The following is a 42,531-nucleotide window of genomic DNA, read 5'->3' on the forward strand; positions in this document are numbered from 1 at the left end:
CCCGACTCGAAAGAGCCGGGCTTTTTTACGTCTGTAAGAAAGTGAAAATATTAGCTATCAGCCGTCAGTTATCAGCTGCACAGCGTCAACCTGTACTTTGTAGCGTGGGTTGAGTATCACGAAACCCACGGGTAAAAGAACGCGACGACCACCACAGTGCCCAGTGAATCCCATTAAAAAAACATTAAGAGTACTTTGCTATGTGACTCTCCACCGCTGTGGGTACTACGACATCGCCAGGCTCAAAGATAAGGAAGCCGACTAGTAATAGTCGGGCTTTTTACGTCTGAAGAAAAGTTATATCCAGCACTTTCTTCTCTAAAGCGTTGCGTCTCCTAAGCGCAGCGCTTCTTTGTGAACAGTGTTTTGACTATTAAAAGCATTTAACAATGATGACTTTCCATTCACTTTGGCTTTATACCGCTATAGGCACTACGACCTCGCCAAGCTCAAATACAAGAAAGCCCGACTAGTTCTTTATTCGCCTCACCAATAACTATCCATTTTATATATAGCTAAGTAGCAGTTTGTTTCTGTATTTAAGCTTTAAGATAAACAATATTTATTCAACATAGCTAGATTACAAATATAATTTTGCTTTGTTAGTGGCTTTGATTTAGGATCAAAATAGTTTAAAACCAAGAACTAATAGCCAGTGTATAGATTATTAATTAGTGCCATATCATTTATATTTTGTTTCTCTGTATCGGCAGTTGAAGTAACTGATCTGTATCAAGATATATTAAAAGTAGACGATAAAAGCCGAGACACGCGTTTGGCCGCTAGCCGTAAAGCATTACTTAATGTTTTAGTAAAGGTAAGCGGTGATGAGTCTGCTGATCAAAATAAGCTTGCTCAGCAGCGTACCAAAAATATTTCAAATTACATGCTTAAATTTGAATATGATGAAAAAGCAAATGGTCAACTTAATTTAGTCGTTAAATTTGAAGCGCGTAAAATTAATGAACTAATTAAAGAATTAAATTTACCTCTTTGGGGTGTTCAGCGACCACTGGTTGCCATTTGGTTAGGCATTGAAGACAATTGGCGTAGAGAGCTCGTAACGCAAGAAAGTTACCCTCAGTTAGAGCAACTTATATATGACAAAGCTGGACGGCGTGGTTTGCCCGTGGTAGTACCACTATTGGATCTACAAGACAGACGTTTAGTTGGGATCCCCGAGGTGTGGGGCAACTTTTCAGGGCCTGTTGAAGAGGCGTCTCGACGTTATAGTGCAGAGCGAAGTATCACGGCAAGAATGTATCAAGAGCCTGACAGTGAAACTTGGATTTTAGACTGGCGTTTCACTAATGATGACTTATTCGATTCAAACCGACTTGAGGGTGATAAACAACAAATTGTAGGCGAGATGATAGATAGTTTAGCATTGGGTTTAGCCAATGAATATGCTATTGACCCTAATGCATATTATGAACAAGCTGCGGCTACGCTCACCTTAAAAGGCACTCAGAGCTTTGTCGACATTGAACTTGCAAAACGCCGTTTACAAAATTTGAGCGTCGTAACGCAAGCAACGATTATGCGTAAAACCCCAGAGTTTGTTGAGTTTAAGCTTAACCATACTGGCAGTGTGGCAGATCTTAAAAAAGGCCTTGGGCTTGATAGTGCATTTAAAGACTATGTCGACCCACGTGCATTTTACCACGTTGTAGATAAAAATAGTCTTGAGTATCAATGGGTCGGTGAGTAATGCTAAGCGCTGAGCCAATGCAAATGGCGCTGCCGGTCACCCTGCCTGACGATGAAACATTTGCTTCTTACTTTGGTGGGGAAGACTCATTAGAGGTAAATCATCTCAAGGCGAGCTTTTCAAAGGTTGCCAATAAATTTCAATACACCTATTTGTGCGGGTTGGGTGACTCTGGTAAGTCTCACTTGTTGTACGCAACCTGCATTCAAGCCCAAGAGCGTGGTTGGTCGAACATGCTTTTATCTATGCGCGAAGTTATCGACTTTGGCCCTATGGTACTAGACGGTTTAGAAGCTCTGGACGTATTATGTATTGATGATGTGCACTTAGTTGCTGGTAATGATGCGTGGGAAAAAGCCCTTTTTAACTTTTTTAATCGCTTTAACGAGCCCGGTAAAATGTTGGTAGTAACGGCTGATTTACTACCCGATATGTTAAATATTAGCTTACCTGACTTAGAGTCTCGCTTAAAGTGGGGAACCACTTTTCAAATTCGTTCAATGAGCGACGATGATAAAGCACAAGCACTTGTTAAGCGTGCGCATATGCGTGGGCTTGAACTAAGCGATGAATGCGCGCGCTTTTTATTAACGCGCTTGAGCCGCGATATGCGTGCTTTATTAGACGTATTAGACAAATTAGATCACGCATCAATGGCCGCACAACGAAAATTAACAATTCCCTTCATAAAATCAACGTTAAAGCTGTAGTAGGTCTAGAATCTAGACCCTGCTTTCAGTTATCATTACTCAACAAAATTGTAATCACCTTCTTTGAAAGATCAGGTATCGAATGAACTTAGAAAATATTTTAGCGCAAGCACTTGAGGCTGTTGCCAGTGCCAGTGAAATCGCGCAACTAGAAGAGATCAGGGTTAATTACCTTGGTAAAAAAGGCGAAATCACAAGCTTACTTAAAACACTGGGTAAAATTGCGCCTGAAGAACGCAAAGAAGCAGGCCAAGTAATTAACCAAGCAAAGCAAGATGTACAACAAGCAATTAACGAAAAGCGTGAGCTTTTAGCAAGTAAAGCGCTTGAAGAAAAGCTAGCGGCTGAAACAATTGATGTAACTTTACCAGGGCGCGTAATGCCAACCGGTGGATTACACCCAGTAACGCGCACAATCGAGCGTATAGAAAGCTTTTTTGGTGAACTAGGTTTTGCTGTTAAATCAGGCCCAGAAGTAGAAGACGATTTTCATAACTTTGATGCGCTAAATATTCCTGAGCATCACCCCGCACGTGCTGATCACGATACCTTTTATTTCAACCCTAAATTAGTGCTGCGAACGCAGACAAGTGGTGTGCAAATCCGTACTATGGAAACAGAGCAGCCACCACTGCGAATTATCTCGCCTGGTCGAGTATATCGTAACGATTACGACCAAACGCATACCCCAATGTTTCATCAGGTAGAAGGTTTAATGGTTGATACCGACGTAAGCTTCACAGAGCTTAAAGGTATTTTACACGACTTTTTGCGTAACTTTTTTGAAGAAGACATGGAAATTCGTTTCCGTCCTTCATTCTTCCCATTTACAGAGCCTTCAGCTGAAGTAGATGTTATGGGTAAAGACGGTAAATGGCTTGAAGTATTAGGTTGTGGCATGGTTCACCCTAATGTACTTAAGTCAGTGGGTATTGACCCAGAAAAATACACCGGTTTTGCTTTTGGTATGGGCGTAGAGCGCTTGACCATGCTGCGCTATGGCGTAAATGACTTACGTGCATTTTTTGAAAATGACTTAAAATTCCTAAACCAGTTCCGTTAAGAGTGAAAATATAAAATGAAATTTAGTGAAAAGTGGTTAAGAGAGTGGGTAAACCCTGCTATTGATACGCAAGCTCTTTCGGAACAGCTTTCTATGGCTGGCCTTGAGGTTGACGCAGTTGAGAGCGCCGCAGCGGACTTTAACGGCGTAGTCGTTGGTGAAGTAGTAGAGTGTGCACAGCACCCAGATGCAGATAAACTTCGCGTTACTAAAATCAATGTAGGTGGCGATGAGCTACTTGATATTGTGTGTGGTGCGCCAAACTGTCGCCAAGGCATTAAAGTAGCAGTTGCAACAGTGGGCGCTGTTTTACCGGGCGACTTTAAAATTAAAAAAGCAAAATTACGCGGTCAGCCATCTCATGGCATGTTGTGTGCTTTTGTTGAGCTAGGTATTAGCGAAGAAGGCGATGGCATTATGGAATTGCCAAGCGATGCGCCAATTGGTACAGACTTGCGCGAATACTTAGGCCTAGATGACAACATAATTGATGTTGACTTAACGCCAAACCGTGGTGATTGCTTAGGTATAAAAGGTCTTGCACGCGAGGTCGGTGTATTAAACAGTGTTGATGTAAACGAGTTACAAATTCCAGCTGTTAGCGGCACTATTGACGATAAAGTATCTATTGAGCTTGTTAATGCTGATGCGTGTCCGCGTTACTTAGGGCGTGTAATTAAAGGCGTTAGCCTTGATGCAGAAACACCACTTTGGATGGTTGAAAAACTACGCCGTAGTGGTATTCGCTCAATCGACCCTGTTGTTGATGTTACTAACTATGTATTACTAGAACTTGGTCACCCAATGCATGCATTTGATTTAAATGCAATTGAAGGGGGTATTAAAGTACGTAATGCTCGTGCAGACGAGGAACTCGTATTACTTGATGGCAATACTGCAAAACTGAATGAATCAACACTTGTGATAGCTGATGATAATAAAGCGCTGGCGATTGCTGGTGTTTTTGGTGGTGAGCAATCAGGTGTAACAGAAAAAACCGCTGATATTTTATTAGAAAGCGCGTTTTTTAATCCGGTAGCAATTGCAGGCCAAGCCCGTAGTTATGGCTTACATACCGATGCATCACACCGCTATGAGCGTGGTGTTGATTTTACCCTTCAACATGATGCAATGGAGCGCGCAACCGCTTTATTACTTGATATTGTTGGCGGTGAAGCAGGACCGGTTGTAGAAGCTGTGGCTGCTGATAAACTACCAAAAGTGACTGAAGTACGTCTACGTCGTGCACGTTTAGACCGTGTAATTGGTCATCATATTGACGATGCAAAAGTGACTGATATTCTAACTCGTTTAGGATTAGACGTTAAGTTTGAAAACGATAGCTGGAGTGCTGATATACCAAGTTACCGTTTTGATATATCTATTGAAGAAGACTTAATTGAAGAAGTTGCGCGTGTTTATGGTTACAACAGTATTCCAAATGTTGCCCCAACTGCAAAGTTAAAAATGACTACTCATGATGAGTCAACCATTGCGCTAAGTAAGTTTCGTAATACGTTAGTGACACGTGGTTACCAAGAAGCAATCACGTACAGCTTTGTAGACCCTAAAGCACAAGCTATTATACACCCGCAAAGTGCACCGCTTATATTGCCGCACCCAATTTCAATTGAAATGTCGGCTATGCGTGTAAGCTTAATGCCAGGCCTTTTAGCATCGGTTGCGTATAATCAAAACCGTCAACAACCACGTATTCGTTTATTTGAGCATGGCCTTAAATTTATTAGCGACGACAGTGCAGAAAATGGCCTACAGCAAATACCTGTAATTGGCGGTGTGATAACAGGCCTTGCTCATGGTGAGCATTGGGTTGAGCAAAAACGCAACGTTGATTTTTACGATTTAAAAGGTGATGTTGAAGCCTTATTAGCAATCACCAACGATACAAGCCGTTTTGAAATTAAAGCTGAGCAGTCAGACGGTTTACACCCAGGCCAATCAGCGGTTATATATGTTGAAGGTAAAAAGGTAGGATTTTTTGGTGCTCTTCACCCTCAGGTGCAAAAATCGTTAGATATCAATAACGCAACTTTTGTATTTGAAATAGAAATGTCTGCAATAGAAAAAAGAAATTTACCGCAAGCTGTAGGGGTTTCAAAATTCCCTTCAAATCGCCGCGACATCGCGATTTTAGTGGCTGACAGCGTTAATTCAGGTGATATTTTAAGCACAATAGAAAAAGTTGGCGGAAATCAATTGGTTGACCTAAACTTATTCGATGTGTATAAGGGCAAAGGTATTGAGCCAAATTATAAGAGTTTGGCGATTGCTCTAACACTGCAGGCGGTTGATAGAACACTCGAAGAGAAAGATATCAATCTGGTAGTTGATAACGTGGTGGCCACATTGGCCGAAAAGTTTAATGCATCGTTGAGGGACTAGATATGGCGCTTACTAAAGCCGACATAGCTGAACACCTATTTGAAAAGCTCGGGATCAATAAAAAAGATGCCAAAGATTTAGTTGAAGCGTTTTTTGAAGAAATCCGCTCAGCGCTTGAAAAAGGCGAGCAGGTTAAGCTCTCTGGATTTGGTAACTTTGATCTTCGTGATAAAAAAGAAAGACCAGGCCGAAACCCGAAAACAGGAGAAGACATCCCTATTTCGGCGCGCCGCGTGGTGACCTTTAGACCAGGTCAAAAGCTTAAAACCCGTGTAGAAGTGGGTACAAGCAAAGCAAAATAAAAAAGGGCAGCGAAAGCTGCCTTTTTTATTTAAAACCTTAGGGTTTCATGTTTTTAAAACATGGTTAATGCCAGGGTTTTGCTTACCTAAAATTCTCGAGGCGATACAAACTCACCGTTTTGTATTTGCTCATACGTTTGTTGGGCAAGTGTATCGAGTGCATCTAAATTTTTACCATCACTCATTAGTTGGTGCTCTATTGGTAATAAATCTATATTTTCTATACCCGCGCTTTGCGCCACTTTCGAAAAAATGTAAGCGTGTTTATATTTATCATGCTTATAAAACAAGCTAATTAACGAGGTATACACTTCAGGGTTAGGTTGTTGACCTTGTTTATTTAGCTCAAGCGTTTTGTAGAGCAGATCAATCGTTTTTTCATCATCAAATTTAATGTAATAAGAGGCAAGATAAAACTGCATCTCTGCGCTATTGGTGACGCTTTCGTCATTTTCCATTGCAAGCAAACGTGTTAGTGCATTTTGCTCATTGTTACGCGACCAATGATAGTAAAGCAAACCAGGGTGGTTTGTGTTTTTTGTGTCTTGATAAAGGCGGGTCATTTCTTTAATGCTAGTAAGTTGGCCTTCTATGCGCGACGTCGTTTTAGACTTTAGTTTAATATGCTCAATTTTTGCGGCTAAAGTAATACATTGATTATACGATTCAAACCCTTTTAGTAATTGGTATTTGTTTTCATCTGTGGGTTTTTTATATTCAATATAGCGTTTTAAAATAACCTCAGAACGCTCATTTTTACAATGGCTATCTTTATTTAAATCACTACAAAAGCCAGGTGTTTCCTTACATACCTGAGCGAGAGTCAGTGGTTCTTCGCATCCTGTTAACGCGAGCAATGTGAGTATTGTGCCTGCTCTTAAAACCATTCCTTAACCTCAAATGAATATATACATTACCATTCTAGCGCAATCATTTGTGCGCTAACAGTAGAGAATAACTTTAGATTACCTTAGAATAGCCCTGCCTGAAGTGCATTACTCTCAAAATCGAATGCATTTTTATAGGCTATCCGTTCAAAATGATTAAATTAGGTAAATAAAATGACCTCATCTCACGAATTAGAATACACAAATAGTTGGCAAGAACGTCAAGATTACGCTGAAAGCATGCAACCTATTATTGGTAAGCTTTATCGTAACCGTGGCATAGAAATCGCTGTATATGGCCGTCCTCTCGTTAATGCCAGTACTATCGATATTATCAAATCACATAAAACTGTAGCTCAATTTGAAGGCACTAAATTACGTTTACGCGAAAGCTTTCCGTTTTTAGAAGCGATTAGCAAAATGGAGTTAAATTCAGCACGTATTGATATTGGTAAACTGGCTTATAGCTATTTGTACAGTGATGCTGCTAATGGCCGCACAGTTGATGAGTTTGTAAAAGACGAATTAGCTGAGATAGCCGACTCACCAGCCAAAGAGCCGCGTGATGTAGTGCTTTACGGTTTTGGTCGTATTGGGCGTCTACTAGCGCGCTTATTAATTGAAAAATCAGGCCCTTATGCCGACTTACGTTTACGTGCAATTGTAGTGCGCGGTGGTAAAGAAGGTGACCTTGAAAAACGTGCAAGCTTATTACGTCGCGATTCAATTCATGGCCCATTTAATGGCTCAATTACCATTGATAAAGAGCGTAATGCAATTAAAGCCAATGGTAGCTACATCCAAGTGATTTATGCTAACTCGCCAAGCGAAGTTGATTACACTGCTTACGGTATCGAAAATGCACTTGTTGTAGATAATACTGGTATTTGGAAAGACGAAGCGGGCCTTGGTCAGCATTTAGAGTCTAAAGGCGCTGCAAAAGTATTATTAACAGCACCGGCTAAAGGCAACATTAAAAATATTGTTTACGGTGTAAATAACCAAGACATTAAGCCTGAAGATAAAATTGTATGTGCAGCAAGCTGTACCACCAACGCGATTACGCCAACCCTAAAAGCATTGAACGATAAGTTTGGTATTAATAACGGCCACGTAGAAACCGTGCACTCTTACACAAACGATCAAAACCTTATTGATAACTACCACAAAGCAGAGCGCCGTGGACGTGCCGCAGCGCTTAATATGGTAATTACCGAAACAGGTGCAGCTAAAGCAGTATCTAAAGCCTTACCAGAATTGGAAGGTAAACTAACAGGTAATGCGATTCGTGTGCCTACTCCTAATGTATCGCTAGCTATATTAAACTTGAACCTTGATAGCAGCACAACGACAGAAGAGCTAAATGCGTTTTTACGTGAAACAGCATTGCACTCAGAATTGCGTGACCAAATCGACTACACCGCATCAACTGAAATTGTATCGACCGATTTAGTGGGTAGCCGCTATGCGGGTGTGGTTGATTCGCAAGCTACCATTGTTGAAGGTAACCGCGTTGTTTTATACGTATGGTACGACAATGAATTTGGTTACAGCTGCCAAGTAGTACGCTGTATGCGTGATATGGCAGAAGTGGCTTTCCCAAGCTTACCTCGCTAATATAAACGCAATTATACTAAGCCAGCTTTTTTGCTGGCTTTTTTAGTCGCGTAATATTTTTAAAGTGTACCCTGTGTGGTAGGCTTTAATTATTGAGATGTGTACTGCGGTTATCCCGTAATTATGCATTTTACTATTTATAAAATAGTGTCAGTTCTGCAAGTGAAGCAGATAAACTTATTCTACCTTAAGGTTTTTTCATGAAAATCAGCAGCAATTTTGATAGTGGTAACATAAAGGTTATCGAAGCCACCGATCCGCTAAATATTCAATTAGAAATTAACAATGATCACCAGTCTGAATTTTATCAATGGTTTCACTTTCGCCTAGAAACAACACCTTATCAATTGCATAAGTTAAACATTAATAATTTAGATAAATCAGCCTACCCCGATGGCTGGGAAGGTTACCAAGCGGTTGCCTCGTACGACCGTCAAACCTGGTTCCGTGTGCCTTCAAATTACGAAAATGGCACACTTACGTTTGAGCTAGAGCCTGAGTGCGGCAGTGTTTACTTTGCTTACTTTGCGCCTTACAGCTACGAGCGTCATTTAGATTTATTAGCGTGGGCACAAAGCGAAGAGCTTTGCCAACTACAAACATTAGGCGAAACACTTGATGGCCGTGATATGAGCGTGCTTAAAATTGGTCAGCCTAGCGAAGATAAAAAAACAATCTGGATCACAGCACGCCAACACCCTGGCGAAACAATGGCAGAGTGGTTTGTAGAAGGGTTATTACACAAATTGCTAGATGACGAAGACCCGCATGCCGCAGCACTATTATCAAAGGCTGTGTTTTATGTAGTACCAAACATGAACCCAGATGGCAGCGTACGTGGTCACCTTCGTACTAACGCAAAAGGCGTTAACTTAAACCGTGAATGGCAAACGCCTAGCATGGAAAATAGCCCAGAAGTGTATTTAGTGCTTAATAAAATGCGCGAAACTGGCCTAGACATGCATTTAGATATTCACGGCGACGAAGCAATCCCTTATAACTTTGTGGCAGGCAGTGAAGGTATTCCAAGCTACGATGACCGCTTAAAAGACCTAGAAGATAGTTTTAAAGCAGCATTGCTTACTATAACGCCAGAGTTTCAAGATGAGCACGGTTACGATAAAGACGAGCCGGGCAAAGCTAATTTAACAGTTGGCTCATCTGCAACAGCAGAAGAGTTTAAAGCACTTACTTACACAATTGAAATGCCGTTTAAAGATAATAACGACTTACCAGACCCTGATTACGGCTGGTCAGACCGCCGCTCGTATCAATTTGGTCAAGATACTTTAGCGGCTATCGTAAATGTCGTTGATAAATTAAGATAAATTAGTATAAGGTAGGGGCAACATTAAATGTTGCCCTTTTTTATTACAAAATTAACAAATAATAAAAGTGTGCAATAGCTTAGTTATCGTATTACGTAACTCTCAATAAGTAATAAACAATCAACAGTCTCAAATAAAATAATAAGAGGTATTTAGCGTGGATGCATTCGGACAACTTTTAGATAGCCTAGATGGCATGTTAGGGGGCGCAGTGTGGTTCCCCTACGTGCTTTTAGGTGTTGGTCTATTTTTTACTATTTATTTAAAGTTCCCACAAATTCGTTATTTCAAACATGCGTGTAAAGTGGTTACTGGTAAGTTTGATAAAAAAGGCACCGAGGGTGATACAACCCATTTTCAAGCACTTGCTACTGCGCTCTCTGGTACCGTAGGTACAGGTAACATTGGTGGGGTGGCATTGGCTATTTCTATTGGTGGCCCTGCAGCATTATTTTGGATGTGGATGACAGCTTTTTTTGGTATGACCACCAAATTTGTAGAAGTTACGCTTTCACATAAATACCGCGAAAAAACACAAGACGGCACCATGGCGGGCGGTCCCATGTATTACATGGATAAACGCTTAAACATGAAGTGGCTAGCTATTTTATTTGCTGTTGCTACTGTAATTAGTTCATTTGGTACAGGCAGCTTGCCACAAATTAATAATATTGCGCAGGGTATGGAAGCCACATTTGGTTTTGCCCCTATGGCAACCGGTGCTGTGTTATCTATTTTACTGGCGTTGGTTATTTTAGGCGGTATTAAACGTATTGCTGCAATTACATCACGTGTAGTGCCCATTATGGCTGTTATTTACATTGTGGGTGCGTTAGGGGTTATTTTTTACAATGTAGAAAACATTGGACCTTCGTTTGCCTCAATATTTGTTGATGCTTTCACTGGCTCTGCTGCAGCGGGTGGCTTTTTAGGCGCATCTTTTGCGTATGCATTTAACAGAGGTGTTAACCGTGGTTTGTTCTCGAATGAGGCGGGTCAAGGCTCAGCACCCATTGCTCACGCATCGGCAAAAGCAGATGAGCCAGTGTCTGAAGGTATGGTGTCAATTTTAGAGCCGTTTATCGATACAATCATTATTTGTACATTAACAGGCTTAGTTATTTTATCGTCTGGCGTATGGAACGAAAAATTCGAAACGCATTTTGAACGATCATCAATGAGCATTATTAAAGGTGACTACTCAGAAACTAACGAAGCCCAGCGCCAAGAGCTATACAATTACCTAAATGGTAACGAGAGCAAGGTAGAGCTATTTAACGGCAATATTAATGTGGTTAATGGCGAGCCAACAAGCAATGGCTTTACCGTATTACATTCTCGCTCAATTGGTGAAGACATCCGTTTTGGCCTTACCGAAAAACATAAATACACAGGTATTGTTGAGGTTAAAAACGGTATGCCAACGGATGACAGCATAAGTTTAATTGGTAAATCGTTAGTGCATTCAGCAGAGCTGACTACTAAAGCCTTTACACGTGGCTTCTTTGGCGATAGTGGCCAATACATAGTATCGATAGGCTTATTGTTATTCGCGTTTTCTACAGCTATTGCATGGTCGTACTACGGTGACCGTGCCATGATTTACTTACTTGGTAATCGCTCTGTTATGCCGTATCGCGTATTTTACGTTGCGGCGTTCTTTTGGGCGTCGTTTGCCGATACTACTTTAGTGTGGAAATTAGCTGCCGTTGCAATTGTCGTTATGACCTTGCCCAACTTATTTGGCATTATGTTATTGCGTAAAGAAATGAAACAATCCGTAGATGACTACTGGGTTAAATTCAAAAAAGACAACGAGCAATAAAACAAGTACAATAAAAGGCGCCGCAAGGCGCTTTTTTTATGCGTAGTATGGAGAGTAGTATGGCGATTATTCATTGCCCCAAATGTGCAAAATCAATTTCAGATAAACATCAGCAATGTCCACATTGCAATAGTAACATTGGCGCACTTAACTCTGAGCAGGTACAACAGCTTCAGCGCGAACAGCGAATTAAAAAACAGCAAATGTTTATGAACCATTCTTTCTTGGCACTCATACTATTTTTAGGTGGCTTTTTTTGCTTGTACTTTTTACAACCCGCAAAAGAAACCCTTGAGTGGTACGCTTATACAGTTGCAATTGGTATTGGCTGTATTTGGTATTTAGTAAACCGCGTTATTTTAGTGACTCTAAAAAAGAAAAGATGACATGAATATTGACAACCTTGTACAAAATATCACCCCCGAATTATTTGAGCGTTTACAGTATGGTGCTTCAACGGGTAAATGGCCCGATGGTACGCCGCTTTCTGATGAGCAAAAGCAACAAACGGTGCAACTTGTTATGCTTTACCAAGCTAAAATAGCGCAATCGAACGAGCAATTTACTATTGGCGCTAATGGCGAAATGATCCAAAAGACAAAAGCACAATTACAAAAAGAATTTAAATCTGAAAACGAAATAGCTAGGTTTAGTGAACATGATCTTTAAACACCTTTTTACACCTAAGTGGAAACACCCAAAGCAACAGGTTCGTCTAGACGCTATTGAAAAACTTGATGTAGAGCGCGACGCATCAATTTTAAGTTCATTAGCACTGGAAGATAATTCAGCCGAAATACGCCGTAAAGCACTGCAAAAAGTAAATAACTTAGCACTGTGGTGGAAAGCTTATAAACAAGATCAGGTGCTAAAAGATGTAGCTGAAATTCAAATTTCAAATGCTGTGTTAAATAACGAAAGCGCACTGAGCACACAAATAAAAAGTGAGTATATAGACCGTTTTGCGCCAGTTAAAACGCTTGAAAAACTTGCCTTTGCTGAGAAAGAGCTGCAAGTACGCGTTAAACTTTTAAAGCGTTTAGCAAATCCTAAATTAATTGAAAAAGCATTCAAAGAAGGTAGCGAAGAGCTTCAAAGTCAACTTGTAGAGCTAGTTATAACGCATCAACTTGTTAAGTCATTAGTAAAACATGCTAAGGGTGATGCAAAGCAGCAGCTAGAGCAACATAGTGAAAACGAGCGTTTAGCGATTGAAATGCCTGCTCAGGTAGAAAGCGCAACGCGCGTTATTTTAGCAAAGCTAAACGCCCTGCGAGATAAAAACGATTACGCCATAGTAAACCCACAAGCCGGCGAATTAATGGCGCAGTGGCAAGGGCTTGAGCTTAAATGGTTAAGCGAAGATCACGTTAAAGAGCTAGATAAAAAATACATCAGCATTACTGATAAACTCGATGCACATATTGCAACATTAAAAGCACAGCACGAACAACAGCAGCAGCGTTTAGCAGAGCAACAGCGCCAACTGCTTGCACTGGCAACGTTAGAGGCGCTAAGTGAAGAAATTGAAAATGCATTACAGTTAGGTTTAGAAACCCCTGAGCAAATTCAGCAAGATTGGCTAGAGGCAAAAGTAGCACAGGCTAAGCAGACGTTAACCGATGCGCAGCACGGCGATAATCCCCAAACTAAGCAGGTTATTATTAAGCTTGAAAAACTATTCAACCAAGTAGCTAAATTACCCGAGCTTAGTAGCTCAATTGCGCAATTTAAAATTGCGTTTGATGAGCTAAAAGGCATAGAGACTGCGCAGCAGCTAGCCGATTACGACGATGTTTTAACTCGTTTTAATAACGCATTTAAAGAAACTCGTAGCCACCTAAATGTGCTAGATGGGGCATTGCAGCAAAACTTTAAATCGCAATTAAATGCGCACAAAAAGCAGTTTTTAGCGCAAATGAGTGAGCTGACAAAACCGCTTGAAAAAAATCAAAGCACCGCCAAACGAAAAGCCCGCGATGTAAAGCGCCTTATTGAACAAGGTCGCTTTAATGTTGCATTTGGTGTATTTAAAGGCTTTGAAGAGTTGTTTGATAAATTAACACCGCAATTTCAGCAGCCACTTGTAAACTTAAAAGCCGATTTAGAAGCGCAACTTGCAGAAGCAAAAGATTGGCAAAAATACGCGGCAGCACCAAAACGTGAAGCCTTACTTGAAGAAGTGGCAGCGTTAGTCGACCAACCGTGTGACGACCCACAGCAGCGTGCTGAGCAAGTTAAAGCGTTTCGTAAGCGTTGGAACGAGCTTGGCCGTTTAGATACAGAGCAAGAAAAGCAACAAGGTGAGCAGTTTGATAGCAACATAGAGCTGTTATTTGCACCGTGTCGTAGTTACTTTGCCGAGCAAGAAGTGGCGCGTGAAGCGGCAAAAGCTCAGCGTCAAGCCCTGATAAACAACATGCAAACACTAAGCGAGCAAGACACCACTGTCGAAAGCTTTGACTGGAAGCAATTTGAAAGCCAATACAACCGTTTAAATAAAGCGTGGCGCAGCGTAGGTAAAGTTGACCCTAAAACATACCGCGTATTAAATGAAAGCTTTAAAGCACAGCAACAAACTGTATTTGCTATATTAAATGCGTATCATAAAGATAACGCTACACAAAAAAGTGCCTTAGTGGAGCGTGCCTCAGTGCTTTCGCAAAGTGAAAATTTAGCAGCTGCATGCCAAGAGCTAAAGCAATTACAACAGCAGTGGCAAAGTATAGGTTTTGCAGGTTTAAAAGCTGAAAATGCGCTATGGCAAAAGTTTCGTCAATATAACGATGAAACTTTTAGCAAACGTAGCAGTGAGTTTGAGCAGCAAAAGCTGGCTCAAAACGAAACAGATAAACAAGCAGCAATAGAACTGGCCGAGCTAGAAAATGCCCTTGAGCAAGTAAATCAAAAAGCCCAATTGCATGACCTTGAAACCAAAGTAAAAGGCTACGCACAATATAAATCGCTGGTGCCAAAAGTTGCAGCATTATTAAGTGCGATTGAAGAAAAGCTCGCTTTACTTACAAGCCAAGCACAACGCGCTAATTTTGAAGCACTTATTGATGCACTTGAAAATAACGATGTATTACCAAGTCAGTTTCAAGCGCCACTTGCAACGTCGCTAAGTAGTGAGCAACTTATTACAAGAATGGAAATTCTTGCTAATGTAAGCTCGCAAAATGCAGCGCTTAGAATGGCAGAGCAAGTCGCCATGCTTGATGACAAACACCGTGGTGAGCATGCTGATTTAAACTATTATTTGAAGCAGTTATTAGCGCTCAGTAAGGGTTCAGTTGAGCCTGACACACTTGCTAAAATTAAAACGATTTTCGCAGCATAATATGTAATTTGCCTGTATTAAATACGGGGATTGCATGATAAAAGCCGCTGTTAAAGCGGCTTTTTTATAATTAAACGAGGATATAGGTGAGCATGAGAATTTTATTACTGTTTTTAACCACATTACTTTTAAGTGCGTGTAATTCTACACAAGGCGTGTCTGTTTATTCATTTACCAGCTCAGAGGTAGAAAGTGTACTAGGTAATCAGCTGCCTAAGTTAAGCGAAAAGGTGAGCTTAATGGGCTTGCCCGTGCAGTTTGATGTAAACGATTTAAGTGTAGATATAGGCCCTGATAACCGTGATGTTGTGGTGCTAGGCGCTGATTCAAGTGCTGAGGTAAATGCTTTTGCCCTAAAATACCCAGTACGCTTAAAGCTGCAAATAGAAGGAAGCCCGTTTTACGACAGTGAAAAAAAAGCCGTGTTTTTACGCAATATTAAACTACTAGATTCAAGCGTGGATGCAGGGGGTTTTAAAGGTAATTTAGCGGCACTTGATAATGAGGCCATGGACGTTATGAACGCCTTTTTAGCGGTTAACCCTGTTTATACATTAAATATGGATGACCCTAAAATGATGTTATTAAGTAAATTGCCCCTAGATATGAAAGTAGTAAAAGGGGCCATTAAATTAGTTCCGCGTCTTTAATGAACAGCACACCGATTACGGTAGTTTTTACCCCTAAACGGTGCTTAATTAGATCGAGCACAGTAAAACGTACGTACTAATTAGCCTGTTACCCAGGCTAATTAGGTTTTTATAATGGCAGCTTCTCGCAGCATACCCACCTCAAGACTCTCTCGATTTGCAAAGCTTGGCTCTTTAGCCGGTGGTGTAGCAACCAACATGCTTATAGATGGCACCAAAAGTGCGCTCTCTGGTAATGGTTGGGATAATAAATCTTTACTATTACAACCTAAAAACATAGCAAAGCTAGCTGAACAGCTTTCACACCTGCGTGGTGCGGCCATGAAGCTAGGACAATTACTATCTATGGATGCGGGCGAGCTATTAAGCCCAGAGCTCGCCCAACTACTCGCATTGCTTCGTGCTGATGCAAACCCAATGCCGCATAAGCAGTTAATTAAGGTACTTAAAAATGAATGGGGTGATGATTGGCTTGGACGTTATTCACATATTGAACTTAGCCCCTTTGCAGCGGCTTCTATTGGTCAAGTGCACTTAGCTTATCAAGAAAATGGCGAAAAGCTGGCGGTAAAAATTCAATACCCTGGTATAGCGCAAAGTGTGCACAGCGATGTAGATAATGTTATTGCACTTTTAAACATTACTCGTTTAATCCCTAAAGAGCTTGATATACAGCCACTAATAAATGAGGCTAAAGCGCAGCTACTTGCCGAGGCTGATTATGAACGCGAAGCACATTACCTTAAAAAAGTGGGCAAATTGCTAAGCCAGCATGTTGAGTTTAAAGTGCCTAAGGTATATGCCGCTCATAACACTAAACGCATTTTGGCAATGGAGTATGTACAAGCCACGCCTATAGAAGCGCTTAGCAATTTACCCCAAGATGAGCAAAATAACATTGCAGCGAACCTCATAGATTTATTTTTTAAAGAAATGTTTGAGTTTAAGCTAATTCAAACGGATCCCAACTTTGCTAATTTTCATTATCAGACCCAGAGTAAGCAAATTGTGTTATTTGATTTTGGGGCAACCCGAGAGATTTCGAGTGAGTTGAGCAAGGCTTACCTGTCACTATTTATTGCAGGCACCGAAAACAATAGGGCGGGCGTGTTAGCCGCCGCAACTCAGATAGGTTACTTTAAAGATGATATTGTAGATAGTTATAAAAATCATGTTATTGACTTATTTTTAATGGCGTGTGAGCCGCTAAGAACCACTGGCGAGTTTGATTTTAAAAACAGTCCCTTAGCAACAAATATTAAAAATGCAGGGCTTGAGCTGAGCGCACAGTCGCAGCAATGGCATACACCACCGGTTGATGCGTTGTTTATTCATCGTAAGCTGGCTGGGCTTTATTTAATTGCGGCAAAGTTAAACGCAAAAATAGATATTAATACTTTATTTAAGCCTTATATTACAGGCCGCTTTATTTAACTGTTTAGCGCGTCACTTTGTGGCATAATAATCGTGATATTTCGCGAGGATGATGCAATGATAAAACAGTTTTTAAATGACCCTAAACTTTTACTTAATGCGGTAGGAGAGGGCATTTACGGCTTTGATTTATCGGGCAATGCGGTGTTTGTAAACCCAGCAGCTGAACGCATGACCGGCTGGAAAGCCGATGAGTTATTAGGTAAAAAAATACATCAGTATCATCATCACAGTCACGCCGATGGCTCTCCTTATCCAGCCGATGAATGCCAAATATATTGCACCATGTTTGATGGCAAACGCCGCGAGGTTAAAAACGAAGTATTTTGGCGAAAAGACGGCACCTCGTTTGCAGTAGAATACACATCTACCCCAGTTTACAGGCAGGGTGAGTTAATAGGTGCGGTCGCGGTATTTCGCGATATATCAGCGCAGAAAAAAACACAAAATGATCTAAAGCAAGCACTTGAGCAAGTTAAGCACTTAAGTGAGCAGCTACAAGATGAAAACAACTACTTAATTGAAGAGCTTAACCAAGACTGGCAAGGCTCAGGTTTAGTGGGCCAAAGCCATGTTTTTCAAGCTATGCTGGCGCAGATCAAACTTGTTAGTGAAACCGACAGCACCGTACTTATACTAGGTGAAAACGGCACGGGAAAAGAGCTGGTGGCGCGTAACTTACACCGGTTAAGTAAGCGCAGTAATCAAACATTTATAAAAGTGAACTGCGCAGCGTTTACTCCCAGTTTGTTAGAGTCTGAATTATTTGGCCACGAGCGCGGTGCGTTTACCGGTGCAAACGAGCGACGTAAAGGCCGCTTTGAACTGGCCGACAAGGGCACGTTGTTTTTAGATGAAGTGGCTGAGTTGCCATTAGAGGCGCAAAGTAAATTGCTACGCGTATTACAAGAACAAGAGTTTGAGCGCGTAGGCGGTAGCACTACATTAAGGGTAAATATTAGAGTATTGGCAGCAACAAATCGTGACTTATGGCAAATGGTGCAAAAAGGCAGTTTTAGAATTGATTTATATTATCGGCTTAATGTGTTTCCTATTAAAGTACCGGCACTAAGAGAGCGCAAAGAAGATATTCCTTATTTGTGTACTAATTTAATTACTCAGCTTAATAAGCGTTTAGGTAAGCAGTTAAAAGGTCTCAGTAAAAAAGCGATTAGCCAATTGCAATCCTATGACTGGCCAGGAAATATTCGTGAGCTCCAAAACGTACTCGAACGCGAAGCTATTTTATCAAAGCACGACATACTTAAGCTAAGCCAGCCCTTACAAGCGGGTACAAGCAATGTGGTTAATGCCTCTTTAACACTTGCTGAAGCACAAAAGCAGCATATTATTGCCGTGCTTGAACTATCTAATTGGCAAATATCCGGTGATAAAGGCGCAGCAAGTAAGTTAGGGCTACCAGAGAGCACGCTTCGTTCTAAAATGCGTAAACTAGGTATTGCTAAAAATTCGTGATATTTAACGAGTTTCGTTAAATATCACGAATATAATTTATAAATACAAATAAATATTCTTTTATATCAAGTTCTTATATTAAGTTTTAGCTTGGTCTGAAAGTTGCAAAAGTATACTTAATACCGTCACTATTAAGTAAGTACTATGAAGTTTGATATTAAAGAAGAAGACATGATCATTAAGCCCTACAAAACAGAGGGCCCGATTTACATTCGCGAACAAAAAGGCTTTTTTCAGCGCATAAGGCGTAACTTAGGTTGGCTACTTATGCTCACATTTATAGCCATACCTTGGATACAATATAAAGGAGAGCAAGCGGTGCTATTAGATGTAGCAACGCAAAAATTTACAATTTTTAGCTTAACCTTACTGCCACAAGACTTTATGATTTTAGCGCTGCTATTTATGGTAGGCGCCTTTGCATTGTTTTTTGTCACGAATTGGCTTGGCCGCGTGTGGTGTGGATATACCTGCCCCCAAACAATCTGGATGTTAATGTTTAGTTGGGTAGAGCAACGTATAGAAGGTACGCGTAATCAGCGTATAAAGTTAGATAAATCGCCATGGAGTGCTTTAAAGTGGCGTAAAAAAATAACAAAACATGCTGCGTGGCTTGTTATATCACTGCTTACGGCCACCTCGTTTATGGCGTACTTTATTCCCGCTAAAAGCTTATACCTTGAAATGTTTACCTTGCAGTGGTCGGGTATAACGAGCTTTTGGGTGTTTTTATTTGCATTTTGTACTTATGGAAATGCTGGCTTTTTACGCGAAAAAATGTGTAACGTGGCATGCCCGTATTCTCGCTTTCAATCGGTGATGTTTGATAAAGATACATTGGTAGTAAGCTACGATGCAAAGCGCGGCGAAAACCGCGGCCCCCGTAAACGTAAAGCAGACCCTAAAGCACTTGATTTAGGCGACTGTGTAGACTGTAATTTATGTGTAGAGGTATGTCCTGCGGGCATAGATATTCGTAACGGCTTGCAGTATGAGTGTATAAATTGTGGGTTATGTATTGATGCCTGTGATGACACTATGGATAAATTTGGTTATCAAAAAGGGTTAATTAAATACGCCAGCGAAAAACAGCTCGAAGGTAAAAAAACCAATCCATTTAGGCTTAAATTAGTGGGGTATGGCGTATTAACAGGGGTGTTAATTATTTCTATGGTTGCATGGGGGTTGCAACGTACGCCAATAGAGGCATCGGTACTGCGCGACAGAAACGCCTTGTACCGTGTAAATTATGAAGGTTTAGTAGAAAACCCATATACACTCACTATTATCAATAAAACTCAGCAGCCAATGCATTACGCCATAGCCATAGAAGGGTTACCAAAGGCTATGCTTAGTGCGCCAAGCTCTATTTTGGTATTACCAGGACTCATGAAGAAAATCCCGGTTACAGTCACCGCCGATGGTTACGACATTGAAAAAAAAGTAACGCCAGTGAGCTTTATTATTTCAGCTAATGAAAATCCAGACATAGCCATTACTAAAACAAGTCAGTTTTATAAAAACTAGCAATGGCTTGGGCTAAAGTTAGCTCACGCCATTACTTAATTGCGATGAAATAAAACGTTTTGCAGCATCTAGGTTATCAAATAAACATTGGTTAAAATCTACATCGCGTTTAGCGTTTTGCATTATTCGCTGCATTTGGCTTATAGCAATAGGGGAGGTGAGAACAAATGCACTTATTAAGCAGTTAGTCTGTTGCATATGTGTACTTATGGCAACCATTTCTTCCTCTGCATCGGGTGTAGCCGCAAGCACACACGATGAGTCGCTTATGTAACCCCATTGTTTACCTTCAAATTCAGCGACTGTTTCAAAAAGAGCGGCTTTAAAGCTAGCTAACACCTCAAGGTCTAAATTTCCGCTAAACTGGGCAATCACGATATTGCCCTCAACGGATAGAGTAACCTCTGCATGTTTATTTTTGTATTTCATGGCAGGCTCCTAATTTAAATTAGTGCAAAATTAAAGTGACTTTAAATAATCTAACGCACCGGTAATAACAGCTACTTGCGCTTGAGTACATTGCTCATCTGAGGCGCTTGGGCTATCAGGGTATACTTCGGTTGTTGTTACATACGGGGCGTCAGTAAAGCCCATGCATAAGCCCAATTCGCGAGCTGCGTAGTTTATAACGCCAAATTGTTCCTGCGGTACACCAATTAATTGATTATTTTCGTCGCTAGGGGCGATGTGAGTTACCTTCTCAACACTATTTAAAATGGCCTTTTGAAACTCGGGGGCTGGTTTTTTGCTATCTGCCACTAAATAAAAGCCATCTGGTATGTTCCAGTTAGTGTTAATTTTACCATCGCGGGCAGCTAAGGCCGGCCTAAACTCACTGTTGTCTGTGTCTGTGGTTTCGTGTAAGTCAATGTGCGCAACTAACTCAGTGTTAAGCGAGGTTACATATTTCATAATAGCAGCTGATTCTTGGGCTGGGCTGTTATCGTAAAAAGAGCGGTTAGGGTCAATGGCCTCAGGGTTCCAACGGTTTATGGTTTCAAAGCCCCAGGGGCTAATACACGGCGCAATAACAAAGTTAAAATTATTTATATATTTTTGAACGTCAGTATGAGCAAATGCCAGCGCCCCCATAACGCCACTTGTTTCGTAGCCGTGCACCCCGCCAGTAATTAAGATGGCTGGGCGATCACTTTGCCAATTTTTACTTTTATATGCATAAAGAGGAAACTTAAGTGGTGAATAGTCTAACTCGCCGTACTGCTCAACATGTAAAAACGCGTTAGGTTGCTTGATTTTACTCACAACGAGCTGGTTGTAATCACGCTTTTTTTGCTGAAGTTGTAACCATGCTGCTTTATCACTGCTATTCCAAGGTGTATTGGGGGTACCGATTGGGTATAAAGAGTCGCTCATTGTGTGCCTTTAATTTATCGCTTTACAAAGGCATTAGCTTATCGTTGCTAGAAAAAGCCTGCAACTAGAAATGCTCGGTTACGTCAGACGTATTTTCATATAAGGTGGCGTTTTCGCGTTTATGTTTTTCGAATAAATACTCACGCAGTGCTTCTTTACCACTTTTAATACTGACAATTTTAGCGGCATAGCCTAAGTTAGTTTTACGGACTAAATCTACAAGTAGAGTGACTTTTTTCTTATTGGGTAGTTTAAATGTAATATGTTGCGCGTGGGTAAGGCTGTAGCGATGATCGCGGGGTTTTAGTAGCACGCCACTACTAGAGAGCGAAAGTACATAAAAGCGCTCACTTTGTAGGTTAAGATCAGAATAACGCCAGCTTCTATCTACACCTTCGGTATCAATAACCTCTGGCGCACTTAGTACGGGGTTTAAGTAACCATCATCGTTGAGCTTAAACTCAAGCGGAAACCACAATTGATAATGCCCAACTTCAGCTAACATAGTTAATTTAGCATGAGACAACAAACCTTTTAGTGTATCGGGTAAGGTGGTTCTTAAGCTAAGCTGTGAGTTATCGTTTGTATTGTCCTTGTTACTGCCTACAACAGACGAAATAAAACTTAACTCTTCCTTAGTTAAATCCATATTATTTCTCGTTTAATAAAAACTTCACATTAAACCAATAGTGCACTTTCTTCAATATTCAAACGTGAAATTTAAGCAAATTTAAACACCTGCTTAGGAGTAAATAAGGTGTGTTTATTTTTTAGGGGTTATTTACCATCGTATAAACATTAAATGTTCGCAGCATACAGGCACTTTATAATAAACGTTTATACTTGCTTGGCTAACCCCTCACTTTTAAAGCGCAACGCGCTTTGGTATTTAAACTATGGTAAAATTTATTTTTAATTTCAGTCTATTCAAGGTTTTATGGCGCAGTTTATTGCCACTCCAAGCGGGCTAGGGCGTTTTTTTACACGTATTAGCACCGTTACTATTAAGCAAAATTCACTCGTTATACATTTTAAAAATAATACTTCACGCGCGTATTTAATAAGCGACTTTACTAATTTTACCCACTTTAAAAAAGGCCTCTTCAGCGGGAAAATAACCCTCAACCATGGTACAAAAACGGTAATTAGCTTTTTAAATAAAAAGCAGGCTCAAACACTTAGTGAGCAGTTAAACAGCGTGTTTTCCAATTACTTAGAAGAAAAAGTGAATACAGCAAAAACGCTTGTAAAACGCTATGCAACAAACGAGTACCTGCGCGACTCAAATGTGCCTGTACTAAAATCAGCGGTGTTTTCACTGGTACAGCAGTATGGGGCTTCACCTTCACTCTGGCAGCAGTATTTATCGATCACTGATATTAAGTTTTTAACTATTTTAAGTAGCTCACCAACAGCAGCGCATGCCACAGAGCAACTGCGCAAAACCTATGAGCAAAAAACACTAGCGGCAAGAGCCGATTTTTATAATGTGATTGAATCTAACCCACTTACCCAGGAGCAGCGCCTTGGCGTTATACGCAATAACGATAAAAATTTAGTGCTAGCGGCTGCAGGGACTGGCAAAACATCGGTAATAGTTGCAAAGGCTCTGGATTTAATAGTCCAAGAGGGTGTAAAGCCCGAGCACATATTAATACTTGCTTATAATAAAAATGCGGCAAACGAGTTAACTGAGCGCTTTAATTTAAGGGTGCAGCAAGCAAACTTAAATGTTACGCCGCCTACTATTTTAACGTTTCATGCGCTGGGGCTGAAGTTACTTAAAAGCGATAATAAAACGCTTAACTTATCGCCTTTTGCAAAGGATGCGTTGGCGCTTAATAAATGGTTTACCCAGTGGCTTAGCAACACCCTAAAAACAGACTCACGTTTTTGTAAAACCTTTGTTGAGACCCTGTACGAACCTAATGATAGCCTCAATACCGCAACTAAAACCGCTATAAAAGCACAAATCTATCACACACTATCGGGGTTAAAGGTAAGCAGTTATCAGCACTTATTAATTGCCAATTGGCTTTATATGTATGGAATTGAACACACTTACCAAAATGATGACACCGCCGATTTTTACTTGCCACAGCACAACATTTATTTGGTACATTTTGCGATAGATAGACAAGGTAATTCAGCTCAGAACATTACTAAATCGCACAATAGTGGGCATGTTAAATCAGTACGGGCGCACCATAAAAAACACGGCCAAATGTTGGTGCAAACATTTCACTATAACTGGCAAGAAAGCCAGCTTGAGCAGCGTTTAAAAACGCAACTACAAAAACATAACGTGAACATTAAACCCTTAGATAACCATGCAGTGTACGAGCGGTTATCTGCAACCGGGCTGTTAAAGCAAAATATAAATAAATACTTAAACTGCCTAAGCGCAATACGGGGAGAGCATTTATCCAGCTCGCAAATAGCAGCGCGAATTGCTAAAAGTGGCATTATAAATCATAAGCGTTATACAACATTGTTAGTGGCTATGCAGCGTGCATATGCTGAAAAACTAAAAGAGCAAGGCGCTATAGACTTTGACGACATGATTACAAGCGCAGAACAGGCGGTTAAATCGGGTAAGGTAAGTGTACCTTGGCGTCATATTTTAGTGGATGAATTTCAAGATATTTCATGCGCACGTATGGCGCTTTTAAATACGCTAATAAAAAGTGGCCCACAACCTTGCCTTACTGCGGTGGGGGATGATTGGCAGGCCATCTATCGATTTTCAGGTGGTAATTTGGCACTGACCACACGGTTTAATGATTTAATAGGCAGTCATTCAATCACGTTATTGCAAAAAACGTTTAGATATAACAACAGTATTAGTGAAGTGGCAGGGCGCTTTGTAATGCAAAACCCTGAACAATATAAAAAGCACATCACTACACATACGCAAGTAAGCACCCCTCAAGTTGTGTTACTTGACGATTTACACCAAGGTAAAAAGTCAGTAGCGCTAAAGGTGCAGCAAATCATAGCCACAATTAATAAAAATAATAGTACGGCCAGTATTGCCGTATTGAGCCGATATCGATTTATGCTTAATGAGGTAGAGCAGCACTTAGCAGGTAACAATTTTGCTAATCCACTGCATTTTTGGACACTGCACGGCGCAAAAGGACTTGAGGCTGATTACTGTATTATTATAGGTTTCGAACAGGGTAAGTTAGGCTTTCCTAGCAATAACCCTGGCAATTTACTTGTTGAGGCATTATTACCCACGCAAGATACTTTTAAGCATTCTGAGGAGCGACGTTTATTGTACGTAGGGATCACACGTGCTAAGCATAAAAGCTATTTAATTGCGCCGCCATCTGGGTATTCTGAATTTATTAGTGAGCTAATAAACGATAATTACCCAATTGATATAGCCTCTAACTTGTTTGCAAAGCAGACTAACAGCAGAATAAGTAAGGATAATGGTTAAATGTAAGGGGATTAGTCGCGTAAAGCATATTTTATAACGCAATTGTTTGATATTAAATTTTTTTAAATGTTTAATAAATTATCGTGATTCTACCTTTATGAACTATGCGCTTTTTTAATTCGTACTTTTTGCTTTCAGATCAACATACTCATGACAACGAAGTGGCACATTGGCGAATTAGTGCTCTGCGCATTATTTCAAGCCTCGTATTACTGTTGTGCTTTTTTGTCGCTTGTCATACGTTTAGCTCCGCATTAGCACTTAAGCTTAGCTATATACTTGTACTTACCTTTGGCTTTTTAACGATTGCTGGTGGCTTACTTTTAGCAAGTAAGCGGTTTTATAAACAAAGTGCACACGCTTTATTGATTGCTATTGTTATAGCAAGCCTGTGTATGAACCTGTTTCTAACAGATTTAGAGTTAGCTAAAGTCGGCTCTATGTATATGTATTCTTGCCCAATTATTGCGCTTATGCTGCTTGGCTACAGAACAGCAATAGCCTATTCAATACTAAACATTGTGCCGTTTTATATGATTGTGAATAACGTTGATTTATCAAATGTCACAGGTATAGCCCAACAATTACCCAGCGCAGACTTATACATAACGGGATTAATTTTTTTATTTTTTAATATTTGCATCCCTTTAGCAGTAGCGCGCACCATAGTTGCTGCAAAGCGCTTAAATAAATCGATGAACGTAGCGAATACATTACTAAGAGATAAAAACGAGTTATATAAAACTTTTTTTACCGAGTCAGATAAAGCCAAAGTCATTGTAGATGAGCAGTTTAATATTACCGATACCAATAAATGTGCCGACGCCTTATTTGGCTTAAGCACAATGGCACGTAAAAAGGACATAAAAATAACTGCTTTATTGCCCTCATTGGCACTTTATTTAAATGATATAAGCCAAGTTGTTGAATTTAAAGAGCGCTTTTTAAGGGCTAGTTACTCTGTGGCAATCAATAAAAACTATCGCATATATGAATTTTACGATTGCACTGAAGAGCATGTGATAAAGCAAAATTTACTCACGGCTGAGCAAGAAAACAAACGTTTAAAGTACTCAAACCCCCATACCAAGTTACCTAACGAGCACTGGTTTGAGTTGCAATGCGAGCGATTAATTAGCAAGTACAGCCACGGTTTTTATATTGTGGTGACCCAAACCGCAAACAGTGAATACTTAAAATTAAAACTTTCTCAGCAAAGTGCTCAAGCGCTATTAATTAGTGCATACAAGCGCCTAAAAGCCATACCTGAGGGGCCATTTTTATGTGCTCATGTGGCTACTGGTAAACTCGCTTTTATAATAGGCGTGCAAGGCGAAGGTGAGGTTAAAAATAAGGTGCTACCAGCCATAAAGTACACCTTGGACAAAACATATGCATTGCAAAGTGGGCGAAGCCAGCAAGACTTTTTGTTTGGTTATGCGCGCTACCCAGATCAAGACCATTCAAGTGCCGAGGTACTAGCAAATGCAGAAAGTGCCCTTAAACACGCAAATAAGTGCGAACCGATAAGTGGTTACGACGAAAAACGCTCGCAGGCCTTTTTAGAAAAACACGAAATTTCTATGCTATTAGGTGAAGCGCTAACGCAAAACGATTTGAGTGTACATTACCAGCCCAAAGTGACTGCCAGTGGTAAATGCATAGGTCTAGAGGCGCTTGCCCGTTGGGATAGCAAAATTCTTGGTACTGTATCGCCAGGAGTATTTATCCCCATTGCTGAAGAGCACAGAATGGTTAGCCGCCTAACAGATTTAGTTATTCAAAAAGTATGCTCGCAACTTGCTGATTGGAGTCTGCAAGGCTTACCGACTGTGCCAGTATCTATTAATATTTCGTTGCTCGACTTTAGCCAAACTGATTTTATAGCCAAGCTCGTAAAGTACTTAGCTGACTTTAATGTAAAGCCACACCAAATAGAATTAGAGCTGACCGAAACCTCTTTAGAGGCAAATCATGCGCACTCGCTAACGCTAATTAAAACATTGCAGTCGTGGGGCTTTACTGTATCGGTCGATGATTTTGGTGTTGGGTACTCTAACATTGCACGTCTTGCCGATTACCCTATCAATAAGTTGAAACTCGACCGCTCTTTAATTAGCCAAGTTACCAGCTCTACTAGACAAAAAAGTTTAGTAAAAGCGGTGCATGTTATGTGTAAAGAGCTTGATATTGCGTGTGTGGCCGAAGGCGTAGAAACACAAAAACAGGTTGATGTAATGGCGCACATGGGTTGCACAGAGTTTCAGGGCTTTTATTTTGCAAAGCCAATGCCTGCAAAAGAGTTTGTAGCTCACGTTACTAAACATGGTTTAGTGTTTGCGCACAAGGCCACACTTTAATTACCTAAATTGACTTCGTGATTAACAGTCAGTGTGTATGCAACATCACTTTAAAGTGTAACAATCACTGAGCACTCACATTTACTATTTAGCCTGCTATTACATGCTGTTAAACTTAACGCCTATTTAGGTTTCTTTGAGAGCGTTATGCGTACCTGTGCTTTTTTAATTAAGCGAATGAGCTTTATATTCATTTTTTTTACTTTATTTTCATTCAAAGGGGCTGCCCAGCAGCAAGATCAAACCCTAATTTTGGCCGGTAGCGCAGTTAATAGTTGCAGTGACAAAACGGCGCTCGGTTGCAACGTGCAAAATAAAGCTGTGTTTCGGGTATCGAAGGCAAACATTAAACAAATAAAGCTAAATTGGCCTTCGAGTCATACCACTAAAAAAGCAGACGTATTAACGACCTTAGACGCCCTTATAAGCAAAGATGAAAAGTTACTCTCTAAAAGTGAGCTGCTTTGGCAATGGCGTGATATCAATAACGAGCAACTCAATAGCCTAACAAAGCAAGAGTTTAATTTTGTGTTTGATATGCTCGAACAACCCCATTCAAACTCTCGGCCTAAAGCTGAACCACAAAGCAACAGTATATTGCAATTTATAGCGGGTAGCTTAAAAGTGGCAAACCCAACACCCACCTTATTAATTATTAGTGCAGCACAGCGAGACCCATACGCACAAATAGAGGCGCTTAAAACACTTTTACCAAAAGGTGTAACCAGCCAATGGTTGCCGCTTACACCTGCACTTGCTAAAGCAATTACTAACAATACCTGTAGTGATTTACCGGCGCTGCGTCATTTACAAATGAACCTGTATAATCGCAGCAATGTTTATCCTGAGCTTACAAAGGCTGAGCATACACTGTGTAATAATGGGGTTGAGGCGTTAGTTAATTTAATAAACACCAGCACCGGTGTTTTATTTAGCGACGGCACGGCTAAAAATGCTTTAAAAGCACTGTATGATGAAAATAATATTGCCTACCCTTGGACGAACGCGATTAAAACTCGGCCTGTTATTGTAGGGCTAGGTGCAGGAAGCAAAATACAAAGTGAAAAAGTCTATCTTTCGCAGCATCAAAGCGAAACGGTATTAAAAGCAAAAAGTGCCCCGCAGCCTACTGTAATTAAGGGGTTAAACACGTTTACCTATGGGCCACTGAGCACCCGCTTTAGTGAGCAAAACCAAACGCTAAACCTAGTCAATACATTAAATAACGTTAAGCAAAACGCTGTTATTAAGCATGGTTTTGGCATTGATGAAAATACAGCCCTTGTTGTTATAAAATCCCAAAAAGGAGATTTAATGACGGTAATAGGGCAAAGTGGCGTGGCGCATTTAAGTACGCAGCAAAAAGTAAACAACTATAACTACTCGTACTGGCCTGCTCGCAGTGTAATAGATATTACTAATGCGGGGTTTAAGCTTAGCGAGCGCACCATTAGCCAAGCATTAGCACCTGTTAAAATACCGCCTTTACCGGTGCAGCGTTTTGCCAATATTTTAACCGATTCAAAACTACGCTCGCTCACACAAGCCATGTGCTTAAGTCAAGAGCAAAGTGCGGTAGGGCAACAAGATGACCTTTTAATAAATTTAACGGCCACAAAAAACACCCACTATTACCGCGTTAATACCCAGCCGTATGGCTGCGCGCTAAGTAATTTATTATTAAATGTAGAGCGCTTTTAACCATAAGCGCTACACACATAAGCTTTATATAAAGGTTTAAGTTTAATGTAATGAGCTTTAAAATAGCGCCCACGTAATTTATTACCTATTCGCTTAGTTATATTCTACGAATAGGTATTAACCAAGCAGATTTTATAAAGAGCAATTTATGAATAACGAGCACGACATAATCGACAACCTAGCAGAACTAGAGAACTTTTTAGTTATGGTAGAAAACGGCGGCTTAGGTTTAAAAGGGGTGGCTGGTGTAGGTATGGCCACAAGTAACAAAGACGGCAGCCATTTTGTTGCGGTATTTGACGATAAGCAACAGTTATTACTGGCGCGAGGCGTTACAGCTGAAGTGTTCGAAAACGGCAAAGACATGGTGCGTAACGGCGTAGGGCGTACACACTAAAAAAAGTTAAAAGCGCCGTATGGCGCTTTTAACTGTTTATAACGAACTCTAAAATATTTAAAGCCTGCCAACTTGTTTTGAGCTAATACTGGTCACAATATTATTTTCAAAGCGGATCAATACGATGTACATCACTCCAATCGAGCCTTTTAGCTTATAAGTAAACTCTTCTGTTTTAACTAAATTGTCACCTTTGCCAATATCAACAGCTTCATTAAGCACATCTTTATAAAGTGGTGCACCCACCAGAGCTACAATGTCGGATTTAGTTTTACCCACACTTAATAGATTTCCGTTTTTTAGTCGAAAACTAGCCTGGGCAAACGCAAAGCTTGAAATAAAAAGAGATAAAAGCAGAGCTAACATAATATGCTTTTTCATAAGTCATCCTTAAACACACAGTATTTAATGCGAGGTATAAAAGGTAATACAGAAAAATGACAGTGAAAAAGAGAAAAGAGGAGGTTAAATGGTCGGTATGGCAGGATTTGAACCTGCGACCCCTGACACCCCATGACAGTGCGCTACCAAGCTGCGCTACATACCGACGTTGTTTGCAATAGTACGTATATTTTCTTAAAAATCAATAAGTGATTGTTTGTTTGCGCGTTTATTGCGCAAATAAGTTAAAAAACTATATTTAAAAGCGCAACTTCATAGGCTTTGTCTTGGCAAAACAGCAAGCTGCCGCAAATTCAACCATCAAAGAACAATATGTCCTAATCTTTATTTAGCCATTGATTGATCGAGTCGTACATTTCATCACGTATGAGCGGTTGAGCTTCTTTATTTGGATGTAATTGATCTCTTTGCATTAAGTTTGGCTTATCTGCCACATTAAGCATAAAAAAGTTAAGTAAATGAGCATTTGTTTTTTCACTTACTTGTGTAAAACTGTCTGTGAACATTTTACTGTAACGCGGCCCGTAATTAGGGGGAATGTAAATTTCCATTAGCGCGACCATGGCATCTTCAGCTTGGCTTTTTTCGATTAAATCCGTTAAGTTGGCCTGCATTTTTGTTACCGGAAAACCACGCAAACCATCATTAGCACCTAGCTCAATAAGCACATGGCTTGGTTGGTATTTCGCGAGTAAGGCATCTAGCCTGCGTAAAGCGCCGCCGGTTGTTTCGCCACTAATACTGGCATTAATTAGCTCTATATTACGTTGCTCTGCATCGTATTTATCTTGTAACAATTTAACCCAGCCTTGCTCTTGTTTAAGTCCATAGGCTGCACTTAAACTGTCTCCAAGTATTAAAATCGTGTTGTCGGCCGCCGCACTAAGTGGTTTGATAACTAAAAATAAAACGAATACAAAACGTAGGATTGAATGAGTCATATGTCAGCGCTTTCTCAATTAAATATTATTCAAGTAAATGGTTTGTCTAAAGTAGTTTCTACCTTCGAAGGTGAGTTGCCCATCCTCAGCGACATCAGCTTTAATGTCAAGCATGGTGAGTCAGTTGCTATTGTGGGCACATCGGGCTCAGGAAAATCCACGTTATTAAGTTTATTAGCGGGCCTAGATACAGCCAGCAGTGGTGAAATCATCCTTGATGGCGAGCCACTTCATACATTAGATGAAGAGCAACGCGCGGCATTGCGAGCTGAAAAAGTCGGCTTTGTATTTCAATCTTTTATGTTGGTACAAAGCTTAACGGCCCTTGAAAACGTCATGCTGCCAGCAGAGCTTGCTGGCGAAAGTGATGCGAAAGAGCAAGCCCTTGCTTTGTTAGAAAAAGTAGGGCTAAGTCACCGTATTGATCATTACCCATCGCAACTCTCGGGTGGTGAGCAACAACGTGTGGCTATTGCCCGGGCTTTTATTGGCACCCCTAAAATTTTATTTGCCGACGAGCCTTCTGCAAATTTAGACAGTAAAAACGGCAAAATGGTGGAGTCGTTATTGTTTGATTTAAACCAGCAGCACGGCACAACGTTAATTTTAGTAACTCACGATGAAGCACTCGCGCAAAAGTGCCAGCATATTGTACAAATTGAAGCGGGGCAGTTAGTTAAAAACTCAAAAGAGGACGTAGCGAATGTGGGCTAAGTTAGCACTTAAATTATTTGCCCGTGAATTTCGCCGGGGCGAGCTCACGGTTATTAGTGCCGCGATTGCGCTTGCAGTACTAACAGTGTTCACGCTGTCTATGGTGACAGAGCGAATAGCACAAAGCATAGCACAAAAAAGTAGTGCGTTTATTGCGGCTGATAGAGTGCTGGCCAGTGCTCACAAATTAGATACGGCGTTTATTAATAAAGCCAAACAAGAAAACTTACAAACTGCGCAAATGGTCTACTTTGATACCATGTTATTTGCCAACGACGAGATGCAGTTTACCTCGGTAAAAGCGGCATCAAACGAATACCCGTTAAAAGGCGAATTAAAAGTTAAATCATCGTTGCTTGGCGAAACGCAAGTAGCCCAGGGCGGACCAAAGCCTGGTAATGTGTGGCTAAGTGAATCGGTTTTTTACAGCTTAAATATTGATATTGGTAGCCAAGTAGAGCTAGGTGCTGCCGTATTCAATGTAGAAAAAGTGGTAGTTGAAGAGCCTGATGCCCCGTTTAATGTATTTTCGAGTAGTCGCAGAGTACTCATAAATATTGCTGATGTTGCAAAAACAGAAGTGATACAACCTGGCAGCCGAGTGAACTACCGCCAATTGTATGCAGGCGATGAGTCAGACATAACGCGGTTTTATGAGTGGTTAAAGCCACAAATGGCCGAAAATCAACGCTGGTACGGCGTCAAAGACAGGCAATCGCCTATATCAAATAGCTTAAACCGAGCAGAAAGTTTTTTATTACTAGCTGGCTTACTGGGCATTATTTTAGCCACAGTTGCCATTGCTGTGTCGGCAAAGCGTTATTGTGAGCGCCAATACGACCCCGTAGCTATGATGAAAACCCTTGGCGGAAGCCGCGCATTAATTCGTAAAATTTACTTTATGCATTTACTCATGGTTTGCACTATGGCGGTTATCATTGGCTTAGCCATAGGTTACGGTTTACAAGAAATTGCCACCGGGTATTTAGCAAAAAGCATGGATATGAGTTTACCTGCAGCGGGTTTTAAACCTTGGCTGGTGGCTATTAGCACAGGTGTTATATGTGCAGTTATGTTTTCTATTAAGCCACTGCTTGATTTATTTGATATTCCACCGCTTAGAGTATTGCGCCGTAATTTAGGCGACAGACTAGCCGTAAGCCGTGTGCACTTAGGTTTAAGTGCCCTTACGGTGTTTTTATTAATGTGGTTATTTAGTAACAACATTAAAATAACGCTTATTTTGTTTGTCTCTACACTGGCTTTGATTGCGGTGTTGTTTGTTATTTCAAAATTAATTTTTGGTGGTGGCCGTAAATTAGGCTTAAAACCAGGTAATAGCTGGTCGTTAGCTATTGCCTCTATTCAAAAGCGTGCCAACGTAAATGCAGTCCAGCTTATTAGCTTTTCGTTGGCGATAAAATTGCTGTTGTTTTTGATTGTACTTAAAAATGACATGATCTCAGATTGGCAATCACAACTGCCAGCCGATGCTCCTAATGCATTTTTAGTAAATATTACGCAAAACGAACTTGAGCCTGTAAACAATTACCTAGCAGAAAACGATATTTTAGTATCTGATTTTTACCCAACCATTCGTGGGCGCGTAAATGCGGTAAATGGCGAGCTTGTTGCGCGTAAAGTGTCGTTGCAAGATAACGAGAAAAAAGATGAAGAAGCGCGTTCAGGCATCGGTCGTGAGCTTAACTTAACGTGGCTTGAAAACGTGCCAGCCCAAAACGAAATTGTGCAAGGACAGTGGTTTGGCGAAGGCGCGGTGGGTGAAGCATCGGTTGAGGAATCCATGCTGGAGCGTTTAGATGTAGAAATAGGCGACACGTTAACATTTCTAATTGGTGCGCAATCATTTGACGCTAAAATAACTAGCGTACGTAAAGTAAACTGGGCTACGCTAAAACCTAACTTTTTTATTATTTTAAGCCCCGACGTGCTAAACGATTTTCCGGCAACGTATATTTCATCCGTGCGTATAGAGCCTGAGCAAAAGAAAGCGTTTAGCCAGTTACTACGCACGTATCCAACCATTACCGCTATTGATGTAGATAACTTTGTAAAGCAAATTCAATCAACCATTGAGCAGGTGTCGTTAGCGATTGGCTTTGTGCTTGCTATTGTGGTGTTGTGTGGTGCATTAGTGCTTATATCGCAGGTGCAAGCGAGCCTAGGTGAGCGAATGCAAGAAATAGTAATACTGCGAACTTTAGGCGCCAAAGGGCGATTAATAAAAAATGCGACCCTTTATGAGTTTTTGCTATTAGGTGGTTTAGCTGGGTTTGTAGCCGCATTATTTAGTGATGTAGCTTTGCTAATTGTTCAGCAGCAAATGTTTGACTTAGCTGGTAAGCTGCACCCGGCAATTTGGCTAATAGGGCCGGTATCGGGCGGGGTGTTTGTGGCGGCGCTTGGCTACTTAATGATTGCCCATAAGCTTAAACAAAATACCCAAGGCTTAGTACGTGCTTTAGCCTAAGCTATACTTTTTAATGCTAAACGCCCGCACTAAGTTGCGGGCGTTTTTGTTTTTACTCGGCACTGGTAATTTATACAGTGCTCTGGCATTATTACCGTTATTGAAAAATAACAATAATGAGTGTGCTGTTTGGCCATTATTTTAGGGATAGACCCAGGTTCACGTTTAACGGGTTACGGTGTAGTTGCTCACCAAGGTGCTAAATTTACCTATTTAGGCAGTGGGTGTATAAAATTAGCTGAGCACGAGTTTCCCATACGATTAAAAATGATCTACCAAGGGATCACACAAATAATAGAGCAGTTCTCGCCCGAAACCTTTGCCATAGAAAAAGTATTTATGGCGCACAACCCGGATGCCGCGCTAAAGCTAGGCCAAGCCCGAGGAGCCGCTATCGTGGGCGCCTCTATGGCCGAACTACCCGTATTTGAATACTCAGCACGGCAAATTAAGCAAGCCGTGGTTGGTAATGGCGGCGCCGATAAGTCGCAAGTGCAGCACATGGTAAAAAATATTTTAAAATTACCTGGCACACCACAAGCCGATGCGGCCGATGCGCTTGCCATTGCAATTTGCCATGCTCACTCAGAACAAAATTTAATTAAACTAGCGGGTAGCGCAAGTAAAACCGTTAGAGGACGTTTAAGGAAATAAATATGATTGGCCGTTTAAATGGCATTTTAGTTGAAAAGCAGCCGCCCGAAATTTTATTAGAAGTAAGCGGCGTAGGCTACGAAGTACAAATGCCCATGACCTGTTTTTACGACTTACCCAATGTTGGCGAAAACGCCATCGTGTACACGCATTTTGTAGTACGCGAAGACGCACAACTATTATTTGGCTTTAATAATAAAACCGAGCGCGCGCTGTTTAGAGAATTACTAAAGGCAAATGGCGTGGGGCCTAAACTAGGCTTAGCGATTTTGTCGGGCATGTCGGCGCAACAATTTGTAAGTTGCGTAAACAACGAAGACGCCACAACCTTGGTTAAATTACCGGGTGTGGGTAAAAAAACCGCTGAGCGTTTAGTGCTTGAAATGAAAGACCGCTTAAAAGATTGGGGTAATGATTTATTTACGCCATTTAGCGATAATGCCGTAATAGAGCCCGCTTGCGATGCAACTATTGCCAATAATGCCGCAGACGATGCCGTATCGGCACTTGTTGCGTTAGGTTATAAATTGCCACAGGCGCAAAAAGCAGTAAAATCGGTAAGCAAACCCGATATGTCTACTGAGGTTCTTATTAAAGAATCTTTAAAATCAATGTTGTGAGTAACCCATGATTGAAGCTGATCGTTTAATTGACGCGAGCGAAAAAACCAACGAAGACACCATAGACCGCGCAATAAGGCCCAAGCTTTTAGCCGACTACAAAGGTCAGCCGCATGTTAAGCAGCAAATGGAAATATTTATAGAGGCTGCCCGTAGCCGTGGTGAAGCCCTTGATCATCTATTAATATTTGGCCCGCCAGGCTTAGGTAAAACCACGCTTGCTAATATTGTTGCCAACGAGCTTAATGTAAGTATTAAAACCACCTCAGGGCCAGTGCTCGAAAAAGCCGGCGACCTTGCTGCACTGCTTACCAACCTTGAAGAGGGCGATGTACTGTTTATTGATGAAATACACAGACTCAGCCCACAAGTTGAAGAAATCCTTTACCCCGCGATGGAAGATTATCAACTCGACATTATGATTGGTGAAGGCCCAGCAGCACGATCTATTAAATTAGACTTACCGCCGTTTACGCTTATTGGCGCAACCACACGTGCAGGTTCTCTTACCTCACCACTAAGAGACCGTTTTGGTATAGTGCAGCGCTTAGAGTTTTATTCTATTGCTGATTTATCATATATAGTGGGGCGCTCAGCGCATTATCTAGATTTACAAATGTGCGATGATGGAGCCACCGAAATTGCAAAGCGTTCGCGAGGCACACCGCGCATAGCTAACCGCCTATTGCGCCGTGTACGCGATTACACGCAAGTAAAATCTGATGGCACTGTGAATGCCTCGGTTGCCGAGCAGGCGTTAGATATGATTGACGTAGATAAAAGCGGGTTTGATTACATGGACCGTAAATACTTACTTGCCATTATCGAAAAATTTATGGGCGGACCTGTAGGGCTAGATAATTTAGCCGCCGCCATCGGCGAAGAAAAAGAAACCATTGAAGATGTAATTGAGCCGTTTTTAATTCAACAAGGCTTTATACAGCGCACACCGCGCGGGCGAATTGTGTCAGACAATGCGTACCATCACTTTGGTTTACTTCCTAAACAAGATTAACCTCATTTAGCCCGTTACAGTCAATGTAGCGGGTTGCACCTACCCTTAATTGTAAAATTTTTCTTAATAGTTAATCAGCTTTCATCCACTTTGTTGCAAATGTAACCAATAAATTAAATTCATTATGTAATTCACTTAACGTTAAGACTGGCGTGGCTATGCTGCGTACCATTGAATTTATCACGGCACTTATTTGCTACTTTTTGAGAGCTTAAAAGTGTGGTTATTTAAATTAAGTACATTGTATTTTTATAAAGAGACTTACTGACATCTTAAATTAGGCTGATATAAGTTTTTTTTAGTGAGAAGCTTTTAGCGAAAACGCGGCTTTTAGAAATGCGCTTTTATTCAGTATTCAGGTTAAGTAAGAAGCGCGAAAGTTTAGGCAAAAAAAAGCCCGCATATAATGCGGGCAAACAACAAGTTGAAGGAAGTAATCCAGGGAACTACGTTTTACTTAATTAGGTTTTATCCAAAAAGAGTAAAACAATGTAATACGATTAAAAATCCTATTACTAAGAACTTGGCTTAATGAAAAATCTTTCATTCAGTGCGTAAGCTCGGTATGGGAGAATAATACGGAATATGTGCTTTTTGTTCAAACTAGAAAATTTAAAATTTCAGATAAAAAAAACTAATCCGATGAATTTTTTAGTTGTTCGAAACTTGTGCGTTAATTATTCGTTAACTTTATAAGTTGCTGAAAATTAATAAATAACTGGTGTGAGTTGTATTGTTACACTATTAGTTAAATTAGTACATGCACAATGATATGAATAGCTTTTGCGTGCTTATGCACTTTTTATGAATAAACGCAGCATTTTATCAAGTTTTCTGCGTATATTTACGCACTTTTATTGTGTTTAGTTGTGCTTTACTTAGCGTGGCAGTCGCGTTTTAGAAACAAACAAGTGATTAACCGTATGTTTAACGTTTTTTGTTGCCAATTCATAGCAATACCGTTGTCAGTAAACTCTTGACTCGATACACTAGATGCAACTTATGGCCGTTACAATGGTCTTATTTACATAAAATAACCAAATTGACGTTTTTTGAAATTATTTAGGAGTTTAACGTGGGATCAGGGCTTAACTTTTTAGATCTAATTCTAGAAGCCAGTTTGCTTGTGCAGTTAGTTATGCTAGCGCTTGTAGCAATGTCTGTAATGTCATGGGCAATTATTTTTCAGCGCAAAAAAGCAATTAGCGATGCCTTGTCTGATGCAAAAAAATTCGAACAAAAATTTTGGTCAGGTATCGACTTAAGCAAATTATACAACGAAATTTCATCACGCAGTGGTCAATCTCATGGTATTGAAGCGTTATTTACATCAGGCTTTAAAGAATTTGCGCGCCATAAAAAGAACACATTTCAAAGCGCAGGCATTGTTATGGAAGGTACGCATCGTTCAATGCGTGTGGCTCTGTCACGTGAAATTGAAAAACTAGAATCGAGCTTATCGTTTTTAGCGACAGTAGGTTCAATTAGCCCATATATCGGCTTATTCGGTACGGTGTGGGGTATTATGAATGCCTTTATTGCACTAGGTGAAGTTAAACAAGCAACTTTACAAATGGTAGCGCCAGGCATTGCTGAGGCACTTATTGCAACAGCAATGGGTTTATTTGCGGCTATTCCGGCTGTTATTGCGTATAACCGCTTTGCTAATAAAGTTGAAAAACTAGAATCACACTACATCAACTTTATGGAAGAATTTGCCAATATTTTACACCGTCAAGCAGCTACCCAAATAGAGGCTAAAGCGAATGTATCAGCGTAAGAAGCGCCGTCCGGTCGCAGAAATTAATGTAGTACCTTACATTGATGTAATGTTGGTATTACTAATTATATTTATGGCAACAGCACCGCTTATTACTCACGGTGTAAAAGTTGATTTACCAAAAATGGAAGAGTCGGATTTAGTTGACACTAAAGACACGCCACCCATTATTGCCTCAATTGACTCTGCAGGTAAGTACTATGTAAGCATAGGAACTGATCCAGAGGAGCCAATGGAAGCACTTGATGTGGCAGCGGTTATTAAGCTTCAGCTAATGAAAAACCCTGATGTACCAGTAATGATTAAAGGCTCTGGTAAGGTTTCGTACCAAGAAGTATTGTTATTAATGGACTTTTTAAAGAATGCTGGCGTACCATCTGTGGGTTTAATGACAGAATCCTTTGAGGGGAAACAGTAGTAACATGAATAGTTCTATAATCAAGTCAGTGCTTTTACATTTAGGTTTGGGGGGCTTTTTGTGGGCAACTGCGAATATACACCCTCCAGCACCTAAAGTAATGGAAGTGACGCTTAATTCGGCTATTCCTGAGCCTGATAATGCAGTGTCTGCGGTCACTGTAGATCAAAAGCAAGTTGAGCAAAAAATTGCCGAGTTGCAAAAAAAAGAAGACGCTAAAAAACGTGCTGAAGATAAGCGCATTCGCGACTTAGAGCGCAGAGCCGCCAATGCACGTAAACAACGTGAAGCCGAAGCCCGTAATATTAAAAAGCTAGAGCAACAGCGTAAAGCAAAAGAGAAAGAAAAAGCACAAGCTGAGGCGGAAGCTAAAAAAGCGCGTGAAATTGAACAAAAAGAACGTGCTAAGGCAAAACAAGCCGAAAAGCAAAAGCAAGAGGCTGAAAATGCAGCCAAAGCGGCTGCAGATAAACGTAAAGCAGAAGAAGAGGCACTCAAAAAAGCCGAAGCAGAGCGTAAAAAACGTGAAGCAGAAGCCAAAGCGCGTGCCAAAGAAGCCGAACGCAAACGTCAGCAAGCGCTGCAAGAGCAAATGTTACAAGAACAACTTGCTAAAGAGCAGGCTGCACGTAGTAAAATACGCCAACAGCAAGTAGTAAGCGAAGTTGATAAGTATAGAGCCTTAATTATGGCGCGTATTCAGCAAAACTTACTGATTGATGAAAAAATGAAAAACCAACAGTGCCGAGTAAATATTCGTCTTGGGTTTAATGGTTTAGTCACGCAGGTTAAATCGTTAGGGGGTGATAAGTTAGTGTGTGAAGCAGCACTTAGAGCTGTGCGCATGGCCGACACATTACCTGTATCTAAAGACAAAGACGTGTTCGAGCAACTTAAGAATATTAATTTAACAATCAAGCCAGAATTTTAAAGGAATGATATGTTCAGCAAAATTAAAATAGCCTTTGTAGTTATATTATTAGGGTTTCAGGGTGTGGCAAATGCGGCACTTGAAATTGTAATAACTGAAGGTGTAGACGGTGCACGTCCTATTGCCATAGTGCCTTTTAAATACAATGGTGTTGGCCCAATTCCGCAAAAATTGAGCGATGTTATTGCTGCCGATTTAATGCGCAGTGGTAAGTTTAAACCGGTAGATGTAGCACAAATGCCGCAACTTCCTAATAAAGATGGCGATATAGACTACGCAGCTTGGGTAAACCAAGGTGTAGAAGCGGTTGTCGTTGGCGAAGTTGATCAGCAAACTGATGGGCGTTACCTAGTACGCTACGAATTGGTAGATGTGATACGTGGGCAAATTACCGGCGGCCAAACGCAAATGATGAGCAACGGTAAACTTGTAAAAAGCCAAGACCACATTTTAGAAGCACGTGAAAGCGTAATTGGTGAAAGTGGCTTTCGCCGTTATTCACACCGCATAAGCGATGTAGTCTACGAAAAGCTAACCGGTGAAAAAGGCGCGTTTTTAACTAAAATTGCGTATGTAATTGTACGCGAAGATCAACCAAAACCTTACCAGTTAGTGGTTGCCGACTATGATGGCTTTAACGAGCAGGTGTTATTGCGCTCAAAAGAGCCGTTGATGTCGCCAGCATGGTCGCCTGATGGCACTAAGCTTGCGTATGTAACATTTGAAAACCGCCAAAGCCAAATTTATATTCAAGATCTCTACTCAGGTAAGCGTGAACTGATTACAAGCTACCGTGGTATTAACGGTGCACCGCAGTTTTCACCAGATGGCAAAAAAATGTTATTGGTGCTTTCTAAAGACAAAACAGGTGCAACCGAAGTGTATGTTTTAGATTTAGCAACCCGTAAAGAAACACGCCTTACACGCCACCGTAGTATAGATACTGAACCATCTTGGTACCCAAATGGCCAGGATATTGTGTTTACATCTGAAAGGGGTGGTAATGCCCAGATTTATAAGTTAAATTTAAGAACTGGTAGGTCACAACGATTGACCTTCGACGGCGATATGAACCTAGCGGGTTCTATAACGCCAGACAGTAAAGAATTAGTGATGGTTAACCGTACCAACGGGCAGTACCATCTTGCTAAGAAAGAGCTGGCTACAGGTGCGTTTCAAGTATTAACACGAACTCGCCTTGATGAATCTCCGAGCATAGCGCCAAACGGTTCGATGATCATTTATAGCACGCTTCATAATAATAAACAGGTACTCGCGCTGGTATCGATGGACGGTCGCTTTAAAGCACGTTTACCCGTGCTAGACGGACAAGTAAAGGCACCAGCTTGGTCGCCATATTTACAGTAATATTTGCTGGTTTACTCAAAATAGGAATCTACTCAATGCAACTTAACAAAGTACTTAAAGGCCTGCTAATCGCTGTGCCAGTAATGACATTAGCCGCTTGTAGCTCATCTTCAGATATTGATGAAGGCGCAGCTAACCAATCAAATCAAAGTGCAGTTGAGCAATCAACAAACACGGATACAGTTGAAGTAGCAACAATTTCACCTGAACAACAAGCAGAAGAGCAACTTCGTCAAAAATATGAAGCGCTTCGTCAAGAGCAAATCATTTACTTTGACTTCGACAAAGCAACTGTTGAGAACAAGTACGCAGAATTACTTCGCGCACATGCTGAGTTTTTAGTTCAAAACCCTTCAGTAAAAGTATTAATTGAAGGTCACGCTGATGAGCGCGGTACGCCTGAGTACAACATTGCACTAGGTGAGCACCGTGGCCAAGCTGTAGAAAAATACCTACAAAGCTTAGGTGTTTCTGCTAGCCAAATGTCAGTAGTTAGCTACGGTGAAGAGAAACCAATGGTTAAATCTCGCACTGAGTCAGCTTTCGCTAAAAACCGCCGTGCGGTACTAGTTTACTAAGATAAGAGATATTATGAAGCCGAAAATTATTTTGGCAGCCATGATATTGAGCGGGAGCACCCAAGTTTTGGCTGCTCCCGCTCCTGTTTCAGAAGCTGCAAGTTCACAGTCGAGCATAGAGAAGCGTTTAGCATCACTAGAAAACATGATGCAGTCGCGAAACTTATTACAAGTTGAATTACAGCAACAACTTAACCTGCTTCAAGATGAAGTAAGCCAAATTCGCGGTGTTACTGAAGAGCAAAGCTATAAACTTGAAAAGGTACTTCAGCGCCAGCGAGAGCTTTATCAAGAAATAGAAAACCGCGTAAGCCAAGCGTATACACAACCTGCTGCTACGCCTGCAACCGATTACACGCAATCGAGCGATGCACAAACCTATAGCAGTGACTTATCTGAAAACGAGGCGTATGAGCGTGCAGTAGCGCTAATAATGAAAGATAAACGCTACGACCAAGCTATTCCTGAGTTTCAAACATTTTTAACAACCTATCCTAATTCTGTGTATGCCTCTAATGCACATTATTGGCTTGGGCAGTTGCTAACCATTAAAAATGATGGTGTAAAAGCAAGTGAGCATTTTAAAGTGGTGGTAAATGAGTTTCCTAACTCAAACAAACGACCAGATGCCATGTTAAAATTAGGCACGCTTTTACAAGAGCAAGGCCTAAATCAAGAGGCACAAAAAATATTGGGTGATCTAATTAACCAATATCCGAGTACAACTGCTGCAAAACTTGCAACCGAGCGTTTAGCTAATTAGGGCGCATTTAAGCGGTGTATTTAAAGCTCAAACTACATAGAAATACTCGGCGAATCTTGTATTTGCATGTAGTTTGAGCACAAACGCTTTAATTTTGCTCACCTAGGCATAAAAACTGAAAAAAAGAGACATTTTCGGTTGCACTCATTTTATAAATAAGTATTATAAGCGCCCGCAGCAAACGAATGGTTACCCCACTCAAAATGCGGCAAAAAGAGCGGGTCATTAGCTCAGTTGGTAGAGCAGTGGACTTTTAATCCATTGGTCGATGGTTCAAGTCCATCATGACCCACCATTCTTTAT

36 protein-coding genes and 2 tRNA genes are annotated in these 42,531 nt (G+C 40.8%); 31 read left to right on the forward strand and 7 right to left on the reverse strand.

The annotated features are described in order from the left end of the window. The first annotated feature begins 655 nt into the window (after positions 1-655). The 5 genes from AN389_RS16995 to ihfA all read left to right on the forward strand — a co-directional run bounded on the left by AN389_RS16995 (position 656) and on the right by ihfA (position 6,189). Positions 656-1,711 (forward strand): DUF2066 domain-containing protein, encoded by a 1,056-nt coding sequence (locus tag AN389_RS16995; RefSeq protein ID WP_055016227.1) that lies wholly within the window; start codon positions 656-658, stop codon positions 1,709-1,711. Beyond that, complete coding sequence (hda, locus tag AN389_RS17000) at positions 1,711-2,421, forward strand: DnaA regulatory inactivator Hda (protein ID WP_171037686.1); 711 nt, start codon at positions 1,711-1,713, stop codon at positions 2,419-2,421. The genes AN389_RS16995 and hda overlap by 1 nt, the downstream gene beginning before the upstream one ends. A gap of 82 nt (positions 2,422-2,503) precedes the next feature. After that, positions 2,504-3,484: a phenylalanine--tRNA ligase subunit alpha gene (pheS, locus tag AN389_RS17005; RefSeq protein ID WP_055016228.1), complete on the forward strand. Its 981-nt coding sequence runs from the start codon at positions 2,504-2,506 to the stop codon at positions 3,482-3,484. A gap of 15 nt (positions 3,485-3,499) precedes the next feature. Next, positions 3,500-5,887, forward strand: a complete 2,388-nt coding sequence (pheT, locus tag AN389_RS17010) for a phenylalanine--tRNA ligase subunit beta (RefSeq protein WP_055016229.1) — start codon at positions 3,500-3,502, stop codon at positions 5,885-5,887. Positions 5,888-5,889: 2 nt separating this feature from the next. After that, positions 5,890-6,189, forward strand: coding sequence for an integration host factor subunit alpha (gene ihfA / locus AN389_RS17015; RefSeq protein WP_002960690.1), 300 nt, complete (start codon positions 5,890-5,892; stop codon positions 6,187-6,189). 86 nt (positions 6,190-6,275) lie between these two features. Here the strand turns inward: ihfA and AN389_RS17020 are convergent, their stop codons facing one another. After that, complete coding sequence (locus tag AN389_RS17020; protein WP_055020317.1) at positions 6,276-7,076, reverse strand: DUF2989 domain-containing protein; 801 nt, start codon at positions 7,074-7,076, stop codon at positions 6,276-6,278. Between the two features lie 174 nt (positions 7,077-7,250). Here AN389_RS17020 and AN389_RS17025 point away from each other — a divergent pair, with 174 nt between their 5' ends. The 10 genes from AN389_RS17025 (at position 7,251) to ccoG (ending at position 20,273) form a co-directional block, all read left to right on the forward strand. Continuing rightward, complete coding sequence (locus tag AN389_RS17025) at positions 7,251-8,693, forward strand: glyceraldehyde-3-phosphate dehydrogenase (protein WP_055016231.1); 1,443 nt, start codon at positions 7,251-7,253, stop codon at positions 8,691-8,693. Positions 8,694-8,893: 200 nt separating this feature from the next. Continuing rightward, positions 8,894-10,021, forward strand: a complete 1,128-nt coding sequence (locus AN389_RS17030; protein WP_055020318.1) for a M14-type cytosolic carboxypeptidase — start codon at positions 8,894-8,896, stop codon at positions 10,019-10,021. 157 nt (positions 10,022-10,178) lie between these two features. Further along, the gene (locus AN389_RS17035; RefSeq protein ID WP_055016233.1) at positions 10,179-11,846 is read left to right on the forward strand and encodes a sodium:alanine symporter family protein; all 1,668 of its coding nucleotides are present in this window, start codon (positions 10,179-10,181) and stop codon (positions 11,844-11,846) included. Positions 11,847-11,905: 59 nt separating this feature from the next. Next, positions 11,906-12,232 carry a hypothetical protein gene (locus AN389_RS17040; protein ID WP_055016234.1) on the forward strand — a complete coding sequence of 109 codons (327 nt, stop codon included), beginning with the start codon at positions 11,906-11,908 and terminating at the stop codon, positions 12,230-12,232. Between the two features lies 1 nt (position 12,233). Further along, a complete protein-coding gene (locus tag AN389_RS17045) occupies positions 12,234-12,515 on the forward strand; it encodes a YeaC family protein (RefSeq protein ID WP_004587239.1) in 282 nt (93 codons plus the stop codon). Beyond that, positions 12,505-15,186, forward strand: a complete 2,682-nt coding sequence (locus AN389_RS17050; RefSeq protein ID WP_055020319.1) for a DUF349 domain-containing protein — start codon at positions 12,505-12,507, stop codon at positions 15,184-15,186. Before AN389_RS17045 ends, AN389_RS17050 begins: the two co-directional genes overlap by 11 nt. 92 nt (positions 15,187-15,278) lie before the next feature. Beyond that, positions 15,279-15,836, forward strand: a complete 558-nt coding sequence (locus AN389_RS17055; protein ID WP_055016236.1) for a DUF1439 domain-containing protein — start codon at positions 15,279-15,281, stop codon at positions 15,834-15,836. A gap of 114 nt (positions 15,837-15,950) precedes the next feature. Beyond that, on the forward strand, positions 15,951-17,270 hold the full coding sequence (locus AN389_RS17060; RefSeq protein WP_055018729.1) for an AarF/ABC1/UbiB kinase family protein: 1,320 nt from the start codon (positions 15,951-15,953) through the stop codon (positions 17,268-17,270). A gap of 57 nt (positions 17,271-17,327) precedes the next feature. Next, the gene (locus AN389_RS17065; RefSeq protein ID WP_055016238.1) at positions 17,328-18,746 is read left to right on the forward strand and encodes a sigma-54-dependent Fis family transcriptional regulator; all 1,419 of its coding nucleotides are present in this window, start codon (positions 17,328-17,330) and stop codon (positions 18,744-18,746) included. A 144-nt stretch (positions 18,747-18,890) separates the two neighbouring features. Then, positions 18,891-20,273: a cytochrome c oxidase accessory protein CcoG gene (gene ccoG, locus AN389_RS17070; RefSeq protein WP_055020320.1), complete on the forward strand. Its 1,383-nt coding sequence runs from the start codon at positions 18,891-18,893 to the stop codon at positions 20,271-20,273. 18 nt (positions 20,274-20,291) lie between these two features. Here ccoG and AN389_RS17075 read toward each other — a convergent pair whose 3' ends face one another. The 3 genes from AN389_RS17075 to AN389_RS17085 form a co-directional block, all read right to left on the reverse strand. After that, positions 20,292-20,702 carry a hypothetical protein gene (locus AN389_RS17075; RefSeq protein WP_055020321.1) on the reverse strand — a complete coding sequence of 137 codons (411 nt, stop codon included), beginning with the start codon at positions 20,700-20,702 and terminating at the stop codon, positions 20,292-20,294. 30 nt (positions 20,703-20,732) lie between these two features. Continuing rightward, positions 20,733-21,647, reverse strand: a complete 915-nt coding sequence (locus AN389_RS17080; protein WP_055020322.1) for a M14 family metallocarboxypeptidase — start codon at positions 21,645-21,647, stop codon at positions 20,733-20,735. 64 nt (positions 21,648-21,711) lie between these two features. Next, on the reverse strand, positions 21,712-22,296 hold the full coding sequence (locus AN389_RS17085; protein WP_055016242.1) for a hypothetical protein: 585 nt from the start codon (positions 22,294-22,296) through the stop codon (positions 21,712-21,714). A gap of 288 nt (positions 22,297-22,584) precedes the next feature. Here AN389_RS17085 and AN389_RS17090 point away from each other — a divergent pair, with 288 nt between their 5' ends. From AN389_RS17090 to AN389_RS17105, 4 genes are all read left to right on the forward strand, one after another. After that, positions 22,585-25,095, forward strand: a complete 2,511-nt coding sequence (locus AN389_RS17090; protein WP_055020323.1) for a UvrD-helicase domain-containing protein — start codon at positions 22,585-22,587, stop codon at positions 25,093-25,095. A 104-nt stretch (positions 25,096-25,199) separates the two neighbouring features. After that, positions 25,200-27,455 carry an EAL domain-containing protein gene (locus tag AN389_RS20230; RefSeq protein ID WP_082430575.1) on the forward strand — a complete coding sequence of 752 codons (2,256 nt, stop codon included), beginning with the start codon at positions 25,200-25,202 and terminating at the stop codon, positions 27,453-27,455. 177 nt (positions 27,456-27,632) lie between these two features. Beyond that, positions 27,633-29,156 carry a cyanophycinase gene (locus tag AN389_RS17100; protein ID WP_235575993.1) on the forward strand — a complete coding sequence of 508 codons (1,524 nt, stop codon included), beginning with the start codon at positions 27,633-27,635 and terminating at the stop codon, positions 29,154-29,156. Between the two features lie 148 nt (positions 29,157-29,304). Beyond that, positions 29,305-29,553: a hypothetical protein gene (locus AN389_RS17105; protein WP_055016244.1), complete on the forward strand. Its 249-nt coding sequence runs from the start codon at positions 29,305-29,307 to the stop codon at positions 29,551-29,553. Positions 29,554-29,610: 57 nt separating this feature from the next. Here AN389_RS17105 and AN389_RS17110 read toward each other — a convergent pair whose 3' ends face one another. From AN389_RS17110 to AN389_RS17120, 3 genes are all read right to left on the reverse strand, one after another. Then, positions 29,611-29,934 carry a DUF2845 domain-containing protein gene (locus AN389_RS17110; protein ID WP_055020325.1) on the reverse strand — a complete coding sequence of 108 codons (324 nt, stop codon included), beginning with the start codon at positions 29,932-29,934 and terminating at the stop codon, positions 29,611-29,613. Between the two features lie 89 nt (positions 29,935-30,023). Continuing rightward, positions 30,024-30,100, reverse strand: a tRNA-Pro gene (locus AN389_RS17115). A gap of 172 nt (positions 30,101-30,272) precedes the next feature. After that, entirely contained in the window at positions 30,273-30,896 is a 624-nt protein-coding gene (locus AN389_RS17120; protein WP_055020326.1) for an arylesterase, read from the reverse strand. Between AN389_RS17120 and AN389_RS17125 the strand changes: the two genes are divergently transcribed. From AN389_RS17125 to AN389_RS17180, 12 genes are all read left to right on the forward strand, one after another. Further along, a complete protein-coding gene (locus tag AN389_RS17125; protein ID WP_055016256.1) occupies positions 30,897-31,610 on the forward strand; it encodes an ABC transporter ATP-binding protein in 714 nt (237 codons plus the stop codon). Next, a complete protein-coding gene (locus tag AN389_RS17130) occupies positions 31,600-34,101 on the forward strand; it encodes an ABC transporter permease (RefSeq protein WP_055020327.1) in 2,502 nt (833 codons plus the stop codon). Before AN389_RS17125 ends, AN389_RS17130 begins: the two co-directional genes overlap by 11 nt. A 129-nt stretch (positions 34,102-34,230) precedes the next feature. Further along, entirely contained in the window at positions 34,231-34,755 is a 525-nt protein-coding gene (gene ruvC, locus AN389_RS17135; RefSeq protein ID WP_055018724.1) for a crossover junction endodeoxyribonuclease RuvC, read from the forward strand. Between the two features lie 2 nt (positions 34,756-34,757). Beyond that, a complete protein-coding gene (gene ruvA / locus AN389_RS17140) occupies positions 34,758-35,375 on the forward strand; it encodes a Holliday junction branch migration protein RuvA (RefSeq protein WP_055016258.1) in 618 nt (205 codons plus the stop codon). A gap of 7 nt (positions 35,376-35,382) precedes the next feature. Next, positions 35,383-36,390: a Holliday junction branch migration DNA helicase RuvB gene (ruvB, locus tag AN389_RS17145; RefSeq protein ID WP_055016259.1), complete on the forward strand. Its 1,008-nt coding sequence runs from the start codon at positions 35,383-35,385 to the stop codon at positions 36,388-36,390. Between the two features lie 1,075 nt (positions 36,391-37,465). Next, the gene (gene tolQ / locus AN389_RS17150) at positions 37,466-38,170 is read left to right on the forward strand and encodes a protein TolQ (RefSeq protein WP_004587273.1); all 705 of its coding nucleotides are present in this window, start codon (positions 37,466-37,468) and stop codon (positions 38,168-38,170) included. After that, positions 38,157-38,588, forward strand: coding sequence for a protein TolR (tolR, locus tag AN389_RS17155; protein WP_055016260.1), 432 nt, complete (start codon positions 38,157-38,159; stop codon positions 38,586-38,588). The genes tolQ and tolR overlap by 14 nt, the downstream gene beginning before the upstream one ends. 4 nt (positions 38,589-38,592) lie before the next feature. After that, positions 38,593-39,519 (forward strand): cell envelope integrity protein TolA, encoded by a 927-nt coding sequence (gene tolA, locus AN389_RS17160; RefSeq protein ID WP_055016261.1) that lies wholly within the window; start codon positions 38,593-38,595, stop codon positions 39,517-39,519. Between the two features lie 9 nt (positions 39,520-39,528). Further along, positions 39,529-40,887 (forward strand): Tol-Pal system beta propeller repeat protein TolB, encoded by a 1,359-nt coding sequence (gene tolB / locus AN389_RS17165; protein ID WP_055016262.1) that lies wholly within the window; start codon positions 39,529-39,531, stop codon positions 40,885-40,887. 35 nt (positions 40,888-40,922) lie between these two features. Then, positions 40,923-41,465, forward strand: coding sequence for a peptidoglycan-associated lipoprotein Pal (pal, locus tag AN389_RS17170; protein WP_004587277.1), 543 nt, complete (start codon positions 40,923-40,925; stop codon positions 41,463-41,465). A 13-nt stretch (positions 41,466-41,478) separates the two neighbouring features. Beyond that, positions 41,479-42,228 carry a tol-pal system protein YbgF gene (gene ybgF, locus AN389_RS17175; protein WP_055018723.1) on the forward strand — a complete coding sequence of 250 codons (750 nt, stop codon included), beginning with the start codon at positions 41,479-41,481 and terminating at the stop codon, positions 42,226-42,228. A 219-nt stretch (positions 42,229-42,447) separates the two neighbouring features. Beyond that, positions 42,448-42,523: transfer RNA gene (locus AN389_RS17180), tRNA-Lys, on the forward strand. Positions 42,524-42,531: the final 8 nt, after the last annotated feature.

Source organism: Pseudoalteromonas sp. P1-7a (assembly GCF_001401855.1).
In the GTDB taxonomy this organism is placed as follows: domain Bacteria; phylum Pseudomonadota; class Gammaproteobacteria; order Enterobacterales; family Alteromonadaceae; genus Pseudoalteromonas.

Coding starts and splice junctions, on each gene's coding strand:
- ruvA (WP_055016258.1), top strand. CDS start 34,758: ATGATTGGCCGTTTAAATGGCATTTTAGTTGAAAAGCAGCCGCCCGAA.
- AN389_RS17110 (WP_055020325.1), bottom strand. CDS start 29,934: ATGAAAAAGCATATTATGTTAGCTCTGCTTTTATCTCTTTTTATTTCA.
- pheT (WP_055016229.1), top strand. CDS start 3,500: ATGAAATTTAGTGAAAAGTGGTTAAGAGAGTGGGTAAACCCTGCTATT.
- AN389_RS17105 (WP_055016244.1), top strand. CDS start 29,305: ATGAATAACGAGCACGACATAATCGACAACCTAGCAGAACTAGAGAAC.
- AN389_RS17125 (WP_055016256.1), top strand. CDS start 30,897: ATGTCAGCGCTTTCTCAATTAAATATTATTCAAGTAAATGGTTTGTCT.
- AN389_RS17085 (WP_055016242.1), bottom strand. CDS start 22,296: ATGGATTTAACTAAGGAAGAGTTAAGTTTTATTTCGTCTGTTGTAGGC.
- ruvB (WP_055016259.1), top strand. CDS start 35,383: ATGATTGAAGCTGATCGTTTAATTGACGCGAGCGAAAAAACCAACGAA.
- AN389_RS17090 (WP_055020323.1), top strand. CDS start 22,585: ATGGCGCAGTTTATTGCCACTCCAAGCGGGCTAGGGCGTTTTTTTACA.
- AN389_RS17120 (WP_055020326.1), bottom strand. CDS start 30,896: ATGACTCATTCAATCCTACGTTTTGTATTCGTTTTATTTTTAGTTATC.
- AN389_RS17075 (WP_055020321.1), bottom strand. CDS start 20,702: ATGAAATACAAAAATAAACATGCAGAGGTTACTCTATCCGTTGAGGGC.
- ccoG (WP_055020320.1), top strand. CDS start 18,891: ATGAAGTTTGATATTAAAGAAGAAGACATGATCATTAAGCCCTACAAA.
- AN389_RS17025 (WP_055016231.1), top strand. CDS start 7,251: ATGACCTCATCTCACGAATTAGAATACACAAATAGTTGGCAAGAACGT.
- AN389_RS17055 (WP_055016236.1), top strand. CDS start 15,279: ATGAGAATTTTATTACTGTTTTTAACCACATTACTTTTAAGTGCGTGT.
- AN389_RS17065 (WP_055016238.1), top strand. CDS start 17,328: ATGATAAAACAGTTTTTAAATGACCCTAAACTTTTACTTAATGCGGTA.
- AN389_RS17030 (WP_055020318.1), top strand. CDS start 8,894: ATGAAAATCAGCAGCAATTTTGATAGTGGTAACATAAAGGTTATCGAA.
- ihfA (WP_002960690.1), top strand. CDS start 5,890: ATGGCGCTTACTAAAGCCGACATAGCTGAACACCTATTTGAAAAGCTC.
- tolB (WP_055016262.1), top strand. CDS start 39,529: ATGTTCAGCAAAATTAAAATAGCCTTTGTAGTTATATTATTAGGGTTT.
- AN389_RS17130 (WP_055020327.1), top strand. CDS start 31,600: ATGTGGGCTAAGTTAGCACTTAAATTATTTGCCCGTGAATTTCGCCGG.
- AN389_RS17045 (WP_004587239.1), top strand. CDS start 12,234: ATGAATATTGACAACCTTGTACAAAATATCACCCCCGAATTATTTGAG.
- AN389_RS17050 (WP_055020319.1), top strand. CDS start 12,505: ATGATCTTTAAACACCTTTTTACACCTAAGTGGAAACACCCAAAGCAA.
- tolR (WP_055016260.1), top strand. CDS start 38,157: ATGTATCAGCGTAAGAAGCGCCGTCCGGTCGCAGAAATTAATGTAGTA.
- AN389_RS17100 (WP_235575993.1), top strand. CDS start 27,633: ATGAGCTTTATATTCATTTTTTTTACTTTATTTTCATTCAAAGGGGCT.
- pheS (WP_055016228.1), top strand. CDS start 2,504: ATGAACTTAGAAAATATTTTAGCGCAAGCACTTGAGGCTGTTGCCAGT.
- tolA (WP_055016261.1), top strand. CDS start 38,593: ATGAATAGTTCTATAATCAAGTCAGTGCTTTTACATTTAGGTTTGGGG.
- AN389_RS20230 (WP_082430575.1), top strand. CDS start 25,200: ATGCGCTTTTTTAATTCGTACTTTTTGCTTTCAGATCAACATACTCAT.
- hda (WP_171037686.1), top strand. CDS start 1,711: ATGCTAAGCGCTGAGCCAATGCAAATGGCGCTGCCGGTCACCCTGCCT.
- pal (WP_004587277.1), top strand. CDS start 40,923: ATGCAACTTAACAAAGTACTTAAAGGCCTGCTAATCGCTGTGCCAGTA.
- ybgF (WP_055018723.1), top strand. CDS start 41,479: ATGAAGCCGAAAATTATTTTGGCAGCCATGATATTGAGCGGGAGCACC.
- AN389_RS17020 (WP_055020317.1), bottom strand. CDS start 7,076: ATGGTTTTAAGAGCAGGCACAATACTCACATTGCTCGCGTTAACAGGA.
- AN389_RS17080 (WP_055020322.1), bottom strand. CDS start 21,647: ATGAGCGACTCTTTATACCCAATCGGTACCCCCAATACACCTTGGAAT.
- AN389_RS17060 (WP_055018729.1), top strand. CDS start 15,951: ATGGCAGCTTCTCGCAGCATACCCACCTCAAGACTCTCTCGATTTGCA.
- AN389_RS17040 (WP_055016234.1), top strand. CDS start 11,906: ATGGCGATTATTCATTGCCCCAAATGTGCAAAATCAATTTCAGATAAA.